The following is a 42703-nucleotide window of genomic DNA, read 5'->3' on the forward strand; positions in this document are numbered from 1 at the left end:
GCAGGTGGCGCTGGTCGGCGGGTCGGGCAGCGGCAAGTCCACGGTGTCCCGGCTGATCTCGGGCCTGTACGCGCCCTGGGACGGTGTCATCCGCATCGACGGGCAGCGGCTGGAGGACATCCCGCGCGGGGCGCTCGCCTCCTCCGTCTCCTTCGTCGACCAGGACGTGTTCCTCTTCGAGGGCACCGTGCGCGACAACGTGGCCCTGTGGGACCCGTCGATCCCCGACGACGCCGTGGTGGACGCGCTGCGGGACGCCGCGCTGTACGACATCGTGATGCGCAGGCCGGGCGGCATCCACAGCAAGGTGGAGCAGGACGGCCGGAACTTCTCCGGCGGGCAGCGTCAGCGGCTGGAGATCGCGCGGGCCCTGGTGCGCCGGCCGAGCATCCTCGTCCTCGACGAGGTGACCAGCGCCCTGGACGCGGAGACCGAGCTGGTGGTCATGGACAACCTGCGCCGGCGCGGCTGTGCCTGTGTGGTGATCGCGCACCGGCTGAGCACGGTGCGGGACAGCGACGAGATCGTCGTGCTCCAGCACGGCACGGTCGTGGAGCGGGGCCGGCACGAGGCGCTGGTGGCGCACGGGGGCGCCTACGCGGCGCTGGTCAGGGAGCGTTGAGATGACGACCGTGCACGAAGGACAGGGCGACCTCGTCCTCGGGGCGCTGGGCTCACTGGGCACCCGCGTGGACTGCGCCGGGTTCGGCCGCCTGGACCTGGAAGGGCCGCAGGTGCTGTGGCTGGTGGCGTCCGGCGCGGTGGACCTGTTCGCGGTGGACGCCGGGGAGCAGGGCCACTGGCACCACCTGGGCCGGCTTCAGGCGGGCGCGGTGCTGCTCGGCCCGGTCACCGGGCCCCGGCACACGCTGGTCGCCCGTCCGTCGCGGGACTGCGTGGTGCACCGCATCGGGCTGCGCGAGCTGTACCAGCCGGCGAGCACCCAGACCTGGTCGTACGACGAGTACGGCAACCCCCAGTACGTGCCGCCCACGACGAGCCCGCTGGAGTACGCCCTCGCCCTGGGGGTGGGCCGCGGCCTCACCGTCCTCTTCCAGGCGCCGATGCCCGTCGAACGCGCGGCGGCACCCACCGACGACGACGTGTTCTGGATGCAGGTCCCGCCGGGCAGCGTGCAGTACGGGGCGGTGTACGGCGACGAGGCCGCCGCCGACCTGCTGATGGACCCCGCGCTGTGGCAGAGCATGGTCGACCAGCAGTACCGGCTGCTGACCACGCTGGACCGCTGGATCGAGCAGCTGGAACGCACCCACGAGACCCGTACGGCGGCCGGCATCAAGGCCGGTGAGGCGGTGCGCGCCCAGGCGGACCGGACGCTGCTGGCCTCCATCGGCAAGCGGTCGGGACAGCGCGGTACGGCCGCCGACGCCGACGCCACGTACGCGGCGTGCAGGCTCGTCGCCCGCGCCGCCGGGATTCCGCTCGCCGAGCCCGCGCAGAACGGCACAGAGAGCGACCGGATCGACCCGGTGGAGCGGATCGCCGTCGCCTCGCGCCTGCGGACCCGCACCGTGCGGCTGGACGACCGCTGGTGGCGGGACGACGTCGGCCCCCTGGTCGGCCACCGGGCCCTGTCGGGGGCGCCGGTGGCGCTGCTGTGGCGGCGCGGCGGCTATGTGGCCGTCCATCCGGCGACCGGCCGGGAGACGCCGGTCGAGAAGGCGAACGCCGAGGAGTTCGAGGAGCGGGCGGTGATGTTCTACCGGCCGCTGCCCGAGCGGCGGCTCAGCCCGCTGCGGCTGCTGCGGTTCTGTCTGACGGGTACGCGCGGTGATCTGACCGGGCTGCTCCTCGCCGGACTGGTGACGGTGGCGCTGGGCGCGCTGGTGCCGGTCGCGACCGGCAAGGTGCTCGGCGAGTTCGTGCCGAAGGCCCAGACCGGGCTGATCGCGCAGGTGTGTCTCGCGGTGATGCTGAGCGGTGTCGTCGCGGCGGCGTTCATGCTGCTGCAGAACCTCACCATCCTGCGGCTGGAGGGTCGCGTCGAGGCAACACTCCAGCCCGCCGTGTGGGACCGGCTGCTGCGGCTGCCGACGAAGTTCTTCACCGAGCGTTCCACCGGTGAGCTGGCGAGTGCGGCCATGGGCATCAGCGCGATCCGCAGACTGCTGGCGGGCGTCGGTCCGACGGTGGCCCAGTCGGTGACCGTCGGGGCGATGAACCTGGCGCTGCTGCTCTGGTACAGCGTGCCGATGGCGCTCGCGGCGATCGGCATGCTGGTGGTCGTCGCGGGCGTGTTCCTGGGGCTCGGGCTGTGGCAGGTGCGCTGGCAGCGGCGGCTGGTGAAGCTCACCAACAAGCTGAACAACCAGGCGTTCCAGACCCTGCGCGGGCTGCCCAAGCTGCGGGTGGCGGCGGCCGAGAACTACGCGTACGCGGCGTGGGCGGAGCAGTTCGCGCGCAGCCGGGAGCTCCAGCAGCGGGCGGGCCGGATCAAGAACCTCAACGCGGTGCTGGGCGCGGTGTACCTGCCGCTGGCCACGCTGCTGATGTTCATGCTGCTGGCCGGTCCGGCCCGCGGCTCCATGTCGGCGGCCGACTTCCTCACCTTCAACGCGTCGGTGACGATGCTGCTGACCTCGGTCACCCAGCTGACCGGCGCGTTCGTGTCGGCGGTGGCCGCGCTGCCGCTGTTCGAGGAGATCCGTCCGGTCCTGGACGCCACGCCCGAGGTGCGCACGGCCAGCACCCGGCCGGGGCCGCTGTCGGGGGCGATCGAGGCGCGCCGGCTGTCGTTCCGGTACACCGACGACGGGCCGCTGGTCCTGGACGACGTCTCCTTCGACGTACGGCCGGGCGAGTTCGTGGCGGTCGTCGGGCCGAGCGGCTGCGGCAAGTCGACGCTGCTGCGGCTGCTGATCGGCTTCGACCGGCCGCTGTCGGGCAGCGTCCTGTACGACGGCCAGGACCTGGCCGCGCTCGACCAGTCGGCGGTGCGCCGGCAGTGCGGGGTGGTGCTCCAGCACGCCCAGCCGTTCAACGGCTCCATCCTGGACGTCATCTGCGGCACCGAACCGTATACGCCGGAGGAGGCGATGGCGGCGGCCGAGATGGCGGGGCTCGCCGAGGACATCAAGCGGATGCCGATGGGGCTGCACACCATCGTCTCGGGCAGCGGGGCGGTCTCCGGCGGCCAGCGGCAGCGGCTGATGATCGCGCAGGCGCTGATCCGCCGGCCGCGCATCCTCTTCTTCGACGAGGCGACCAGCGCCCTCGACAACGAGACACAGCGCCGGGTGATCGAGTCGACCAAGGCCATCGACGCGACCCGGGTGGTGATCGCGCACCGCCTGTCCACGGTGCTGGACGCCGACCGCGTGATCGTGATGGAGGACGGCAAGGTCGCCCAGCAGGGCCCGCCCGCCGAGCTGCTCGCGGACACGGGCGGCCGGCTGCACGAGCTGGTGCGGCGGCAGCTGGCCTGAGACGGACCGTGCGGTTTCCGGCCGTACCCGCCGGGGAGGCCCTTGGACCGGCCGGAAATGGGTACCTGCGCCTTCATGCGTATCAGCGTGGTGGATGTGGGGTCGAACACGGTCCGGCTCATGGTGGCGGACGCGGAGGGCGGGGTGCCGCTGCCGGTCCACACCGCGAAGTGGCGGCTGCGGCTGTCGGAGCAGGTCAAGCCGGGGGACCCGGTGCCCGAGGAGGCCGTGGAGCGGCTCGTCGAGGCGGTCGAGGGCGCCAGCCGGACGGCGGCCCGGTGGGGCGCGGCCGGCCCGCTGGCCTTCGCGACGGCCGTGGTGCGGGCCGCGCCCAACCGGCGGGAGGTGCTGCGCACCGTCCGTGCCCGTACCGGCGTCGCCCTGTGCACCCTGCCGGGCGAGGTGGAGGCGGAGCTGACCTTCCTCGGGGCCCGGCGCTGGATGGGCTGGCGGTCCGGGCCGCTCGCGCTGCTCGACATAGGCGGCGGCTCGCTGGAGATCGCCTTCGGCCGCGGCCGGCTGCCCGACTTCGTCGCCTCGCTGCCGCTGGGCGCGGCCCGGCTGACCCACGAGTTCCTGGCGGGCGGCGAGGACGCGCCGCCGCCTGAGCAGGTCCGGGCGATGCGCCGCAAGATCCGCCATCAGCTGCGGGACGTCGCCGCGCGGATCCGCTGGGAGGGGCCGCGCACCGCGGTGGCGACCTCCCGGACCTTCCAGCAGCTGGGCCGGCTGTGCGGGGCGCCTCCCGGCCGGCACGGCCCGTTCGTGGAGCGCCGGATGCTCTGCTCGGACCTGGGTGAGGCGGCCGACCGCCTCGCCGCGTTGACCGCCGACGAGCGGGCCCGGCTGCCGGGCATCTCCGCGCCGCGCGCGGCGCAGAGCCTGGCCGGGGCGGTGGTCGGGCACACCGCGATGAAGCTGACCGGCCTGGAGTCGGTCACGCTCTGCCCGTGGGCGATCCGCGAGGGCATCCTGCTGCGCCACATCGAGGACGGCCCCGCCTGGTGGGCGGAGGTCACCCGCCACAGCGACGAGGTGACCGTCCCGGCCGCGGTGCCCCTGCGCATCGCGGGCACGTCGAGCTGACCGCGCTCGCGGACCGACCGCCCGTCCCTGCATGAAGATCGAACCGTACGAGGAGAGGAGACATCCGTGTCCGACAACGGCGATTCCGACCACAAGCAGCCCGAGACCGCCGTCGAGGAGGTCCTGCGCGAGATCGAGGAGGCCAGGCCCCGCGACGCCGAGGCCGAACAGGGCCCGCGCCGGGGCGAGGCCGGTGACGCGACGTCGCCGAACACCGGTGCCCAGGAGGACGCCGAGGGAGAGTGACGCGTCACCGGCGGGAGCGGGGGTGCCACGGCGCCCCGCGGGTACTCGCGGTGCCATGGAGTTCGACCGCGAAGGACCACAGCCGCCGACGGCCCGGGGCCCGCTCTCCGCGGCCGTCGGCGCTCATCTGCTCGGGACGGGCCCGCTCCCGGACCCGGAGACCGCCGCCGCCGCGTCGCCCTACGGCGACGACCTGCAACTCGCCCTGTACCAGTGCTACGAGCTGCACTACCGGGGCTTCGCCGGCGTGTCCCCCGACCTCGAGTGGGACCCCGGCCTGCTGCGTGTCCGGGCCGCCCTGGAGGACCGCTTCCTGTCCGCGCTGCGGGCCGACACCCCGGTCCACGACAGTGTGGCGGAGGCGGTCGGGGCGCTGCTCGTCGAGCCCGTGGACGGGAAGGGCGTCAGCCACTTCCTGCGGGACGAGGGCGAATTGTGGCAGCTGCGCGAGTACGCCGCCCAGCGGTCCCTGTACCACCTCAAGGAGGCCGATCCGCACGCCTGGGTGCTGCCGCGGCTGTGGGGTAGGGCGAAGGCGGCGATGGCGGCGGTGGAGTTCGACGAGTACGGCGGCGGCCGTGCCGAGCGGGTGCACGCCCGGCTGTTCGCCGACCTGATGACGGACCTGAGCCTGGACACGGCGTACGGGCGGCACCTCGACTCGGCCTCGGCCGAGTGCCTCGCCACGGTGAACATGATGTCGCTGTTCGGCCTGCACCGGTCCCTGCGCGGCGCTCTGGTGGGCCATTTCGCGGCGGTCGAGATCACCTCGTCGCCCGGTTCGCGGCGGCTCGCCGAGGCGATGCGCCGCACCGGCGCCGGGCCGGCCGCCGAGCACTTCTACGACGAGCACGTCGAGGCCGACGCGGTGCACGAGCAGATCGTCCGGCACGAGGTGATCGACGGTCTGCTGGAGCAGGAACCGGAGCTCGCGGCGGACGTCGTCTTCGGCATCGACGCCACCGGGCATCTGGAGGACCGCTTCGGGGCCCGGCTGCTCGCCGACTGGCGAAGCGGCAGGTCGTCCCTGCGGACCCGGCTGCCCGCCCTGTCCCACGAGCCGTCCGGCGCGGCCCATGTTCCGTGACGGACGGGGTACCTGGGTTCCGTGAATTTCATGGTGCTTCCGGGCGTCTATGCCCCTCAGGAGGACACCGCCCTGCTGGCCGGGGCGCTGTCCGACGAGTCGCTCCCGCCGGGCGCGGCCGTACTCGACGTGGGGACCGGCACGGGCGCCCTGGCGCTGGCGGCGGCCCGGCGGGGCGGCCGGGTGACCGCGGTCGACGTGTCGTGGCGCGCGGTGTGCGCCGCCCGCCTGAACGCCGCGCGGGCCGGGCTGCGCGTCCGGGTCCGGCACGGCAACCTCTTCACGCCCGTACACGGCGAGACGTTCGATCTCGTGCTGGCCAATCCGCCGTACGTGCCGGCACCGGGCGGCGGGCGCCCGCCGCGCGGTGCGGCGCGGGCCTGGGACGCGGGCCACGACGGCCGGCTGGTCCTGGACCGGATCTGCCGGGAGGTACCCGGCCTGCTGCGCCCCGGCGGTGTGCTGCTGCTGGTGCAGTCCGCCCTCAGCGATCCGGAGCGGACCGTCGGCAATCTGCGCGAGGCCGGCCTGAAGGCGGCGGTGACCCGGCGGCGGCGGATCGCGTTCGGTCCCGTGGTGCGCGGCCGGGAACGCTGGCTGCGGCAGCGCGGGCTGCTGCCCCTGGCCGACGACGAGGAGGAGCTGGTGGTCGTCCGTGCCGAACTCCCCGTCTGACTCTCCTCGTCCCTCGTCCGGCGACCCGGTCCGGGTCAAGGTCCAGCGCCGGGGGCCGCTGCTGGTGGAGGGGCCGGTGGAGGTGGAGCTGGAGGACGGGACGACGGTGTCCTCCGACCGCTTCCGGGTCGCGCTGTGCACCTGTCGCCGCAGCCGGCGCTACCCCTGGTGCGACACCAGCCACCGCGCGAGGTCGTCCGGCCCGGGCGACGGGCCGGCTGCCAAGAACTGACTCGAAGAACTGACTCACTGCCCCCTGATCCCGGAGAACGGCGGACGGCCCCACTCCGTCCGCCGTCCCCGGTGCGGGACCGCGCTTCCCGTACGGTGGCGCTCGCACTCCCCAGTAGCGAGCAGCCGGTCACGCCGCACGGGCCGGGCGGCCCCGGTCCTAGAACGTGAAGACGCTGTCGCTGCCCGCGTTCTTCACGCACTCGTTGGCGAAGGTGCGCTCGTAGGAGACGTGCCGGCCCTGCCAGACGCCGTCGACGGTGACGACGACGGGGGCGTACTCGCGGGTGCAGAAGACGCCCGGGTCCGCTCTGAGGGCGTCGAAGTCGCCGCCCGCGCCGCGCAGTTCGGCGCAGGCGGCCTCGGCGGCGGGATGGGTGCCGGAGGTCTGAGGGGCACAGGTCAGGGTGACCGCGCGTACCGGTGTGGCGATGGCAGCGCTCTCTCCGTGGCCCACGGTCAGCACGAGGGCCGAGGGGGCGTAGAGCGACGCGGGGGCGGTGGCCGGGGAGGCGAGGGAGGCCCCTGCGAGGGGCCCGCAGACGGCGGTGGCCGTCAGGCCCAGAGTCGCTGCCCAGCGCGCGGTGTTCCGCATTGTGTGCATCCTTCCGCTCGGGATGAGGGTGGTTTCGCCGGCCCGGACCGGTGGGTGCCGGAACGGCGAGCGCGAGTCTGCCGAGTCCGGCTCCGAAACTCATCTCGACCCCATGGATTTCGGTAACCTTGCGTATTGAATCAGTGGCGTGAAGTCACAGAATTCGAACGTTCCAAGTCCGTAAGAGGCCGGTTCTTGATCGGTACTTCAGTCATGAACTGGCCGAATGGCGTGATCCGTACGTTCGCCAATAGGCCGGAAACACCCCCGGATCAAGCCCGTCACCCTGGCCGCGGAGCCCGACATACTCGTGGGTATGGTGCTGGCGGCACGCGAACTCGACGACGAGAGGCGGGACCCGGGATGGCGAAGCACTGGGCGGACTTCCAGTACGAGATCTACCTCAACGGCATGACGGGGTCCGTTCCTCGCCTGCCCACGGACCTGACCCGGCTGGAGGAGCTCACCGAGCGGCGGCTGGGCCCCGGCCCCGTCGGGTACGTCGCCGGCAGCGCGGGGAACGGCAGCACCGCGCGCGCCAACCGGGCGGCTCTCGACCGGCGCCGGATCGTCCCGCGCATGCTGCGGGACGTGCACGACCGGGACCTCTCGGTCGAGGTGCTGGGCCGTCCACTGCCCGCCCCGCTGGCGCTCGCGCCGGTCGGCGTCCTGTCGATCATGCATCCGGAGGCGGAACCGGCCGCCGCCCGGGCCGCCGCCGCGCAGGGCGTGCCGTACGTCCTGTCCTCCGCGTCCAGCACGCCCATGGAGCAGGTCGCCGAGGCGATGGGCGACGGGGAGCGCTGGTTCCAGCTCTACTGGCCCAAGGACCGCGAGGTGGCCCGCAGTTTCCTGGAGCGGGCGAAGGCGGCCGGGTACAGCGCGCTCTTCGTCACCCTGGACACTCCCCTGCTGTCCTGGCGCCCGCGCGATCTCGATCAGGCGTATCTGCCGTTCCTGCACGGGGTGGGCACGGCGAACTACTTCTCCGACCCGGCGTTCCGGGCCGGTCTGGCCAACCCCGTGCACGAGGATCCGAACGCGGCGGTGATGCACTTCGTCGGCATGTTCTCCGACCCCGCCAAGTCCTGGCCGGATCTGGCGTTCCTGCGGGAGAACTGGGACGGCCAGATCGTGCTCAAGGGCATCCTGCACCCGGACGACGCCCGGCTGGCCGCCGACGCCGGGATGGACGGCGTGGTGGTCTCCAACCACGGCGGCCGTCAGGTGGCCGGCTCCGTCGCCGCCGCCGACGCCCTGCCGCGCGTGGTGGAAGCGGTCGGCGACCGGCTCACCGTGCTGTTCGACAGTGGCGTGCGCACCGGCGACGACGTCTTCAAGGCGCTGGCGCTCGGCGCGCGGGCGGTGCTCCTGGGCCGCCCCTACGTCTACGGCCTGGGCCTGGACGGGCAGGCGGGCGTGGAGCACGTGATCCGCTGCCTGCTCGCCGAACTGGACCTCACCCTGGCCCTGTCGGGCCACGCCTCACCCCTGACACCGGGCCCCGGGGACCTCACCGAGAGCCCCGTGTAACCCGCCGGATTCGACGACGAGCAGCACCGACGAGGCATCCGGCGCGGTGACCGTCCTCCGATCCCCCGGCCGCCGTCGGGCCCGTGGCTGCCGGACGGCGACCGCCGGGCCCGCCACCGCTGGGGTCCACACTCCGGGGACCTCGACGAGGGCACCCTGTGCCCCCTGCGGGGGTCGTCGCTGCCGAGCCCCCGGCGGGAGGCGTCCCGGTGGTGCTGCGCGGGCGTCGCGCGGCGCCGGGCCATCCATGGCCGATCCCGGCGCCCCGTCCGCCGTGTCGAACCGGACGATCCCGACCGGACTCCTCGGCATGACCTCAGCCCGCGCCCCTGACATCCGTTCCCGGCGTCTGGCGAGTGTGCCGTCGGCTCCCCACCGCTCTCCGGGCGCCGACTGCCCACCGGACCTGGCGGGTCCGCTCGGCCGTCCGGCAGTCCCACTGCCGGCCGGGCCCCCGAAGCGGACGACGGGCCGGGAACGACCGTCGCACCCGCCGGAGAGGGGCGCGGAACGGGCCGCCCCTGCGCGACGCGGACGCCTCGCGTGGGGGCTCTGTCCCCGCGTCCGGCGCCGGTCGTGCGCACGCGGCGGCGCCACGACCGGCGCGCGACTGAGGCGCCCACGGCGCACCGGCAAACCTGCGGTGCCGTTCAGCCGCCCGGCAGCTCCACCGCCCGGGCGGCCGGGGTGCCGGTGCGGGCGACGGACAGAGAGCCCTCCGCAGGTGCCGGGTCGATCCGCCAGCGCTGGGTGTCGGAGCCGTCGTGCACCTTGACCACGACGTCGGTGTCCGGGGCGGTGGTGGCGGCGGCGAGGGCGAGCTGCCGCTGCCAGCGCGGCACCAGCTCACCCCGCCCGGTGAGGTCGTAGCGCACATGGTCGCCCCGCTCGGTGCCCTCGTCGGCGCAGGTACCGAGAATGACGACTCCGGCGTCCGCCTGCGAGTCCAGGCACAGCCCCGGGTCGGCGACGCTGCGCAGCAGCCCGTCGTCCTCGTGGGTCCACTGCTGGGTCCACGCCTCGGAGCACTCCGCCAGGCGGGCACCCGCACCGGCCCTCGGCTCGCCCCGGACGTCGAGGCAGAGGTCCGCGGCGACGTTGCGCAGCCGCGCCCGGTCCGCCGCCGTGGGCAGCCCGGCCGCGCCGGGCGGTTTCGGCCGGCTGGTGGCGGAGGCCGTGCCGTCCTCGCCCACCGCACTGGTGGAGGCGGCCGGATCGGCACCGCCGCCGTCGTACGACCACACGCTCACCACGAGTACGACGGTCAGTACTCCCGCCGACGCGGCACCGACCTGCCTGAGCACCGTCCGGCCGGAGCGCGGTCGGCCCGGCGGCCGGCGCACCGGGACGGGGATGCGGGCCAGCAGGCCCGGGCGTCCGCCGCGGTGCCGGGCGTTCCCCTTGGCGAGGCTGCCCAGCGTCGCCCGTCCCGGACGGGAGTCGAGATAGCGCCGGGCGCCCCAGCCGAGCACCGCTTCGGCGATCAGCGTGTCCAGTCCGCGCTCGAAGTGGCCGAGTTGTTCGGCCGCGTGCCGGCAGTGACGGCAGTCGGCCAGATGCCTGCGGACGTCCGGGAGCAGGGCACCGCCCCGGCGGATCGGTACGTCGAGGAGACGGCCGTGGAAACGGCAGTCCTGGGAGGGTGCGAGTTGCCGGTGGGCGTCCAGGCAGCCTTCGCGGAATTTCTCCCGCGCCTGTTCGAGAGTGACCGACGCGGTGTCGGTATCCATGCCGAGCAGACCGGCCGGGACACTTATGTGTTCGGCTTCGACCTCCGTGTGCCAGAGCAAACAGCGGGCCGGGCCGGGAAGTGACGCGAATGCCCGGGCGGCCAAGGTGCGGTTTTCCGGAGTCATCGACTTCGCCGCCCGCATGCCACGTCCGCCGGCGGGTTTGAGCAACTGCGGGAGAACGGCGGATATCCCCTCGTCCGCCGACCACTGGCGGACCGTGTCCCGCACGGCCACCAGCAGCCGCGGACGCAGGGCGGTGGCCTGCTCGCCCTGGGCCAGCCGGTCCAGGACCCGATGCCAGGCGGCACCGGTGACCATGCCGGTGACCTGGGCCGAGGTGGCGAGGCAGATGGTCGCGTAGTCGTGGGCGGGCTGCCAGTGCCGCGCCATGAGGAGGGCCGCGGCCCGGGAGGCCTCGCTCTCCGGGCCGTCCCGCAAGCACGCGGCCAGCAGCTCGTCGGACTCCCCGGGGTCACCGCCCGAGGGCGGATGGGCGGGTCGAGGGGGGTGGGGGGTGGGCACTGAGGTCGTTCCTTCCCACGCGCGTGTGACTCAGAAGTTCCGGTCGCCGAAAAGGGATCGCCGATTGGTGCATACCTTTTGGGCGCGGTGTGGGGAGCGTGAATTCGCCACGGCGAAATTCGGACTGGGTTCCTCAACGCGCGTGCGAGACCCGGCCTTTGCCCCCCGCACGGGTGCTTCACTCTCGCACAAACCACTCATGGTCAACAAGGCGACCGGGCAACATCGGCTCGCTTTGAAAGAAGGTCAGATTCCGCGACGACTCTTGGGCAACTCGTGCCGCTCCCACCGGCTTTCGCCTTTCTCCGTGCACCCCGGAGCGGGCCGGGGATCAGATCTGCCAGGAGCGCAGCCGGTCCGCCGCGCCGTAGACGTCGGCCTTGCCGGACATCAGGTCGCGCGCGAGGTCGACGAGGGCGCCGTAGGGCGGGTCGATGCCGACGTCGCTGGCGTACATGTAGGCGACGGCCGTGGCGCAGGCGAAGCGGGCGTTGGCCGCGGGCAGCGGCTTGAGCACGGCGAGGGTGTGCAGCAGGGCGGCGGCCCGCCAGGCCGGGTCGGAGTCGACACCGAGGCGGGGCGGGTCGACGCGGTGCCGCGCGACGGCGGCGACCAGTGCGGAGAAGTCGTTGATCGTGGGCTGCTCCGGCAGCACTTCCTCGTGGCGCTGGAGCAGCCAGGGCACGTCGATGTGCAGGACCGCTGCCATGGGTCAGGCGGCCCGCCCCTCGCCCCTGACGGGCGGTGGTTCGTCGTCGGGGAAAGCGGCCGCGAACTCGTCGGCGTGGGCCGAGAAGAAGCGGCGGAAGGCCTCCGCGCCCTCCTGCAGGGCCCGGTGCCGGGCTATGTCGGCGGCGGCGGCCTCCCGCACGAGCGCCTTCATCGACGTACCGCGTTCCTTGGCGATCTGCCGCAGGTCCTCGAGCTCGCGGTCGCTGAACTCCACGTTCAGAGCTGGCATGCCTCCCACGGTACCGCGCGGGTACTGACCAGTAAATAGTCGCAGGTCAGGCCGGTGGTGCAGCGGTACCGCAGGAGGCGTGCGGGGCGAGTGCGGGGTCAGCCCTGGTCCGCCACGAAGGAGGCCATCCGGGCCAGTGCGGCGTTCCAGTTGATGGTGTGCTCGTTGGTCGACCACGACTGGATGTCGTCGATGAAGCAGAACTGGGCGACACAGCCCTGGAGTTTGCTCTGTGCGTAGGGGTCCTGGATGTTCGAGTTCGGCCCGCCGGACAGGGTGCCGTCGGGCGGGGCGGGCAGCGTCGGGTCCAGCTGCTTGGCGTACCAGCGGCTGTGCTGGTTGTGCGCGTTGACCTCGCCGTAGCCGGTGACGTACGACATGTTGAGCGCGTTGCGGCCCAGGATGTAGTCCATGCTCTGGAGCGCGCCGTCGCGGTACTTCGAGGCGCCGGTGATGTCGTAGGCGGTGGCGAGGACGACGGCGTTGTTGAGGATCTGGTGGCTGGAGCCCCAGTCGTAGACGTTGTCCTCGGGGGCGTAGGGCATGCCGTACGGGTGGGCCTTGAGCGTGGCCAGGTACTGGTCGGCGCCCTGGACGACGGAGCGGCGGACCTTGTCCCGGCCGGGGAGCCGGTTCGGGACGGTCGCCAGGTCGAGCCGGGCCGCCGCCGCTGTGCGGGCCCAGTCGAAGCCGAGCGGGCCGAAGATGTCGGCGGTGTGGACCGGGGAGTCCAGTACGTACTCCTTGAAGTCCCGCTCCCCCGTCGTCAGGTACAGCTCGGCCGCCGCCCAGTAGAACTCGTCCTGGACCTGGCTGTCGGGGTAGGCGCCGCCGCCGATGCCGTCGCTCTCGTCGGCGAGCACGTCCGGGTGGGCCAGCGCCGCCGTCCACGCCGTGCGGGCCGCGTCGAGCGCCTTCGCGGCGAACTCCCGGTCGTAGGGGCGGTAGAGGCGGGCCGCCTGGGCTGCTGTCGCGGCCAGATTGAGGGTCGCCGCGGTGGTCGGCGGGTGCAGCTCGCGCTTCTGCGGGTCGTCGCTGGGCAGCAGCGGCAGCCCGGTCCACGCCTCGTCGTGGATCTTGTGGTGGGCCATGCCGGCCAGCGGCTGCCCCTCAGGCACCTGCATCTTCAGCAGGAAGTCCAGCTCCCAGCGAACCTCGTCGAGGATGTCCGGCACTCCGTTGCCGCTCTCGGGGATGCCGAGAGTGCCGTCGCCGAGCTTCGACGGCTCGCCCGTGCGGGCGTGCAGCGAGCGCTCGTAGGTGCTGAGCAGCTCCCAGGTGGAGATGCCGCCGTTGACGACGTACTTGCCGTGGTCGCCGGCGTCGTACCAGCCGCCGGAGACGTCGAGCGTGTAGTCGCACACGCCGGGCTGGCAGGGCACCTCGGTGTCGCCCTGGTTGGGTGCCACGCCCACGTGCCCGGCGGGGCGGCCGTAGCCCGGGCGCAGCTCGTCGCTGATCGGGGTGCCGCTGCGCTGCGTGTAGTAGTACTTCGCGGAGTCGGTGCGCAGCCGCTCGTAGGCGGCCGTGCCGATGTCGAAGGGACGGCTGGTCTCCCCGTCGGCGACCAGGGTGTAGCCCTCGCCGCGCTTCTTGTGGCGGCCGAAGTCGATCGAGTGGACGTTCTGCCCGGAGGAGGCGTCGACACCGCGCGGCCTGCTCCAGCCGTGGGCGACGACCCGGCCGTGTTCGTTCTTCAGCTGCCAGCGCAGGCGCGTGGTCTCGTCGGTGACGAGGGTGGCGTTCTTCGGGCCGGACGGCAGGTAGCCGACCTGGTTGACCCGGACGCGCGGCCCGGTGTCCGGCACGTACGGCTCGGGCGCCACACCGCCCAGCAGCGACACGTCGTCCACGCAGAACCGCCAGGCGTCGGGTGTGCCGCCGAGCTGGAAGCCGACCTGGCCCTGGGTGGTGTCGACGGGCGAGGTGAAGGTGTAGGAGTAGGTGTTGCCGGAGACGCTGAGCTGCGGACTGACCTCGTGGTAGGTGTCGTACGGGGACACCGACAGGCCCACGATCGCCCGGACCACGTGGTCGGCGGGCGTGCCGGTCGCGGTGAAGGAGAAGCGGTACGACTCCCCCGCGACCAGGGTGATGTCGTTCTGGCCGACGGCCGCGTCCCAGCGGTTGGTGGTGCCGCCGGGGGCGTCGGCGCACAGCCGGCCGTCGGTCACGGCCGCGGTGACGTTGCTGCTGGCCCACCAGGACTCGGTGCCGTTGTCGAAGGTGCCGTTCTTGACCTGCTCGGTCTCCTCGGCGCCGGCCGGTGCGGCGGGCAGCGCGGTGACGGCCGCCGCCAGCAGCGCGGTCAGGGAGACGAGCGCGGTTCTGCGTCTTTTCACGTCTGGGCTCCTCGGGGGAGGTACGAGTGGCGCTCACGTGGGACGGAAGCGTCCGCCGGATGAGGTACATCCGAATGGGAGCGCTCCCAAAGTCCGGTCGCAGACATGCTTGTGGCAGACATGACACGCCGTCAACGGTCCGGACGGGACATGTTCCGGTCCGGACCGCTCGCGACGGCTCAGGCGGCGGGCGCCTCCAGGCGGCTGATGCGGACCGCGCCCCTGGGCTCGCCGGGGTGACGGCTGGTCAGGGTGAGGCGGATGCCGGAGCCGCGTACCGCGCCGAAGGTGATGACGGTCGGCTCGTCGGACGCCGCGGCCCAGTCGATCCGTACGTCCTCGGCCGCGCGCCAGGCACGGCCGTCCCGGACGGCGACCCCGACCGTCGCGGGCAGGGTGTGCGCGGCGTCCACGGTGAACGAGACCTCGACCCGTTCGTAGGTGCGCCTGCGGCCGTGGTCGACCGACACCCAGTCCTCGGCGCGGGCCCCGTCGAAGGCGGGCAGCAGGGCGGTGGCCGCCTTGTGGAAACCGTTGGACCAGCCGGTGGCCGGGTCGCCATCCAGCATCGCCGCGGGGAGCGTGTCGGGCCGGCCGGAGTAGCTCGCGTCGGCGTGCGGGTGGTCCACGGGCGCCGGGTGGTCCGGCCGGAAGGCGGGGGCCGGTGTGGTCGCCGGGTCTTCGGAACGCCTCGCGCGCACGCTCGCCGTGCCGGTGCGCAGCCCGTCCGCCCGCGCGGTCACCCGGAGTAGGCCCGCCCGGGTGCCGGAGCGCACGATGGCGAGGGCCTTGCCGTGGAAGGCGGTGCGCGTACTGGCCTGATAGCGCTCGGCGCTCTCCTGGCGGCCGTTGTCCAGCCCGGCGAGGGAGCCGCCTGCGACGTCGAAGGAGATCAGGTGCTCGGCGCCGGGCACCACCACGCCGCGCCGGTCGACCACCTCGGCGGTGACGAAGACCAGGGAGCGGCCGTCCGCGGCGACGCTCTCGCGGTCCGGGGTGAGGCGTACGGCGTGCGGGGCGCCGGCGGTGCGCAGGACGTCGGTGGCGACCCTGCGCCCGTCCCGCCGGGCGACGGCCTTCAGCTCGCCCGGTTCGAAGGGCACCTTCCAGGTCAGGTGGAGCTTGCCCGCGCTGCCGTTGGGGCTGGTGTAACTGCCGGGGTAGGGGCCGTCGGTGAAGGTCTTGTCGTCGCCGGTGGCCTCGGTGGTCTCCAGGTAGGTGCGGCCGTCGACGGTCTCCTTGGTGTTGAAGACGCGGGTGCCGAGGGACCTGCCGTTCAGGAACAGTTCGACGGTGTCGACGTTGGCGTACGCCCAGACCTCGACGGTATCGCCCTCGCGGTGGTTCCAGGTCGCCGGCAGCAGGTGGACCATCGGCTCGTCCGTCCACTGGCTGCGGAACAGGTGGTACATGTCCTTCGGGAATCCGGCGGTGTCGACCGCGCCGAAGAAGGAGGCCTTGACCGGGAAGACGTCGTACGGCGTCGGCTCCCCGATGTAGTCGATGCCGGACCACAGGAACTGGCCGGCGAACCACTTCCGGTCCCGGTCCTTCTTGTGCCCGTACTCGCCGCTCATGGTCCACGAGGCGAGGTTGTTGTCGTAGGACGAGGTGGCGCGCCCGCCCGGGGTGTGGTTCTCGCCGGTGTTGAGGTGTTCGGGTTCCTGGTAGGTGCCCCGGGTGGAGGTCTCGGACGACGACTCGGACTCGAAGAGGAACAGGTGCGGGTAGGCCGCGTGCAGGTCGTCCACCGACTTGGCGGTGTTGTAGTTGAGGCCGAGGCCGTCGAGCCTGGCCAGCATCAGGTCGGCGGCGGAGCCCTTGGCGGGCATCCGGCGGTATTTGTCGGAGCCGATGACGAGCGGGCGGGTGTCGTCGGCGGCGCGGATGGCGTCGATGACCCGGTCGGCCATGGCGAGTCCCGCGGTGGACGTGGAGTCGGGGACCTCGTTGCCGATGGACCACATGACGACGGCGGGCGAGTTGCGGGCCGCCAGGACCATCTCGGTGGCGTCCCGCTCGCACCACTCGTCGAAGAACCGGCCGTAGTCGTAGCGGTTCTTGCCGGTGCGCCAGCAGTCGAAGGCCTCCACCAGCATGATGATGCCCATCTCCTCGCAGACCTCGATCATCTCCGGGGAGGGCGGGTTGTGGGAGGTGCGGAAGGCGTTGACGCCCATCGACTTCATGATGGTCATCTGGCGGCGGATCGCGTCGACGCTGACGGCGGCGCCGAGCGCGCCGAGGTCGTGGTGCAGGTCCACGCCCTTGATCTTGGCGTGGGCGCCGTTGAGGTGGAAGCCCTCGTCGGGGTCGACGTGGAAGGTGCGGATGCCGAACGGGGTGCGGTAGGTGTCGACGGTCCGCCCGCCGACGCGCAGTTCGGTGTGCAGCGTGTAGCGGTGCGGGTCCGCGAAGTCCCACCGGCGGGGGCGGGCGACGGTGAGTTCGTGGACCTCGCTCGCCCCGCCGGTGACGTCGGCCGTGGAGGCCGCGCGGGCGACCGTGCGCCCGTCGGCGTCCTCGACCGTCGAGTGGACCTCGACCTCGCGGGCGGTGCCGGAGGCGTTCACGACGTTCGTCTCCACCCGGACGACGGCGCGCTCCTCGCTCACCCGGGGCGTGGTGACGTACGTGCCCCAGCGCCGTACGTGCACCGGCTCGGTGACGACGAGGCGGGCCTCGCGGTAGATGCCGCTGCCGGAGTACCAGCGGCTGGACGGCAGCCGGTTGCGGACCCGGACCGCGAGGACGTTCTCGGTGCGGCCGTCGGTGTGCAGCAGGCCGGTGAGGTCGAGGGCGAAGCCGGTGTAGCCGTAGGGGTGGCGGCCCGCCTCCCGGCCGTTGCAGTGGACGACGGCGTCCATGTAGACGCCGTCGAACTCCACCGAGATCCGCTTGCCGGCGAGGGCGGGCGGCAGGGTGAAGGCGAGGCGGTACCAGCCGAGTCCGCCCGGCAGGAAGCCGGTGCCGCTGGTGGTGCCGTGCTCGGTGGTGGGCGTCTGCTCGATGCTCCAGTCGTGCGGCACGGCGACCTCGCGCCACGCCGAGTCGTCGTACGCCGGGTCGGCGGCACCGGTGAGGTCCTCGGCGCCGCCGTCGGGGTCGACCAGCAGGAAGCGCCAGCCGTCGCGCAGGGGGACGGCGGCGCGTCCCGCACCGCTTCCCGTCACGTCCGCGGCCCACGCCGAGGGGGCGCCCAGCAGGGCCCCGGCCGCCGGTGCGGCTGCGGAGGCGATCAGGACCGATCTGCGTGTGACCGTCATGACGAATCTCCCTCATCAGGCCCGGCAGGGCTCAGAAGTACTCACAACTGATCGTGAACAAACAGATTCTGACGTCCCGCCACACGCGCCCGTCAAGGGCACGGAAAGCACTTTCTATCCCGGGCGGCACGACCCGCTCGGTGGTCCCGGGCCGCGGACGGCGGGTTCTCGGCTGTGCGAGACCGTCGGTTCCGGTCCGTACGAGCCCCGGACGCACTACGCTTGGGCTCAGGTGACGCGCTGTTCACTGTGGGTGTGCGCAATGGAGTGGCGACGATGAGTCCGGTCAACCCGTCCGACGATGCCGCCACGGCCCGCGCAGTCGTCGACGACTCCGGCACCCTGCGGGAGTGGAACGAGGGCGCGCGGCTGCTGCTGGGCCACTCGGCCGCCGACGTCGTGGGGCGCCCCGCGGCCGGGTTGCTGGCCGGCGGCGCGGAAGGCGTCGCGCCCGGCCCCGGTGACGAGAGATGGAGCGGCACCCTCGCGCTGCGGCACCGCGACGGGCGGGCGGTGCCGGTGTGGGTGCTCGCCCACCGCAGACCGTCCGGGGACGGCGGCCCGGGTACCTGGCTCGCCGTGGCCCCGCTGTACCAGGGTCCCGAGCACCCCGACGACCCGCTGGTCAGGGCGGCCCTCACCCAGTCGCCCTGCGCCACGATGATCTTCGACGACCGGCTCCGGCTGCGCGGCGTCAACGACGCCATGGCACGGCTGCTCGGGCTGCCGGCCGACCGGCTGCGCGGACTGCGGCCCACCGACATCGGCAGCCGGACGCAGCACACGGAACTCGAACGGCACATGCGCCAGGTGCTCGCCACCGGCCGCGGGCACGACATGCACACCCACCTGAAGGCCACCGGGGAGAGCCGGGCCCACGCCTGGCACGCCCGCGTCGCGCCCCTCACCGACACCGACGGCCAGGTGCGCGGCATCTGTGTGAGCGCCCACGACTTCACCGAGCAGCACCTGGCGCGGGAGCGGCTGCAACTGGTCAACGAGGCCAGTGTGCGCATCGGCACCACGCTCGACGTGACCCGGACGGCACAGGAGCTGGCGGACGTGTGCGTGCCCACGCTCGCCGACTTCGTGAGCGTCGACCTGCTGGACCCCCAGGAGCACGGGGACGAGCCCCCCGCCGTGCCCGCCCCACCGGTGGGCCTGCGCCGCTCGGCCCACCAGTCGGTCAACCCGGGCTGCCCGGAGGCCGTCGCCGAGCCCGGCCGGCTGGACTTCTACCCGGCCGGCTCGCCCCAGGCCGAGTGTCTGGCCGCCGGGCGCGCGATCGTGGCCGCGGTGCCCTCCGGCGACCTGGAGCGGTGGCGTCAGTGGGACCCCGTACGGGTCCGGCGGGTCGAGGAGTACGGCATCCACTCCACGATGTCCGTGCCGCTGCAGGCCCGCGGCACCACCCTCGGCGTCGCGGTGTTCACGCGGTTCCGGCGGCCGTACCCGTTCACCGACGACGACCGGCTGCTGGCCGAGGAGGTCACCGCCCGCGCCGCCGTCTGCATCGACAACGCCCGCCGCTACTCCCGCGAGCGCGAGACGACGCTGACCCTGCAGCGCAGCCTGCTCCCCCGCTGGCTGCCGCCCACCGCCGCCGTGGAGGCCGCCTCCCGCTACCTCCCGGCGGCGCGCTCCGGGGTCGGCGGCGACTGGTTCGACGTGATCCCGCTGTCCGGGATGCGGGTCGCCATGGTCGTCGGGGACGTCGTCGGCCACGGCATCCAGGCCTCGGCCACCATGGGCCGGCTGCGCACCGCCGTGCGCACCCTCGCCGACATCGACCTGACGCCCGACGAACTCCTCACCCACCTCGACGACCTGGTCGTCCGGCTCTCCGAGGAATCCGGCGACAACGGCGCCGGCGAGGTCGGCGCCACCTGCCTCTACGCGGTCTACGACCCGGTGTCGCGGCGCTGCTCCCTGGCCCGCGCCGGACATCCGCCGCCCGTCCTGGTCCCGCCGGACGGCCCGCCCCGGCAGATCGAGCTGCCCTCGGGCCCGCCGCTGGGGGTGGGCGGGCTGCCGTTCGAGTCCGCCGAGCTGGAGCTGCGCGAGGGCAGCGTGCTGGCGCTGTGCACTGACGGGCTGATCGAGAGTCGGGACCGGGACGCCGACAGCGGTCAGGCGCTGCTGCGCGAGGCCCTCGCCGGACCCGCCGAGTCGCTGGACGCGGCCTGCGACCGGGTCCTGCACGCGCTGCTGCCGCCGGGCGGCGCCGCCGACGACGCGGCGCTGCTGCTGGCCCGCACCCGGGGGCTGCCCGCCGGCCAGGTCGCCACCTGGGACATCCCGGCCGACCCGTCGCTGGTCGCGCCCGTCCGCAAGCAGGTCGTCGAGCAGCTGTCCTCCTGGGCCCTGCTGGAGGCGTCCTTCACCGCCGAGCTGGTGGTGAGCGAGCTGGTCACCAACGCCATCCGGTACGGCTCCCCGCCCATCCGGCTCCGGCTGATCCACGACACGGCCACCCTGATCTGCGAGGTCTCCGACACCAGTCACACGGCGCCCCATCTGCGCCGCGCCAAGACCTGGGACGAGGGCGGGCGCGGGCTGCTGCTGGTCGCGCAGCTCACCCAGCGCTGGGGCAGCCGGCACACGACCGAGGGCAAGACCATCTGGGCGGAGCTGGATCTGCTCGACGAGGAGTGAACCCGCCGGGCGCGCGCCATGGATCACGCGCGGGCGCCGGGCAGTGCCCCCGGGGAATCCGCGCCCCTCGTTTCCCGGCCGGTGCCGCGGGACACTCGAACCCACGGGGCCTATCGTGCCGCCCCGCGCGGCAGTCCCGCGCGAGAAACCGACGGGAGTGTGGAGAAGCGATGGCCAACACGTCACGGCCCGTACGCCGCACCGCCCTGCTGGCGAGCGCGGTCGCGCTCCTCGGCCTGGTGGGCGCCTGCGGAACCGAAAGCGGTACGTCGAGTGCCCCGCAGCCCACCAAGGCTCCCCGCACGACCGGTGCGGCCACCGGCACGGCATCCGGCACCGCCACCACCCCGGCGGCGACCGCGGCACCCAGCGACACCGCCGGTTCCGCCTCCGCCTCCGCCCGCACCGACGGCCGCTGCCACACCTCCGAACTGCGCGCCGCGGTCGGCCGCGTGAACCCGGGAGCCGGTCAGCGGAACTTCCCGATCGTGCTGACCAACACCTCCGAGAGCACCTGCACCCTGTACGGCTACCCGGGCGCCGCCTTCGTCGACGCCTCCGGCGAGCAGCTGGGCCCGGACCCGGAACGCGTGACCGCCTCCCCGGAGACGGTCACGCTGGCCCCGGGGAAGAGCGCCTGGGCGGGCCTGTCGTTCTCCAGCCCGCAGATCAGCGGCGCCCGCACCGCCACACCGGCGGCGCTGCTGGTGACGCCGCCGGACGAACACGACCCGATCAAGGTGAAGTGGACGGCCGGTGAAGTCCCGGTGGGCGGCAACGAGTCGTCCGTGGAGGTCACCGCCCTCGAACCCGGCACGGGCCCCTGAGACAACCGGGGCCCGGCCGGGGGGTCAGTGCCCGGCGATCGGGTGCGGCGCGTAAGGCCGCTCCAGCTCCTCGATCTCCTTCTCGGTGAGCGCCAGTTCGACCGCCGCCACGGCGTCCTCGAGGTGACCCGGCTTCGACGCGCCGATGATCGGCGCGGTCACCGTGTCCCGGTGCAGCAGCCAGGCGAGGGCCACCCGGGCACGCGGCACGCCGCGGTCGCCGGCGATGCGGGTGACCGCCTCGACCACGGCCCGGTCGCCTTCCTGGTAGAGCGTGCTGCCGAAGTTGTCGGTGGCGCTGCGCTCGGTGGCCGTGTCCCAGTCGCGGGTGAGCCGGCCGCGGGCGAGCGGGCTCCAGGGCAGCACGCCGACGCCCTGGTCGGCGCAGAGCGGCAGCATCTCGCGCTCCTCCTCGCGGTAGAGGAGGTTGTAGTGGTTCTGCATGGAGACGAACTTGGTCCAGCCGTGGCGCTCGGCGGTGTACTGCATCTTGGAGAACTGCCAGGCGTACATCGAACTGGCCCCGACGTAGCGGACCTTGCCGGCCCTGACCAGGTCGTGCAGCGCCTCCATCGTCTCCTCGACCGGCGTGTGCGGGTCGAAGCGGTGGATCTGGTAGAGGTCGACGTAGTCGGTGCCCAGGCGCCTCAGGCTGTGGTCGATCTCCGTCATGATCGCCTTGCGGGACAGTCCGGCGCCGTTGGGCCCGGGCCGCATCCGGCCGTTGACCTTGGTCGCCAGCACGATGTCGTCCCGGCGGGCGAAGTCGGCGAGGGCCTTGCCGACGATCTCCTCGCTGGTGCCGTCGGAGTAGACGTTGGCCGTGTCGAAGAAGGTGATGCCCGCCTCCAGCGCCTGCCGGATCAGCGGGCGCGAGGCCGCCTCGTCGAGGGTCCACTCGTGGGTGCCCCGGTCGGGAACGCCGTACGTCATGCAGCCCAGGCAGATCCGCGACACCTCCAGGCCCGTCGAACCGAGCTTCACGTACTGCATCGTTGCTGCTCCTGTCTTCGGGATCATCAGTACCAGGAGCGAGCGTACGTCTTCGCGCGGGCTCGAAGCGGGGGCGGGTCAGCCCCGTTCGAGCAGGTCCAGTGCCCGCTCCCAGGCGAACTCGGGCCGGCCGCCGTCCTCGCCCTCCCCCGCGTACGGGTCGCCGAAGCGCACGCCCGTCCCGCGCAGCCGGGTCAGGCTCTCCCGGTACGCGGGGTGGGAGGCCAGCGCGTCGGCGACGCACGGCAGGACGGCGACGGGGACGCCGAGGCCGCACGCCTCGCACAGGGTGGCCAGGGCGAGGTTGTCGGCGATCCCGGCGGCCCACTTGTTCACCGTGTTGAAGGTGGCCGGCGCGACCACCACGGCGTCCGGCGCCGGGAAGGGGCGCGGCTCGCCGGGCCGGCGCCAGGCCGACCGGATGGGCCGCCCGGTCCGCTCCTCGACGGCGGCGGTGTCGAAGAAGCCGTTCAGGGCGACCGGAGTCGCGAAGACGCCGACCTCCCAGCCGCGCCGGTGCGCGGCGGTGATCAGCTGACCGACCCCGGAGGCCACTCCGGCGGCGCAGACGACGACGTACAGGAACGGCTTCCGGGGCTCCTCGGACGTCCCGCCGCCCTCGTTCGTCGCCGGCTCGTCGGCTTCCTCGGTGTTCCGGGCCTGTTCGCTCACCCGGGAACCCTACTGAACCGACAGCGGGTGGCGGTGCCCGGTCTCAGCCCACCCGCTCCGACACGCTGATGGCGCCGACCGGGCACGCCCGGGCCGCCTCCCGCACCAGGGCGCTGCCGCCGTCCTCCGCTCCGGGCCGTACCGTGCTGTACCCGTCGTCGTCCTGGGCGAACACGTCCGGGGCGGTCAGGGCGCACTGGCCCGCGCCGATGCAGGTGTCCTTGTCGATGGCGATGTCCATGCCCATGTTCATGTTCATGGCCGTCAGCCTCCTACCAGGCCACGGGGAGTTCGAGCATCCCCTGGATCGTGTCGCCGGGTTTGAAGGGGATCTCCTGCGGCGGGGCGGCCAGGCGCAGCGTGGGCAGCCGGTCGAAGAGGGTGCGCAGGGCGATCTCCAGTTCGGCGCGGGCCAGGTTCTGGCCGAGGCACTGGTGGATGCCGAAGCCGAAGGCCACGTGGTGCCGGGCCGGGCGGTTCCAGTCGAGGGCGTCCGGGTCGGGGTAGACGGTCTCGTCGCGGTTGATGACGGAGGTGGAGAAGACGACCCCGTCGCCGGCCCGGACGGTGGTGCCGTCCACGTCGATGTCCTCGGTGGCCAGGCGCAGCAGCCCGTCCGCGATCGACAGCACGCGCATCAGTTCCTCGACCGCGCCGGGAAGCAGGGACGGGTCCGCGCGCAGCTCGGCGAGGCGCCCGGGATGTCCGAGGAGGGTGTAGGTGCCCAGCGAGATCATGTTGGCGGTCGTCTCGTGGCCGGCGACCAGCAGGATGACCGCGAAGGCGATGAGCTGCTCGCGGTCGAACTCCCCTTCGGCCACCTGTTTGCGGACGAGGTCATCCAGCAGGCCCTCACCGGGCGAGTGCCGCTTGCGGTCGATCAGCTCGCCCAGGTAGGTCTCCAGTCGGTCGCGGGCGTCCTGGACGTCGGCGGGCCCGGGGCCGCGCAGCAGGCGGCGGGACTGTTCCTCGAAGAAGTCGTGGTCGCCGTAGGGGACTCCGAGCAGCGCGCAGATCACCATCGAGGGCACGGGCAGGGCGAAGGCCGACACGAGTTCGGCGGGCGGTCCCTGCGCGATCATCGCGTCGAGCCGTTCGTCGACGATCCGCTGGATGCGCGGGCGCAGGGCGGTGGCGCGCTTGAGGGTGAACTCGGGCAGCACCAGCTTGCGCTGGGCGCGGTGCTCCGGGTCGTCGACGCCCAGGAGGGCGGTTCTGCGCGGGCGTACGGCGGCGAAGCGGGCGGATGTGGCGGGGAAGCCGTCACGGGTGCGGTCGGTGGACAGCCGCGGGTCGGCCAGCAGCCGGCGGGCGGTGGTGTGTCCGGTCACCAGCCAGGCCGGGCGGCCGTCGAAGAGGGTGATCCGGGCCAGCGGCCGGGTGGCGCGCAGCGGGTCGTAGGCGGCGGGCGGGTGGTAGGGGCAGGTCCGGTCCTGGGGAAAGGCGACGGGTCGCGTCGCGTTCCCGGCCGTCGTCGTGTCGGTGTCCGTCATGGAAGACCTCGCAGACGAAGTGTGCGTCGTGCCGATCTTCATTAGATGCCCCGGGCACCTATGGGACGACGTGAAGTTCGGCCAGATCGGTGGTGGGGACGGACTGGCCGGAGATCGCCGTAGGCACCACCGCACGGTGAACACCTGTGCCCCCGCTGGGCCGTCCGCGCACGGCGGACGTGGCGCGATAGGGCCGTCCGCCCGCCGTCGCGGTGCGCCGGATTCCGTCGCGGTGACGGCGCGCCGGGTCGTGGACCGGGGCGCGGCGGCGGGTATGGATGGATCGGGCACCGGCCGGTGTTGAACCACGGTGCCAGTCAGCCGTACGACGTGACGATGGGACGGATGCCATGCCTCTGGACGGCGAGTACGAACCCAGCCCGACGCAGTGGGTGCGCGAACAGGTCGAGCTCTACGAGAGCTCGGGCGGTACGAAGGGCACGACCCTGCTGGACACGGGCATGCCCGTGATCGTGCTGACCACTCGGGGAGCGCGCAGCGGCAAGATCCGCAAGACACCGCTGATGCGCGTCGAGCACGAGGGCCGGTACGCCGTGGTCGCGTCCCTGGGCGGGGCACCCAAGCACCCGGTGTGGTACCACAACGTCAAGGGCGACCCCCGTGTGGAGCTCCAGGACGGGCCGGTGAAGCAGGACATGACGGCCCGTGAGGTCACGGGCGCGGAGAAGGCCGCGTGGTGGGAGCGCGCCGTCGCGGCGTATCCGCCGTACGCGGACTACCAGAAGAAGACGGACCGCGAGATCCCGGTCTTCGTGCTGGAACCGGCCGACGGGAGCTGAGCCGGGCGGGCGCGTGTTTTCCGGTCCGGTGCGCATGGACCGGCGCCGGCCGGGCACACGTGGATCAGGCCCCGCCGCGTTCCCCCGTCGCGGCGGGGCTTTCCGCTGCCTCGCGCGCCCGCCGGTCGGTGACGTCGAGGAAGATCTGCTCGGCCTCGGGAACGGTGTGGGCGATCGACCGCTTGATGCGCACGGCGACCTCCTCCACCCGCTCGCTGTCCAGGCCCGGCATCAGGTCGACGCGGGCGGCCACCAGGGCGGAGTCGAGTCCCGTCTTCATGGTGAACAGTGCCTCGACGCTGTCGATCTCCGGCTGCGCCCGCAGCAGCGAGCGGATCCGGCCGCTGGCCTCCGGGTCGGCGGCCTCGCCGATCAGCTGGTCGCGTGCCTCCCGGCCCAGCCGGTAGGCCACGTACACGAGCAGCGCGCCGATGGCGAGCGAGGCGCAGGCCTCCCACACGACCTGACCGGTGACCATGTGCAGGATCATGCCGGTCATGGCGAGGGTCACCCCGAGCACCGCGGTGCCGTCCTCGGCGACGACCGTGCGCAGTGCCGGGTCGCGCAGACCGGCGGCGACCCCGCCCTGGCCCCGCACCTGGTACAGGGCGCGCAGCAGGGAGCCCCCCTCGGCGAGCAGGGCGACCGCGAGCACGATCAGACCGGCCACGTAGCCGCTGAGGTCCTCCTGTGCGCCGGTGCGCAGGGCCGCCACGCCCTGGTAGAAGGAGAAGCAGCCGCCCATGACGAAGATGCCGACGGCGGCCAGCAGCGACCAGAAGAACCGTTCCTTGCCGTAGCCGAAGGGGTGCCGCCGGTCGGCGGGCCGGCGGCTGCGGCGCAGCGCGGCGAGGAGGAAGACCTCGTTCATGCTGTCGGCCACCGAGTGTGCCGCCTCCGACAGCAGGGCGGGCGATCCCGCGAGGAAGCCCCCCACCGCCTTGGCCACGGCGATCACCAGGTTGGCGGCCAGGGCCACCAGCACGGTGACGCGCGTCCTGCGGTCGGTCTTCTGCTCCGGCGTCCGTTTCGAGGCTGTCCCACTCGCTGTCGCTGTCCCACTCGCTGTACCGCTCACGGGGGGCCGACTGCCCCCACCCGCGTGGCTCACACCCGCCTTGCGGGTGGCCCGCCGCGGCCCACCAGTGCCGACGGCCGAAAACGGGGAACGCGTCCACCGGAGCACACGGACGACCGGAGGGCAGTGGCATGAGCGGTGACGGCGGGACGCCCGGCAACAGCGGCTACGGCAGGAAGGCGTTCAAGCGGTCCAGGAGCCACTTCGCGGACCGGATCACCGCGGACGGCCGGGACGGCTGGCCGGTGGCGTCCGGCCGCTACCGGCTGGTGGTGAGCCGGGCCTGTCCGTGGGCGAGCCGGGCGCTGGTCTCCCGGCGGCTGCTCGGCCTGGAGGACGCCCTGTCCCTCGCGGTCGCCGACCCGGTCCAGGACGACCGCAGCTGGCGGTTCACCCTGGACCCCGACGGCCGCGACCCGGTCCTCGGCATCCGCTACCTCAGCGAGGCCTACGACCGGCGGGAGACCGGCTACCCGGGCGGCGTGAGCGTGCCGGCGATCGTGGACGTGCCCAGCGGGAAGCTGGTCACCAACGACTTCCAGCAGATCACCCTGGACCTCGCGACCGAGTGGACGTCCCTGCACCGGCCGGGCGCGCCCGACCTGTACCCCGAGGCGCTGCGCGACGAGATCGACGAGGTCATGGCGGGCGTGTACGAGGACGTCAACAACGGGGTCTACCGGGCGGGCTTCGCCACCGGCCAGGAGGAGTACGAGGAGGCGTGCGCGGGCGTGTTCCGGCGCCTGGAGCAGCTGGTGCCCCGCCTGGAACGGCGGCGTTACCTCGTCGGTGACACGATCACCGAGGCGGACATCCGGCTGTTCACGACGCTGGTCCGCTTCGACGCCGTGTACCACGGTCACTTCAAGTGCAACCGCTGGAAGCTGGCCGAGAACGCGGTGCTGTGGGGGTACGTCCGCGACCTGTTCCAGACGCCGGGTTTCGGCGACACCGTCGACTTCGACCACATCAAGCGCCACTACTACCAGGTGCACACCGGAATCAACCCGACCGCCATCGTGCCCCTCGGCCCGGACCTGTCCGGCTGGCTCACGCCCCATCACCGGGAGGAACTGGGCGGCCGACCGTTCGGCGGGGGCACACCGCCGGGGCCGGTCCGGACCGGCGAGGAGGTGCCGGTGCGAGGCAGGGCCTGATCCGGGACATCCGTACGACCATTCAGCGCACACGAAGCAAGGAGATCTCCATGGCGAAGAAAAAGAAGAAGCTCCCCCTCGCCTACAAGCCCGTCGGGTTCGCGCTCGGCTGGCTGGGCGGCACGCTGGCCGGGATGACGTTCCAGAAGACCTGGAAGATGATCCGGCACGAGGACGACGCGCCCGATGCCCTGGACCCGGACCGCGGCTGGGGCGAGATCCTGCTGGCCGCGGCGATCCAGGGCGCCATCTTCGCCGCGGTGCGCAGTGCCGTGGACCGCACGGGCGCCAAGGCCATCGAGCGCCGGACCGGCGTCTGGCCGGTCCCCGAGAAGGGCGGCCGGGACTGACCCGCCCCCTCCGGACAGGCCCTAGGGGCTGTCGTTTGGACCATGCCGCAGACGCGGGGTCTGGTACGCCCATCTGCCGCGTTGTCGTCGGTTGCCAGGGCTCCGCCCTGGCGCCCTCCTCCGCCTTGCAGCTGCACGCTCCCCCACGCTCGGCTTCGCTCGCGCGGGAGGGGCCCCCATCGCCCCCGCTCACCGGCACTGACCAGCACCGTCTCTTCCCTGCGACCTGATCCAAACGACAGCCCCTAGCCCTGCTTGGGCGCCGTCGGTGCGAGAGTGCCGCGCAGGGTGAAGGAGTGGCCCGCCGGGTCGGAGAAGCCGCGCTCCTCGTGCGGGCCCGCCGGGTCCTTGGCCTCCACGGGGCGCCCGCCGAGCCCCACGATGACGCGCTCCGCCTCGTCCAGGTCACCGACCACGAAGTCCAGGTGGACCTGGAGGGAGTTCTCGGGGCGGGGCCAGCTCGGCGGGGTGGCGTTGACGTCCCGGCGGAAGGCCATGCGGAAGCCGCCGGGCCCCTGGATCTCGATCCGGTTGGCGGTCGCATCGCTCTCCTCGGCGCCCAGCAGGCCCTTGTAGAACTCGGCGAGCTTCTCGGGTTCGGCGCAGTCGAGCACCACGACGCCCGCGTTGACCAGTGCCATGTCTCCTCCGGAGGATTCCGGGCGCGGGGCGGTCGTGCCCCGCGTCCCGTACCTTGCGGATATCCCGGTCCGGCCGGATCAGTCGGCCGGCAGCCACCGGCCCTCGCGCATCAGGTCGCGTCCCTCCAACTCGTTGGCCTCGCGCCATGCTTGGACGCGCTGCGGGTGGACGCGGAAGTACAGGTACGGCGTGGCGAGCGCCCGCGGGTCGAAGCCGGTCTTGGCGGCGAACAACTCGGCGTCCTGCTCGGGCAGTTCCTCGGGGGTCACGGTCTCGACGGTGCCTTCGACCATCACCACGTCGCGGGTCGGCCCGATGCCGACCCGCGCCCGTCCGCTCGCCGCGAGGTTGCGGCCGGTGGGGCTGGCGGCGGGAGTGGAGAACAGCAGGTAGGAGCCGTTCCAGAGGAAGGACAGGGGGACGAGGTACGGCGTGCCCGAGGCACCGTCGGCGGTGGCCACCCAGGCGTCCTCGTCGTGATCCAGACGGTGCAGGGTGTCGTGCCGGCGCTGCTCGGCGCTGCGGGCCGGTGGCGGGGTCATCTGCGGGGCCTCCTGATGCGGCGTCGTGATCGACTCGGCCCCGATCGTGCCACGACTCCCGGGCAGTAACGAAGATCACGACGGGGCGTCGTGTAGATCATTTGAGGTCGGGGCAGCCTCGTATCGCTTCTCGGTTCAACTTTCGATCCGGGAGGCCCAGTTCGAGTGTGCGGGCGGTCCGTTGGCCGCCCGCTCGCAGGGCGGGGGGACTCTGCGTTCCGTCTCCCGAAAGGAAGCACATGCCTCAGCACGTCCGGTTCGACCTCCCCTTCGACACCCCGGTCAGCCCGCACCTGGCCCCGGCCCGTGACCGTCATCTGCGCTGGGTGCGCGAGCGGGGGCTGGTACGGAGCCGGGCCGGTTTCGAGGAGTACGAGTCCTGGGACCTCGCCGGGGCCGCGGCCCGCACCTATCCGCACGCGTCGGCCGACGACATGGTCGTCCTGATGAACTGGTTCTCCCTGGCCTTCCTCTTCGACGACCAGTTCGACGCGAGCCGTCCCGACCGTGCGGAGCGCATAGCGGAGGTGGCGCGGGAACTGATCGCCACGCCGCTGCGCCCGGCGGGCACCGCACCACGGGTGACGTGCCCCATCACCCTGGCCTGGGCGGAGGTCTGGGAACGCCTCTCGGATGGCATGTCCCTGACATGGAAGTCCCGGTTCTCCGCGTCCTGGGGCCGGTTCCTCGTGGCGCACTGCGAGGAGGTCGACCTGGCGGCCGGCGGACGGGCCGGGACGCTCGGCCTCGCCGACTACACCGCCTTCCGGCGCCGTACGGTCGGCATCCACCACAGCATCGACGCCGGCGAGCGCAGCCGCGGATTCGAGGTGCCCGCCGCGGCGATGGCGCATCCGCTGATGGAACGGCTGCGGGACCTGGCCGCGGACACCATCGGATTCATGAACGACATCCACTCCTTCGAGCGTGAGCGCCGCCGCGGGGACGGCCACAACCTCATCGCCGTCCTGCACCGGGAGCGGGACTGCTCCTGGCGGGAGGCGGCCGACGAGGCATACCGCATGACGACCGCCTGCCTCGACGCGTACGTGGCCCTGGAGGCCCGCGTGCCCGGGATGTGCGACGAACTGGGTCTGGACGACCGGGAACGGGCCCGGGTGGCGATGGGCGTGGAGGCCATCCAGCACTGGATCAACGGCAACTACGAGTGGGCGCTGACCTCCGGCCGGTACGCGGCGGCCAAGGAGGGACCCGTGGCCACGGCCGAACTGGCCGGACGGGGCTCGGTGGACGACCTGCTGACGGTGTGAGACGGGCGCGCCGCCCGGCCGGAGCCCTCCGGCCGGGCGGCGGTGTGCCACCGGAGCCCGGCCGGTGGAACGGTCAGACGGCGAACTCGACCGGCAGGCTGTCCAGCCGCGACTCCCAGGTGGAGGCGGTGGAGGTGAGCTCGGCCGGAGGCACGGCCAGGCGCAGCCCGGGCAGGCGGTGGAGCAGGACGTCGACGGCGGTCTCGATGATGGCCTGGCCGATGTTCTGCCCCGGGCACTCGTGGGGGCCCGCGCTGAAGGCGAGGTGCGAGGCGTTGCCCTGGACCGAGACGGCGGTGTCGGGACGTATCTCGGGGTCGTGGTTGCCGGCCGCGAGGCCCAGGATCAGCAGGTCGCCCTCCTTGACCGGACAGCCGCCGAGTTCCAGGTCGGCGGTGGCGAACCGGCCGGGCAGCACGGCCAGCGGCGGGGAGTTCCACATCACCTCCTCCACCACCGAGGACATGTTCAGCTGTCCGCTCACCAGGCCGGACAGCCAGGCGGGGTCGCCGAGGACGAGCTGGAGCGCCCGCGCCAGCAGGTTGCTGGTCGTGGTGTGGGCGGTGATCAGCACCAGGCGGAGGTGGTTGACGATCTCGTCCTCGTCCAGACCGGCGTGGTGCTCGATGAGCCCCGAGGTGAAGTCGGAACCGGGTTCGGCGCGCTTGCGTTCGGTGAGTTCGCCGAGGATGCCCATGATGCGCTCGTTGTGCGTGAGGGCGTCCGCTCCGCCCTTGATCACCTGATTGCTGGACTCGGCGAGGCTGCGGCCCTCCCGCTCGGCGAGTCCGAAGACGCGGGTGAGGACCAGCATCGGCAGGTACTCGGCGAACTCGGCCACCAGGTCGGCGCGGCCCGCGTCGGCGAACGCGTCGATCTGCTTGTGGGCGAAGTGCGTGGCGTGACGGCGGATGCCGCGGCCGGCGACGGCGTAGAGGTTGTCGGTGACGGCCGCGCGCAGCCTGCGGTGCGGTTCGCCGTCCTGGGAGACGCAGTCGGGGCGCCAGCCGACCATCTGCATCAGCGGTGAGGTGGCCTCGACGCGGCCGCCCCTGAAGTCCCGCCAGATGCGTGAGTCGCGGCTGAACTGGAGGGGGTTGTCCAGCACCCGCCGGTTCTCCCGGTAGCCGAGCACCAGCCAGGCGGGGACGTCGCCCTCCAGCAGCACCGGTGCGACGGAGCCGTACTCCCCGCGCAGACGCGCGTAGATCTCGTGCGGGTCGGTCGCCGCCTCGGGGCCGTAGAGCCGGGTGACGCCCTCGCCGTGGGCGACGGGGCAGCCGCCGCCGGTGGCGCCGGGCGCGGTCTGGTCGTCGGTCATCGGAGCTCCAGGGCTGCGGCCGAGCGGTCCTTCAGGTGCCGGATCAGGGTGACGAGCACGTCGCGGCTGGCGGTGCGGTCGCGGGCGTCGAAGGCCACGACGGGGGTGTGCGGGGGGATGTCGAGGGCGTCGCGGATCTCCTCGACCGGGTAGTCGCGGGAGTCGGGGAAGACGTTGAGGGCGATGACGAAGGGGACCTTCTGCCGCTCCATCTCCTCGATCGCCCGGAAGCTGGAGGCCAGCCGCCGGGTGTCCACCAGGACCACCGCGCCGAGCGCGCCCTTGAACAGGCCGTTCCACAGGAACCAGAACCGCTCCTGGCCCGGGGTGCCGAACAGGTAGAGCATCAGCGTGTCGTTGAGGCTGATCTTGCCGAAGTCCAGGCTGACGGTGGTCTGCGTCTTGTCGGCGACGCCGATGAGGCGGTCGACGTCGGCGCTGGCCTGGGTGAGGGTCTCCTCGGTGGTCAGCGGCTTGATGTCGCTGACGGAGCGGACCATGGTGGTCTTGCCCGTGCCGAAGCCGCCGGCGATCATCACCTTCACCGAGCGGGTGTCCCCCTCCCCCGGCGTCGGTGACCCCGGTCGGTCAAAGCCTTTCAAGTCCACTGAGTACCTCCTCAAGGAGCGCGAGGTCGGGCCCGCGGCCGGCGTCGTGAGCCGGGATGGGATCACGGGCTTCGACGCGGCCCGCCTGGAGCAGGTCGGACAGCAGCACCGCGAGAATGTTGAACGGCAGGTGGAGGTGGGCGCCGAGTTCGGCCACCGACAGCGGTTCGCGGCAGCGCCGGAGGATCTCCTCGTGCTCGTGCTGCATGCCCGGCAAGGGGGCGGCCCGGGAGACGACGAGGGTCGCCACGTCGAGGGTCGACGCCGAACCGCCCGGCCCGCTGCGCCCGCCGGTGAGGACGTAGTAGCGCTCGAGACCGGACGGGTCGGTCGGTCGGCGGGGAGCACTCATCCAGAGTGCTCCTCCTGGCGCGGAGTGGTGCCGAGGAGTTCACCCATCCGGCGGGCCAGGTCGCGCATCTGATGGCCGAGCAGGCCCTGGTCGAGGCCTTCGCGGGCGAGGACGCCGAGATACGTCTCCAGGCCCGCGCGGACCACGAAGAGGTGCCCGCCGTCCACTTCGATCATCGCGAGGCGCAGCTGGCCCGCGTGCTGCGGGAACTGCTCGGCGACCGGCTGGGCCAGCGCCTGCAGTCCGGCCACCACGGCGGCGAAACGGTCCACGTCGTCGGGGTCTTCGGCGCCGTAGGAGGTGATGGCCTTGCCGTCGCTGGAGGCCACGAGGGCGAAGCGGATCTCCTGGATGGACTCCACAAGGTCGCGGAGCGCCCAGCTCACGTCGGTTCCCTGGTGCGTCATGGGGACTAGTCGCTCTCTTCAGTCTCTTCAGTGCGGTGCGCGGTGGGCGCCCCACCGGTGGTCGTGACACGGGCGTCGGCGGCCCCGGTCGGCGGTGCGGCTCCGGTTCGTGGTGCGGGTCCGGGCTGCGGGGCCGGCCCGGGCTGCGGCGCGGCTTCGCTCCGCGGTGCGGCTTCGGGCTGCGGTGCCGATCCGGACTGCGGTGCGGCGCCGGTCGCCGGGCCGGCGTCGCGTCCGGCCGTGGCGAAGGCCGCGAGACCGGCGAACGACGCGTCCGGCGGGACGGCGGGCACCGCGGACACCGCGGACACCGCGGACACCGCGGACTGCTCGGCCGGGCCGACTGGGCCGGTCGGGCCGCCGTACGCGGCGGACCCGGAAGTCCGGGTCGGCACGGGCGTCCGCGTCCCGGCCGTGGCCGGCTCGGCGCGCCTGCTGCGGCGCCGGGGCAGGCCGCCCGGGGTGGTTTCCACGGTGTCCCCTCCGGTCGGAGCCGGGACACCGGCCGGTCCGGGTCCCGGCGTCGGTCCGGAGGTTGGTCCCGGGGCCGGGGCCGGCGTCGCGGCGGCGGTCGTCGCGGGCGCGGCCGGCGCGGCCTCGGGTGCGGCGGCGGGAGCCGTGGCGGCCGCCGGCAGCGGGCCGAAGTACTTGTGGGGTACAACGACAACGACAGACGTACCCAGCCACGGCGAGTCGGCGAACGTCACCCGGATGCCGTAGCGGCGGGCCAGGGCGCCGACGACACGGAGGCCGATGTTGGCGTCCTCCGAGATGCCGCCGAGTCCCGGGCCGGGCGAGGTGCCCGCGAGGGCGTGCTCGGCCTCGCGCTTCTTCTCCTCGCTCAGACCCTTGCCGGAGTCCTGGATCTCGATGCCGACGCCGTTCGGCACCTCCTTGCCGGAGACGACCACCGGCTCGGTGGGCGGCGAGTAGCGCGCGGCGTTGTCCAGCAGGTGCGCGAAGATCAGCGTGAGGTGGTCCACCAGGCCGCCGTCGACGCCGAGTTCGGGCAGATGGTGCAGCTGGACGCGGTGGAAGTCCTTGATCCGGCCGATGCCGCCGCGCGCCACGCTCAGCAGGCGCTGCGGCTCCTGCCACTGCCGGCCGGGCCGGTCGGAGCCGCCGAGCACGCCGATGCTGGCGGCGAGGCAGTCGGCGGGGCCAATGGCCTGGTCGAGTTCCATCAGGCCCCGGGCGACGGCCGGCAGCCGCCCGTGCTCGCCCTGCAGCTCGTGCAGACGGCCGCGGAGCTTGCTGGTCAGGACGTGGATGCGGTTGCCGACGCCGATGACCGCCTGCTCGGCGGAGGTGGAGCGGTCGAACTCCGCCTCCACACCGATCAGCGCGGTCCTGAGGACCTTGCGCAGCTCGGCCTGGAGGTCGGCGCCGACCTTCGCGCACTGCTCGACGGTGGGCAGGATGTCGTCGATGGCGTCGCCGGCCCGCAGCCTGCGCATCGCGTCGGGCAGTTGCTCGTCGGCGAGCCGGGCCACCGCGGAGAGCTGGTGCTCCGTCCGCTCCTGCCAGGCCTCGGTCTGCTCGGCGAGGCGGGTCTCGTACGCGGTGGTCCGCTCGGCCAGCCGGCCCTCGGCGGCGCGGGCGTGTTCCGCCAGCCGCGCCTCGTACGTCTGCGCCTGCTCGGAGAGCTGTGCTTCCAGGGCGGCGCGGTCGGCGGAGGACTTCCGCTCCAGGCCGGCCACGTGCCGCTGCCACTGCTGGCAGTGCTCGGCCTGCGCGGCGCGGTGCGCGTCCTCGGCCCGGCGCAGCTGGGCCCGGGTGCGCAGGAGCAGGCGTACGCACAGGGTGCCGGCCGCCGTCGCCGCCGCACCGGCGACGGCCGCGGTTATTCGCTCCGAGCTCATGAACGTGGCGGCTACCGTCCCGCCTCCCAGGCCCAGTGGCATCAGCCACCAGCTGTACCAGGCGACAGGGGCCCGCGCCGCCGGTGGCGGGGTGGCGAGTTCCATCTGCATCCTTCGAACAAGAACGATCGAACACGGGGGGTGTGCATCGAACACGGGGGGGCGTGCAAGGGGGACCGCACTCATGAGTACGCACCGCGAGCCGACCCGTCGCGATCGCGTCAACTCGCAGCGCCGGTCGGGAGCTTATCGGTTGTGAAGTCAAAAAGATCAAATTCACGGCCGGGCGGAAGTGAGGATTCCGTCACGCTCCGCCAGGGGTCGCCGGATCGACAAATCTCTGTGGCACGTAGGCAAGTTGAGGCGCTGGAACCGGGGCGGTCGACCGGTTGGCCGCGAGGAACCCGGGACGGCGGACAGGGGCGCGGCGGCTGCCGGAGTGTGCAGTTGCCGACGACCGGGTGGGCCTCCGCTCGCCTCCGGGTGCCCGCCGCGTCGGGGAATGACAGGATCTCGTCGGAGGTTGCAGTCCGTGCCGTTGGAACCCCTCTCCCCTTTGCGAGGTTCTTGATGAACACCATGCGCGCCGTCAGCCAGGACACCCTCGGCGGTCCGGAGGTCCTGAAGGAGGTGCGGCGTGACCGCCCCGAGCCGCGCCCGAACGAGGTGCTGGTGCGGGTGCGGGCCGCCGGGGTCAATCCGACCGACTGGAAGCACCGGGCGAACGGCGGCTTCCTCGGCGAGCCCCCGTTCGTCCTGGGCTGGGACGTCTCGGGCGTGGTGGAGGCAGTCGGGATCGGGGTCGCCGCCTTCCGGCCGGGCGACGAGGTCTTCGGGATGCTGTCCTACCCCTTCGGCCACGGCTCCCACGCGGAGTACGTCACCGCTCCCGCGCGCACCTTCACGCACAAGCCGGCCGGGATCGACCACGTGCAGGCCGGTGCCCTGCCGCTGGTCTCGCTGACGGCGTGGCAGGCGCTGGTGGAGCGGGCCGACGTCCGGCCGGGACAGCGGGTGCTGGTCCACGCGGCGGCCGGAGGTGTGGGCCATGTGGCCGTGCAGATCGCCAAGGCCCGCGGCGCCCACGTGATCGGCACCGCCAGCGCCGCCAAGCACGAGTTCCTGCGCTCCCTGGGCGTGGACGAGCCGCTGGACTACCGGGAGACGGACTTCGCCGAGGCCGTGAAGGACGTCGACGTGGTCCTGGACACGATCGGCGGCGACACGTCCCTGCGGTCGCTGCGCGTGCTGCGCCCGGGCGGAGTGGTGGTGTCGATCCTGCCGGTCGGGTCGGACGAGTTCTACGAGGAGGCCGAGCGGCTGGGTGTGCGCGCGGTGCGGATGCTGGTCGACGCCGACCGGGCCGACATGCGGGAGATCGCCGGCCTGGTGGAGTCGGGGAAGCTGCGGGCGACGGTCGAGCGGACGTTCCCGCTCGCCGACGCCGCCGAGGCGCACGCGCTGGGCGAGACGGGCCGCACGACGGGCAAGCTCGTGCTCGTCATGGACTGACCGACGGTTGGCCCCGGTGTGAGATTTCGATGACATATGTCAATCGAACATGCTCAAACTCGCTCGATCGGGGTAACTTCCCGAGCGGAACGAACGGTTGTGACCCGGAAGGCTGGAGGCGAGGTCGTCGTGCGGCAGGAACCCGCGTCGCCCACCTGGCACCTGCGTGTGCGCCGCGAGCGGGGGCACACGGTGCTGGAGTTCCGGGGGGAGATCGACATCGCGTCGGCCGGGGAGATGGTCCCGCTCCTGGACCGGGAGACGGGCCGCCCCGGCGCCCGGGTGGTGCTCGACCTCGGCGGCATCGAGTTCTTCGACTGCTCCGGGCTGCGGCTGCTGTACCGGGCCCGGCACCGGGTGCTCGACGGGGGCGGGGAGGTGCACCTGGTGTGCGCCCACCCGCTGACCCTGCGCATGCTGCGGGTCACCGGCCTGGCGGAAGTGCTGCCGCCGCGTCCGTCCCTGGAGGAGGTCTTCGGCGTCAGCCCGCCGGCGGGGCGTCGAACAGGGCACTGACCGACTCCCCGTTGTGGATGCGGCGCACGGCCTCGGCCAGCGCCGGGGCGATGGACAGAACGCGCAGCTTGTCCGTGTGATCGTCCGCCGGCACCGGAACGGTGTTGGTGCACACGATCTCCAGTACGTCCGGCTGCTCGCCGAGCCGCCCCAGGGCACCGGCCGCGAACAGCCCGTGCGTGCAGGCGAGGCGGATCGTGCGCGGCCCCGCCTCCCGCAGCCGGTCGAGCAGCTCCAGCACCGTGCTGCCCTTCGCGATCTCGTCGTCGAGCACGATGACGTCCCGCCCGGCGACGTCCCCGATCACGGCGCTGATGCTCACCCGGTCGTCGGCGAACCGCTGCTTGGCACCGGCCGCGACCTGAGCGCCGAGCATCCGGGCGAACGCCGCGGCCTCCTTGGCGTTGCCCAGGTCCGGCGAGACGACCGTCGTACGGGAGAGGTCGTACCGCCGGAAGTGTGCGGCCAGCTCCCGCAGGGCGTGCAGGTGGTCGACCGGGACCGTGAAGAAGCCGTGGACCTGCGGCGCGTGCAGGGTCATGGCGAGCACCCGGCTCGCGCCCGCCGCCACCAGCAGGTCCGCCACCAGGCGCCCGCCGAGCGAGATGCGCGGCGCGTCCTTCTTGTCGGAGCGGGCGTAGGAGTAGTGCGGCATGACGACGGTGATGCGGCCTGCCGACGCCCCGCGGGCCGCGTCGCACATCATCAGCAGCTCGACCAGGTGCTCCTGGACCGGCTTGACCAGCGGCTGGATCAGGAAGACGTCCCGCTCCCGGCAGTTGGCCCGCAGCTGCACCTCCAGGCAGTCGTTGGCGAACCGGCTGACCCGGATGGGGCTGAGGGGCACGCCCAGATGCGCGCACACCTCCTCGGCCAGCTCGGGGTGGGCACTACCGCTGAACACGGCGATGTCTCGCACGGACCGCTCCTCGCGTGATCCTGTCCGGCCATGATCCTGTCCGGCCGGGGACCTCAGCTTACGGAAACCCGGTTGCGGCGAACCCGGGGGTTGGCGCCATGATGACACCGTCCGTGTTCCCACAGGTCAGGATCGTTCGCATGCGCCGACTCCTCGGAAACCCCCAGTGCCCCTTCCGGCCCACGGTTCACGAGGACTCCACCCCGCATGCAGACCCCGCACGACTCGCGCGCCCCGCGCACCCTGAACATCGGCATCCTGGCCCACGTCGACGCCGGTAAGACCAGCCTCACCGAACGGCTGCTGTTCGACCACGGCGCCGTCGACCGGCTCGGCAGCGTCGACACCGGCGACACCCGTACGGACGACGGCGCGATCGAACGCCGCCGCGGCATCACCATCCGCTCCGCCGTCGCCTCGTTCACCGTCGGCGACACCCAGGTCAACCTGATCGACACCCCTGGGCACTCCGACTTCGTCGCCGAGGTCGAGCGCGCCCTGGAGGTCCTCGACGGCGCGGTGCTGCTGCTGTCCGCCGTGGAGGGCGTACAGGCGCGGACCAGGGTGCTGATGCGCACCCTGCGACGGCTTCGGCTGCCCACGCTGGTCTTCGTCAACAAGATCGACCGGGCCGGCGCCCGCACCGACGGCCTGCTCGGCGACGTCCGGCGCCTGCTGACCCCGCACGTCGCGCCGCTGACGGAGGTGGCGGACGCCGGCACCGCGCGGGCGCGGGTCACGCGGCGCCCGCCGGACGAGCGGACCGCCGAGGCGCTCGCCGAGGTCGACCCGGGCATCCTGGCGGCGCTGGTGGACGGTCCCGCGCCGGCCGCCGGGGACCTGGCCGCCGCACTCGCCGCCCGCACCGCCGACGGGTCCTTCCATCCGCTCCACCACGGCTCCGCACTCGGCGGCCAGGGCGTCCCCGAACTGGTCGAGGACCTGGTCCGGCTGGTCCCGGCCGCCCAGCCCGCGACGGAGGGCACCACGGCACCCCGGGGCACGGTGTTCGCCGTGCGCCCCGGTCCCGGCGGCGGGCGGACGGCGTACCTGCGGCTGTACGACGGTGAGGTGCGCCCGCGGCAGCGGCTGACGTTCCTGCGGCGCGAGTCCGACGGCCGGACCACCGAGGTCCCCTGCCGGGTCACGCGCCTGGACGTGGTCGGCGGGGCCGGCACGCTCACCGCCGGGAACATCGCGGCCCTCGGCGTCCCCGGCGGCCTGCGCGTCGGCGACCGGCTCGGCGGCCTCACCGACCGCGCCCCGCAGTTCGCCCCGCCGACCCTGCAGACCCTGGTCCGGGCCCGGCACCCCGGGCAGGCGGCGCCGCTGCGCTCCGCCCTGCTCGCGCTGGCCGACCAGGACCCGCTGCTGCACGCCCGCCCCGAGGCGTCCGGCGCCACCGCGCTCCTGCTGTACGGCGAGGTCCAGATGGAGGTGCTCGCGGCGACGCTGGCCGAGGACTTCGGCATCGAGGCCGAGTTCGCGCCGGGCCGCGTCCGGTTCCTGGAGCGCCCGGTGGGCACCGGCGAGGCGGTCGAGGAGATGCCGTGGCTCGACCACACCCGGTACTGGGCGACGATCGGGCTGCGGGTCGAGCCGGGGCCGCGCGGCTCGGGCGGGGTGTTCGCCTACGAGACGGAGCTGGGCGCCCTCCCCCGCGCCTTCCACCAGGCCGTCGAGGAGACGGTCCGCGCCACCCTGCTGACCGGCCTGTCCGGTGCCGCGGTCACGGACTGCCGGGTCACGCTGACCCGGTCCGGTTTCAGCTCGCCGGTCAGCACCGCCGCCGACTTCCGCGGGCTCACCCCGATCGTGCTGCGCCGGGCCCTGCGGCGGGCGGGGACCCGGCTGTACGAGCCGTACCACTCCTTCGAGGCGGAGGTACCGGGGGACGCGCTGGCGCCGGTGACGGCCCAGCTCGCCGCGCTGGGTGCGGACTTCACCGGCACGACCGGCGGCGACCCGGCCTGGCTGATCACCGGCGAGCTGCCGGCCCGGCGGGTGCGGGAGGCGGAGCTGCGGCTGCCGGGGCTGACCCGCGGGGAGGCGGTCTGGTCGTCCCGCCCGTCCGCGGACCGCCCGCTGAAGCCGTCCCACTGAGCCGCCGAACGCTCCCCGTATGCCCCCACTCTCCCCCGCCGCGCGTCAACTCCCCGGTCTGGCACGGGAGATGGGGGGCATGCGGACAGTAGGAAGGAGGGCCGTCGCCATGACGACTCCCGTCAGGAAGCTCCCCGGGCGGATGCCCGGCTGGGCGAAGGTGCTGACCGCGTTCCTGCTGGTCCTCGTCGTGCTGTTCGCGGGGTTCCGGCTGAGCCTCGTACCGGGGCTGAAGGACGTGTTCGGCAGCGAGACCCACGACCGCTCGGGCCCCGCGCTGCTGGAGTCCGTCCAGGACATCAGCCGTTACGAGGCCGCGTCCGGCAACTTCCAGGTCGTCGTGGATCTGGAGAAGGACGCGAAGTTCCTGCCCGACGCCATCCGGGGCACGCGCACCCTGTACGTCGGCGCGGGCACCGTCGACGCCCACGTCGACCTCGGGAAGGTCGGCGAGGACGACGTGACGGTCGACGGCGACCGCACCTCGGCCACGCTCCGGCTGCCGCACGCCGCGCTCGGCGAGCCGGCCCTCGACCCCGAGCGCTCCTACGCGGTGTCCAAGCAGCGGGGGCTCCTCGACCGCCTCGGCGACCTGTTCTCGGACAATCCCAACGGCGAACAGGCCGTGCGGAGGCTCGCGGCCCGGCACATCGCCGACGCGGCGAAGGACAGCGAGCTGAAGGCGCGCGCGGAGAGCAACACCACGGCGATGCTCAAGGGCCTGCTGCACTCCCTCGGCTTCGAGAAGGTGCGCGTGACCTACGGGGCCTGAGCAACGGGCAGGACCACCGCATCCTCGCCGCCTGCCCGGGTAACCGCTCCACCACGCGGGGAAGTCGACGACTGGAGGACCGACATGGCTCGTGCCGCCTCAGGGCCGCGTTCGTTGCTGCGCACCCGCGCCGCCAAGGCCGAGGACGACGCCGACCGGCACGAACGGCGCCCCCTCGCCCTTCCGTTGCGCCTGCTGGCGACGGCGTGCGCGTTCGTCTTCATGGTGGCGTTCGCGGTGGTGCTGGCAAGGCTGACGCTGCACCCCTCCCCCGCCTCGGAGGCGCTGACCCACACCAACATGCGTCCCGGCAGCTCGCTGCGGGCCTATCTGGACCAGCCGGCGCTGCGGGACGCCGTGAAGCAGATCGGCGGCAACCTGCTGCTGGGCATTCCGTTCGGCGTGCTGGTGCCGCTGGTCGCCCCGCGCACCCGGGGGCTGCTGAGGGTGCTGCTGCTGACGGCCGTGGTGATGCTGCTGGTGGAGTTCGCCCAGGGCGCCCTGGTCACCGGGCGGGCCTTCGACATCGACGACGTCATCCTCAACACCACGGGCGCACTGGCGGGTTACCTGCTCCTGGGCCGGCGGATGAGCCGCGCGGTGCACGCGCGCCGGCCCCGCGACTGAGAGAGGGAAAGGTGGTCCGTACCAAGTCCGTACCAAGGTATTGACCACCCCTTACCTCACCCCTTAAATCAAGAGGCATCACCCTTACCCCCCACCTCGCTCGGCGCTCCCGTCCCCGGGACGCCGTACGGAAGGGAGAGCGCCGTGGCCCGTCCACGCCTGCTCCGCAGATGCCTCCTCGCCGCCGCCCTGTCCGCCGGGCTGGCCGCGTCCCTCGTCACCGGGCCCGCCGCTCAGGCGGAACCCGATGCCGACGGTGCCCCCACGGCCGCCGCCGTGACCTTCTCGGACACCTTCGACGGGCCGGCCGGAGCGGCCGTCGACTCCTCGAAGTGGCAGATCGAGACCGGTGACAACGTCAACAACCACGAGCGGCAGTACTACACCTCCGGCAACAAGAACGCGGCGCTGGACGGCCAGGGGCACCTGGTCATCACCGCGCGCAAGGAGAACCCGGCGAACTACCAGTGCTGGTACGGCACCTGCCAGTACACCTCCGCCCGGCTCAACACCTCGGGCAGGTTCACGGCGCAGTACGGACACGTCGAGGCCCGGATGAAGGTGCCGCGCGGGCAGGGCATGTGGCCCGCGTTCTGGATGCTCGGCACCCCGGTGAACTGGCCGGACTCCGGCGAGATCGACATCATGGAGAACGTCGGCTTCGAGCCCTCCACCGTGCACGGCACGATCCACGGCCCCGGCTACTCCGGCTCCGGCGGCATCGGAGCCGGTTACACCCTGCCGGGCGGGCAGGCCTTCGCGGACGACTTCCACACCTTCGCCGTCGACTGGGCACCCGACTCGATCACCTGGTCGGTGGACGGCAACGTCTACCAGCGGCGCACCCCGGCCGACCTGGGCGGGAAGCAGTGGGTGTTCAACAAGCCGTACTTCCTGATCCTCAACCTCGCGGTCGGCGGCTACTGGCCCGGCGACCCGGACGCCTCCACGGTCTTCCCGCAGACGCTGGTGGTCGACCACGTCACCGTGACGACGGGCGACTCGGGGACCGGCGGCGCCATCCGCGGCTTGGCCGGCAAGTGCGTGGACGTCGCCGCGGCGAACTCCGCCAACGGCACCCCCGTACAGCTCTACGACTGCAACGGCACCGCGGCCCAGCGGTGGACGGTGGTCTCCGACGGCACGATCCGGGCGCTGGGCAAGTGCCTGGACGTGAACGGCGGCGGCACGGCGGACGGCACGGTCGTCCAGTTGTGGGACTGCAACGGCAGCGCGGCCCAGCAGTGGGTCGTCACCGCGGCACGCGACATCGTCAATCCGCAGGCCGACAAGTGCCTCGACGCCACCGGGAACAGCTCGGCCAACGGCACCCGGCTGCAGATCTGGACCTGCACGGGCGGCGCCAACCAGAAGTGGACGGTCGGCTGAAGGCCTGCCCTAGTTGTACTGCCCAGCCAGGTTGGTCGAGTTTGTGCGACGACACGGTCTGAACTTGTAGGACGGCGAAGGCCTCCGGTTGTGGAGTGGAGCTGTCGAGGAA

At 72.9% G+C, this 42703-nt stretch carries 39 protein-coding genes (1 of these 39 cut by a window edge); 20 read left to right on the forward strand and 19 right to left on the reverse strand.

All coding sequences use genetic code 11. The features are described 5' to 3' along the window. From KUM03_RS24160 to KUM03_RS24190, 7 genes are all read left to right on the forward strand, one after another. Positions 1–622: the end of an NHLP family bacteriocin export ABC transporter peptidase/permease/ATPase subunit gene (locus KUM03_RS24160; protein WP_217251443.1), read on the forward strand. It extends 1547 nt beyond the left edge of the window; the window shows 622 of its 2169 coding nt (coding positions 1548–2169); its start codon lies beyond the left edge, outside the window; the stop codon is at positions 620–622. Between the two features lies 1 nt (position 623). Then, positions 624–3446, forward strand: coding sequence for an NHLP bacteriocin export ABC transporter permease/ATPase subunit (locus KUM03_RS24165; protein WP_217251376.1), 2823 nt, complete (start codon positions 624–626; stop codon positions 3444–3446). A 75-nt stretch (positions 3447–3521) separates the two neighbouring features. Continuing rightward, positions 3522–4532: a Ppx/GppA family phosphatase gene (locus KUM03_RS24170; protein ID WP_217251377.1), complete on the forward strand. Its 1011-nt coding sequence runs from the start codon at positions 3522–3524 to the stop codon at positions 4530–4532. Positions 4533–4598: 66 nt separating this feature from the next. Then, positions 4599–4778, forward strand: a complete 180-nt coding sequence (locus KUM03_RS24175) for a hypothetical protein (protein WP_217251378.1) — start codon at positions 4599–4601, stop codon at positions 4776–4778. A gap of 55 nt (positions 4779–4833) precedes the next feature. Next, a complete protein-coding gene (locus tag KUM03_RS24180) occupies positions 4834–5865 on the forward strand; it encodes an iron-containing redox enzyme family protein (RefSeq protein WP_217251379.1) in 1032 nt (343 codons plus the stop codon). A 30-nt stretch (positions 5866–5895) separates the two neighbouring features. Beyond that, positions 5896–6540 (forward strand): HemK2/MTQ2 family protein methyltransferase, encoded by a 645-nt coding sequence (locus KUM03_RS24185; RefSeq protein ID WP_217251380.1) that lies wholly within the window; start codon positions 5896–5898, stop codon positions 6538–6540. After that, complete coding sequence (locus KUM03_RS24190; RefSeq protein WP_217251381.1) at positions 6521–6772, forward strand: CDGSH iron-sulfur domain-containing protein; 252 nt, start codon at positions 6521–6523, stop codon at positions 6770–6772. The genes KUM03_RS24185 and KUM03_RS24190 overlap by 20 nt, the downstream gene beginning before the upstream one ends. Positions 6773–6931: 159 nt before the next feature. Here KUM03_RS24190 and KUM03_RS24195 read toward each other — a convergent pair whose 3' ends face one another. Beyond that, a complete protein-coding gene (locus tag KUM03_RS24195) occupies positions 6932–7366 on the reverse strand; it encodes a protease inhibitor (RefSeq protein WP_217251382.1) in 435 nt (144 codons plus the stop codon). A gap of 363 nt (positions 7367–7729) precedes the next feature. Here KUM03_RS24195 and KUM03_RS24200 point away from each other — a divergent pair, with 363 nt between their 5' ends. After that, the gene (locus KUM03_RS24200; RefSeq protein ID WP_217251383.1) at positions 7730–8899 is read left to right on the forward strand and encodes a lactate 2-monooxygenase; all 1170 of its coding nucleotides are present in this window, start codon (positions 7730–7732) and stop codon (positions 8897–8899) included. A gap of 650 nt (positions 8900–9549) precedes the next feature. Here KUM03_RS24200 and KUM03_RS24205 read toward each other — a convergent pair. The 5 genes from KUM03_RS24205 to KUM03_RS24225 form a co-directional block, all read right to left on the reverse strand. Further along, positions 9550–11154: an RICIN domain-containing protein gene (locus KUM03_RS24205; RefSeq protein WP_217251384.1), complete on the reverse strand. Its 1605-nt coding sequence runs from the start codon at positions 11152–11154 to the stop codon at positions 9550–9552. 331 nt (positions 11155–11485) lie between these two features. After that, positions 11486–11863 (reverse strand): toxin Doc, encoded by a 378-nt coding sequence (locus KUM03_RS24210; RefSeq protein WP_073728655.1) that lies wholly within the window; start codon positions 11861–11863, stop codon positions 11486–11488. Positions 11864–11866: 3 nt separating this feature from the next. Then, positions 11867–12115, reverse strand: a complete 249-nt coding sequence (locus tag KUM03_RS24215; protein WP_030975726.1) for a hypothetical protein — start codon at positions 12113–12115, stop codon at positions 11867–11869. A 98-nt stretch (positions 12116–12213) separates the two neighbouring features. After that, the gene (locus tag KUM03_RS24220) at positions 12214–14457 is read right to left on the reverse strand and encodes a glycoside hydrolase family 9 protein (RefSeq protein ID WP_217251385.1); all 2244 of its coding nucleotides are present in this window, start codon (positions 14455–14457) and stop codon (positions 12214–12216) included. A 179-nt stretch (positions 14458–14636) separates the two neighbouring features. Further along, positions 14637–17723: a glycoside hydrolase family 2 TIM barrel-domain containing protein gene (locus KUM03_RS24225; protein WP_217251386.1), complete on the reverse strand. Its 3087-nt coding sequence runs from the start codon at positions 17721–17723 to the stop codon at positions 14637–14639. Between the two features lie 276 nt (positions 17724–17999). Between KUM03_RS24225 and KUM03_RS24230 the strand changes: the two genes are divergently transcribed. Further along, positions 18000–20378, forward strand: a complete 2379-nt coding sequence (locus KUM03_RS24230; protein WP_217251387.1) for a SpoIIE family protein phosphatase — start codon at positions 18000–18002, stop codon at positions 20376–20378. A 170-nt stretch (positions 20379–20548) separates the two neighbouring features. Further along, the gene (locus KUM03_RS24235) at positions 20549–21205 is read left to right on the forward strand and encodes a DUF4232 domain-containing protein (RefSeq protein ID WP_217251388.1); all 657 of its coding nucleotides are present in this window, start codon (positions 20549–20551) and stop codon (positions 21203–21205) included. Between the two features lie 24 nt (positions 21206–21229). On the opposite strand, the gene KUM03_RS24240 is transcribed toward KUM03_RS24235, so the two are convergent. The 4 genes from KUM03_RS24240 to KUM03_RS24255 all read right to left on the reverse strand — a co-directional run bounded on the left by KUM03_RS24240 (position 21230) and on the right by KUM03_RS24255 (position 24363). Beyond that, positions 21230–22198, reverse strand: coding sequence for an aldo/keto reductase (locus KUM03_RS24240; RefSeq protein ID WP_217251389.1), 969 nt, complete (start codon positions 22196–22198; stop codon positions 21230–21232). A gap of 78 nt (positions 22199–22276) precedes the next feature. Then, on the reverse strand, positions 22277–22870 hold the full coding sequence (locus KUM03_RS24245) for a flavoprotein (RefSeq protein ID WP_217251390.1): 594 nt from the start codon (positions 22868–22870) through the stop codon (positions 22277–22279). Between the two features lie 43 nt (positions 22871–22913). Next, a complete protein-coding gene (locus tag KUM03_RS24250; protein WP_217251444.1) occupies positions 22914–23111 on the reverse strand; it encodes a ferredoxin in 198 nt (65 codons plus the stop codon). A gap of 31 nt (positions 23112–23142) precedes the next feature. Beyond that, positions 23143–24363: a cytochrome P450 gene (locus KUM03_RS24255; RefSeq protein WP_217251391.1), complete on the reverse strand. Its 1221-nt coding sequence runs from the start codon at positions 24361–24363 to the stop codon at positions 23143–23145. Positions 24364–24713: 350 nt separating this feature from the next. Between KUM03_RS24255 and KUM03_RS24260 the strand changes: the two genes are divergently transcribed. Then, on the forward strand, positions 24714–25163 hold the full coding sequence (locus tag KUM03_RS24260; RefSeq protein WP_217251392.1) for a nitroreductase family deazaflavin-dependent oxidoreductase: 450 nt from the start codon (positions 24714–24716) through the stop codon (positions 25161–25163). A gap of 64 nt (positions 25164–25227) precedes the next feature. Here the strand turns inward: KUM03_RS24260 and KUM03_RS24265 are convergent, their stop codons facing one another. Further along, the gene (locus KUM03_RS24265; protein WP_217251393.1) at positions 25228–26148 is read right to left on the reverse strand and encodes a cation diffusion facilitator family transporter; all 921 of its coding nucleotides are present in this window, start codon (positions 26146–26148) and stop codon (positions 25228–25230) included. A 224-nt stretch (positions 26149–26372) separates the two neighbouring features. On the opposite strand from KUM03_RS24265, the gene KUM03_RS24270 reads away from it, so the two are divergent. Next, entirely contained in the window at positions 26373–27398 is a 1026-nt protein-coding gene (locus KUM03_RS24270) for a glutathione S-transferase family protein (protein WP_217251394.1), read from the forward strand. Between the two features lie 50 nt (positions 27399–27448). Continuing rightward, on the forward strand, positions 27449–27748 hold the full coding sequence (locus KUM03_RS24275) for a DUF4235 domain-containing protein (RefSeq protein WP_217251395.1): 300 nt from the start codon (positions 27449–27451) through the stop codon (positions 27746–27748). 245 nt (positions 27749–27993) lie between these two features. Here the strand turns inward: KUM03_RS24275 and KUM03_RS24280 are convergent, their stop codons facing one another. Both KUM03_RS24280 and KUM03_RS24285 read right to left on the reverse strand, forming a co-directional pair. After that, positions 27994–28389 carry a VOC family protein gene (locus KUM03_RS24280; protein WP_217251396.1) on the reverse strand — a complete coding sequence of 132 codons (396 nt, stop codon included), beginning with the start codon at positions 28387–28389 and terminating at the stop codon, positions 27994–27996. A 78-nt stretch (positions 28390–28467) separates the two neighbouring features. Beyond that, a complete protein-coding gene (locus KUM03_RS24285; protein WP_217251397.1) occupies positions 28468–28932 on the reverse strand; it encodes a pyridoxamine 5'-phosphate oxidase family protein in 465 nt (154 codons plus the stop codon). A 239-nt stretch (positions 28933–29171) separates the two neighbouring features. On the opposite strand from KUM03_RS24285, the gene KUM03_RS24290 reads away from it, so the two are divergent. Further along, positions 29172–30203, forward strand: coding sequence for a 7-epi-alpha-eudesmol synthase (locus KUM03_RS24290; protein WP_217251398.1), 1032 nt, complete (start codon positions 29172–29174; stop codon positions 30201–30203). Positions 30204–30276: 73 nt separating this feature from the next. On the opposite strand, the gene KUM03_RS24295 is transcribed toward KUM03_RS24290, so the two are convergent. Genes KUM03_RS24295 through KUM03_RS24315 form a run of 5 tightly spaced genes read right to left on the reverse strand, consistent with a single transcriptional unit; the run spans position 30277 to position 34858 of the window. Further along, positions 30277–31524 (reverse strand): cytochrome P450, encoded by a 1248-nt coding sequence (locus tag KUM03_RS24295; protein WP_217251399.1) that lies wholly within the window; start codon positions 31522–31524, stop codon positions 30277–30279. After that, positions 31521–32132: an ATP/GTP-binding protein gene (locus KUM03_RS24300; protein WP_217251400.1), complete on the reverse strand. Its 612-nt coding sequence runs from the start codon at positions 32130–32132 to the stop codon at positions 31521–31523. Before KUM03_RS24300 ends, KUM03_RS24295 begins: the two co-directional genes overlap by 4 nt. Beyond that, positions 32113–32484, reverse strand: a complete 372-nt coding sequence (locus tag KUM03_RS24305; RefSeq protein ID WP_043384375.1) for a DUF742 domain-containing protein — start codon at positions 32482–32484, stop codon at positions 32113–32115. Before KUM03_RS24305 ends, KUM03_RS24300 begins: the two co-directional genes overlap by 20 nt. Further along, positions 32481–32891 carry a roadblock/LC7 domain-containing protein gene (locus KUM03_RS24310; RefSeq protein WP_019327713.1) on the reverse strand — a complete coding sequence of 137 codons (411 nt, stop codon included), beginning with the start codon at positions 32889–32891 and terminating at the stop codon, positions 32481–32483. The genes KUM03_RS24305 and KUM03_RS24310 overlap by 4 nt, the downstream gene beginning before the upstream one ends. Before the next feature lie 5 nt (positions 32892–32896). Beyond that, positions 32897–34858 (reverse strand): sensor histidine kinase KdpD, encoded by a 1962-nt coding sequence (locus KUM03_RS24315; protein WP_217251401.1) that lies wholly within the window; start codon positions 34856–34858, stop codon positions 32897–32899. A 465-nt stretch (positions 34859–35323) separates the two neighbouring features. Here KUM03_RS24315 and KUM03_RS24320 point away from each other — a divergent pair, with 465 nt between their 5' ends. Together KUM03_RS24320 and KUM03_RS24325 are read left to right on the forward strand one after the other, a co-directional pair. Continuing rightward, positions 35324–36265 carry an NADP-dependent oxidoreductase gene (locus KUM03_RS24320; protein WP_217251402.1) on the forward strand — a complete coding sequence of 314 codons (942 nt, stop codon included), beginning with the start codon at positions 35324–35326 and terminating at the stop codon, positions 36263–36265. 129 nt (positions 36266–36394) lie between these two features. Next, on the forward strand, positions 36395–36781 hold the full coding sequence (locus KUM03_RS24325; RefSeq protein WP_217251403.1) for an anti-sigma factor antagonist: 387 nt from the start codon (positions 36395–36397) through the stop codon (positions 36779–36781). Here the strand turns inward: KUM03_RS24325 and KUM03_RS24330 are convergent. Next, positions 36747–37700 carry a ribose-phosphate pyrophosphokinase gene (locus tag KUM03_RS24330; RefSeq protein WP_217251404.1) on the reverse strand — a complete coding sequence of 318 codons (954 nt, stop codon included), beginning with the start codon at positions 37698–37700 and terminating at the stop codon, positions 36747–36749. The two genes, KUM03_RS24325 and KUM03_RS24330, sit on opposite strands and share 35 nt — an antisense overlap. 207 nt (positions 37701–37907) lie before the next feature. Between KUM03_RS24330 and otr(A) the strand changes: the two genes are divergently transcribed. The 4 genes from otr(A) (at position 37908) to KUM03_RS24350 (ending at position 42591) form a co-directional block, all read left to right on the forward strand. Next, positions 37908–39803: a tetracycline resistance ribosomal protection protein Otr(A) gene (gene otr(A), locus KUM03_RS24335; RefSeq protein ID WP_217251405.1), complete on the forward strand. Its 1896-nt coding sequence runs from the start codon at positions 37908–37910 to the stop codon at positions 39801–39803. 109 nt (positions 39804–39912) lie between these two features. After that, positions 39913–40575: a DUF4230 domain-containing protein gene (locus tag KUM03_RS24340; protein WP_217251406.1), complete on the forward strand. Its 663-nt coding sequence runs from the start codon at positions 39913–39915 to the stop codon at positions 40573–40575. Positions 40576–40659: 84 nt separating this feature from the next. Further along, positions 40660–41202, forward strand: a complete 543-nt coding sequence (locus KUM03_RS24345; RefSeq protein WP_217251407.1) for a VanZ family protein — start codon at positions 40660–40662, stop codon at positions 41200–41202. Between the two features lie 144 nt (positions 41203–41346). Then, the gene (locus KUM03_RS24350) at positions 41347–42591 is read left to right on the forward strand and encodes a glycoside hydrolase family 16 protein (RefSeq protein ID WP_217251408.1); all 1245 of its coding nucleotides are present in this window, start codon (positions 41347–41349) and stop codon (positions 42589–42591) included. The last annotated feature ends 112 nt before the right edge of the window (positions 42592–42703 follow it).

The organism is Streptomyces sp. AC602_WCS936 (assembly GCF_019049125.1).
Taxonomy (GTDB): Bacteria; Actinomycetota; Actinomycetes; order Streptomycetales; family Streptomycetaceae; genus Streptomyces.

Coding starts and splice junctions, on each gene's coding strand:
- KUM03_RS24165 (WP_217251376.1), top strand. CDS start 624: ATGACGACCGTGCACGAAGGACAGGGCGACCTCGTCCTCGGGGCGCTG.
- KUM03_RS24170 (WP_217251377.1), top strand. CDS start 3,522: ATGCGTATCAGCGTGGTGGATGTGGGGTCGAACACGGTCCGGCTCATG.
- KUM03_RS24180 (WP_217251379.1), top strand. CDS start 4,834: ATGGAGTTCGACCGCGAAGGACCACAGCCGCCGACGGCCCGGGGCCCG.
- KUM03_RS24185 (WP_217251380.1), top strand. CDS start 5,896: ATGGTGCTTCCGGGCGTCTATGCCCCTCAGGAGGACACCGCCCTGCTG.
- KUM03_RS24195 (WP_217251382.1), bottom strand. CDS start 7,366: ATGCGGAACACCGCGCGCTGGGCAGCGACTCTGGGCCTGACGGCCACC.
- KUM03_RS24200 (WP_217251383.1), top strand. CDS start 7,730: ATGGCGAAGCACTGGGCGGACTTCCAGTACGAGATCTACCTCAACGGC.
- KUM03_RS24210 (WP_073728655.1), bottom strand. CDS start 11,863: ATGGCAGCGGTCCTGCACATCGACGTGCCCTGGCTGCTCCAGCGCCAC.
- KUM03_RS24215 (WP_030975726.1), bottom strand. CDS start 12,115: ATGCCAGCTCTGAACGTGGAGTTCAGCGACCGCGAGCTCGAGGACCTG.
- KUM03_RS24225 (WP_217251386.1), bottom strand. CDS start 17,723: ATGACGGTCACACGCAGATCGGTCCTGATCGCCTCCGCAGCCGCACCG.
- KUM03_RS24230 (WP_217251387.1), top strand. CDS start 18,000: ATGAGTCCGGTCAACCCGTCCGACGATGCCGCCACGGCCCGCGCAGTC.
- KUM03_RS24235 (WP_217251388.1), top strand. CDS start 20,549: ATGGCCAACACGTCACGGCCCGTACGCCGCACCGCCCTGCTGGCGAGC.
- KUM03_RS24240 (WP_217251389.1), bottom strand. CDS start 22,198: ATGCAGTACGTGAAGCTCGGTTCGACGGGCCTGGAGGTGTCGCGGATC.
- KUM03_RS24250 (WP_217251444.1), bottom strand. CDS start 23,111: ATGGACATCGCCATCGACAAGGACACCTGCATCGGCGCGGGCCAGTGC.
- KUM03_RS24255 (WP_217251391.1), bottom strand. CDS start 24,363: ATGACGGACACCGACACGACGACGGCCGGGAACGCGACGCGACCCGTC.
- KUM03_RS24260 (WP_217251392.1), top strand. CDS start 24,714: ATGCCTCTGGACGGCGAGTACGAACCCAGCCCGACGCAGTGGGTGCGC.
- KUM03_RS24270 (WP_217251394.1), top strand. CDS start 26,373: ATGAGCGGTGACGGCGGGACGCCCGGCAACAGCGGCTACGGCAGGAAG.
- KUM03_RS24275 (WP_217251395.1), top strand. CDS start 27,449: ATGGCGAAGAAAAAGAAGAAGCTCCCCCTCGCCTACAAGCCCGTCGGG.
- KUM03_RS24280 (WP_217251396.1), bottom strand. CDS start 28,389: ATGGCACTGGTCAACGCGGGCGTCGTGGTGCTCGACTGCGCCGAACCC.
- KUM03_RS24285 (WP_217251397.1), bottom strand. CDS start 28,932: ATGACCCCGCCACCGGCCCGCAGCGCCGAGCAGCGCCGGCACGACACC.
- KUM03_RS24290 (WP_217251398.1), top strand. CDS start 29,172: ATGCCTCAGCACGTCCGGTTCGACCTCCCCTTCGACACCCCGGTCAGC.
- KUM03_RS24295 (WP_217251399.1), bottom strand. CDS start 31,524: ATGACCGACGACCAGACCGCGCCCGGCGCCACCGGCGGCGGCTGCCCC.
- KUM03_RS24305 (WP_043384375.1), bottom strand. CDS start 32,484: ATGAGTGCTCCCCGCCGACCGACCGACCCGTCCGGTCTCGAGCGCTAC.
- KUM03_RS24310 (WP_019327713.1), bottom strand. CDS start 32,891: ATGACGCACCAGGGAACCGACGTGAGCTGGGCGCTCCGCGACCTTGTG.
- KUM03_RS24315 (WP_217251401.1), bottom strand. CDS start 34,858: ATGGAACTCGCCACCCCGCCACCGGCGGCGCGGGCCCCTGTCGCCTGG.
- KUM03_RS24320 (WP_217251402.1), top strand. CDS start 35,324: ATGAACACCATGCGCGCCGTCAGCCAGGACACCCTCGGCGGTCCGGAG.
- KUM03_RS24340 (WP_217251406.1), top strand. CDS start 39,913: ATGACGACTCCCGTCAGGAAGCTCCCCGGGCGGATGCCCGGCTGGGCG.
- KUM03_RS24345 (WP_217251407.1), top strand. CDS start 40,660: ATGGCTCGTGCCGCCTCAGGGCCGCGTTCGTTGCTGCGCACCCGCGCC.